The sequence below is a fragment of the Maritimimonas sp. 2210JD6-3 genome (assembly GCF_056591795.1).
On record NZ_JBWQOJ010000005.1, the window covers coordinates 57672 to 115342 of the forward strand.

The window sequence follows — 57671 nt, forward strand, 5'->3', positions numbered from 1 at the left end:
CACTAATTGTGTTAAATATTGTGAATAAGGAATTACAACCTCACTATCAGTATGGTAAAAGTTATTGTACCAAATACTCAATAAAGCTAGTACCACTGGTATGTTTTCATGCATTGAAGCACTCGTAAAATGTTCATCTATTTCATAAGCTCCTTGCAAGAGCTCTTCGAATTTATCAAAACCTAAAGCGAGACTAATAGATAACCCCACAGCACTCCATAATGAATAGCGGCCACCAACCCAGTTCCACATGGTAAATACATTTTCATCTGCAATACCAAATTCCTTAACTTTTTGAAGATTCGTAGATACAGCAATAAAGTTATGCTTGATATCTTCTTCTGTTGCTGATTGTAAAAACCACTCTTTAACAGTTAATGCGTTCGTTAAGGTCTCTTGCGTTGTAAAGGTTTTAGAAACAATAATAAAAAGCGTTGTTTCTGGATTAAGATTCTTAAGTACTTCTGAAACATGATCTCCATCTATGTTAGAGATAAAATGTGTATTTAGATGGTTTTTGTAGTATTGAAGTGCATCAACGACCATGCGCGGACCAAGGTCTGAACCTCCAATGCCAATATTTACAATATCTGTAATTATTTTACCTGTATATCCTTTATGGTTTCCAGAAATTACTGTGTTTGAAAATACTTTAATTTTATCTAATGAAGCATTGACCTCAGGTATTACATCAATACCGTCAACCAAAACGGGTGAACCATTTTTATTCCGCAATGCCGAATGTAAAACAGCCCTTCCTTCAGTTTCATTAACTTTTTCACCTGAAAAAAGTTTTTGAATACCTTCCTTCAAATCAACCTCTTCAGCAAGTTCTTGTAAGAGCTCAAATGTTTCATTAGTAATTCTATTCTTAGAAAAATCTAATTGTACATCTTTATACTCAATAGAAAAGTTGTTTTTTCTCTGATCATCTTTGGCAAATAGCGATTGCATTTTAACCTCTTTAATTTGATTAAAATGTTTTTTAAGTTTTTTCCAAGCTTTGGTGGTGGTAGGGTTGATCTTTTTAAGCGGCATGCGTTTATTTTTAACCAAAATTAAGACATCCGTAAAAAAACAGCAAAAAGAACGAACTATTAATTTGCTAAAACGGTATAGTTTTATATTTCGTCTTCAGAAAGTATTGCAACAGCCTCTGGTTCTTCAACAACAATACCATCTAGTTGTTCTTTGTAAGGGGCTATATACTGTAAGTATCCTGCTTTTAATTCTTCTTTTATAGGTTCTGCTGAAGGTAGTTTTTGTTTGAAAGGATCTACTTGAACACCATTTTTCCAAAACCGATAGCAAACATGTGGACCTGAAGTATTTCCTGTCATTCCCACCGTACCAATAACATCACCTTGCTTTACAAAATCACCAACGTTAACATTTCGCTTTTTCATATGAAGGTATTGCGTAGAATAGGTCGAATTATGTTTTACTTTTACATAATTGCCATTACCTCCTCTGTAGCGCGATTCAACTACTGTACCGTTAGCTGTACTTTTTATGGGTGTGCCCACAGGAGCCGCAAAATCGGTACCTCTATGTGCCTTCACTCGGCCATAATATTTAATGCGCCTTTTTAAATTATATCTTGATGATATCCTACTAAAATTTAGCGGTGCTTTTAAGAATTGACGACGCAAATTTCCTGCTTTGTCATCATAAAAATCGGCAATATTTTTAGTAGAGTCTGTAACATAATTAAATGCATAAAATGGACTGTTTTTATGTTCAAAATAAGCTGCTTTTACATCACCAATACCTACATATGTTGAATCATCAACAAATTTTTCTTCGAAGATAATTTTGAAGTTATCTCCTTTTTGTAAATGAAAAAAATCTACAGTCCAAGCATAAATTTCAGACATTTCATTAACAAGATTATAATCTAAACCTTGCTCATCCATCGTTTCAGACAACGTAGAACTAATAGAACCAGAAGCCTCTCTAACTATGGTTTTTACTTTTTTCTTTTGAAGTTTCGTTGTAATTGAATCTCTAAAATCTATAACCACATATTCGATTTTATTAGGTTGATAAATAAATACCTTTGCTTTTTCGAGCGTATCATTACTGGCTAAAATTGTATAGGGTTTACCCGCTCTTAATCTGCGAACATCGAACGAATCTTTAGAAACTTCTGCAATTTTGAATATTTCATGTGGTGCAACATGGTTTCTATCTAAGATTTCACCAAAAGTTTCATCTTTTCTAATAGTATCTTCTATTACTTTATAATCATTGTAAATAAAACCGAATCTTTGCATAATTTTTTCTTTTTCTATTGGGATTTCACCTTCAAAATCAGAGGCCAAGTTTTTATCTTCTTTACAGGAAAAAATTAATAATGGAAGTAATAGGGGAATAATAAAATACTTCATTTAATGAGTTAGCGTTAGTAATAGGATTTTACAAAACTACTATTTTAAACGAAATTTTTGTTAAGGATTCTGTTAAAATATAATTGGAAAAGAATTCGCTAATCCTTTATAGGCATCTAAATCAGCACGTAACGATCCGACAGCCAAGGATGCTTTTATACGCAGTGGTATTTTATTTTCATCGGCACTTACCCACACCGTTAAACTTTCCTGCTCCTTAAAAACACGACCCGCTTGAACAACAGGTCTAAACTTTAACGATGCTACCTTACCAAATTTCGTTTTTATGGTTTCTTTTCCGAGAAATCGAAGTTTAAATTTATATTCTTCTTCATCAAAAAACATAGTAAGAGAGACTTCGTCTCCTGTTTTCATGGTGCTTAGATCATGATTTCTTAAATGGTATAGTGTAGAAACCATATCTTGGACATCTGTTGTTAATTTATACGTTTTCTCTCTATTTTTCTTTTTATTTTTAACCAATACTGTATTCGCATCTTGATCGAATAGTAATTCTTTATCTTTGGTATGACCTCCTTCGTTTATCTTTCTTATAAATCGATAGGGTAATAACGATTCTTTATAAAAATAGGTTTCATAGTTGTCTTTTACTTTAAAAAACCAGCTTATTACACCTGTAGTTTTTCCTTTTCCTACAATATGAAACGCTTCTTTACCATTATTCTTTGTTTCTTTTATTTGTAATGTCGCATTACCAGCATTTAAAAAGTTACTATAGCTAATACGGTATTTAAGCCATTCTCCTTTTTTAAATGCCTCGGGTTCGGACTGCGCTGCAACAGTAACTGCAGCAAATACTATAAGTATGATAAGTTTAATTTTATACATAATATTTCCCTTTATCAGGTAGAAATACAATTACTGTTCCAAAAATAAAAACTCCAAAAAAACTAAATGTCTAAAGGAGTTTAAATTCTCTGATATATACTCGTTCCATCCTCATCAGATATAGAAAATATATTTCCATCAGCATCACAACCTAAATCAATTGAGTTACCATTAAAAGTAATCGATTGTAGTTTCCATTGACCAATAAAAGGATCAGAAATAGAGTCATCATCACTACATGAGGTGAAAAATAAAGATATAGTAATACATAAAAATAGAATTACTTTTTTCATAATTGTCATTTTAATTTTTGGTTAAACTCTTAATCAAACGAATTACTTATAACAATATTTTATGAGAAGTTAGATTATCTACTCCCCAGTTATCAAGTTCCTCTTGACTCCATAAATCTGGGAAAAATATACGACGTTGAAATCTTGGGTGCATGTATTTTTGCCATTCACTTCCTCCAGTCGCTTCTATATCTTCACCACCAATGTATTTTTGAGCTGCATTATAATGAGACATTACCCAACGAACATTCACGGTGTGATCATAATGTCGCATCGCATTTCTAAGATCTATATTCTCTTGATCTTTCTTTGGTAATGACTTAAATTTAGCATACAAATTAATACTATTGTATTCTTTCATAGTTCTCAAGAAGGTGTCTTTATATTTTTCTTCAAACTGTTCAAGAAAATAGAGTTTTTTACCTGTTTTATAATCTTTACCTGCTGCTTGCCAATATAAATGTTCGAAGGCATGCTCAAAAGGTGTATTTCTATCTATTGTCTTTCTAAAACGATAATCAATAAGATTAACCAGCTCTGTTGAGCAAAACTCTATAAGTCGATATTGTGCACTTTGAAAACCACTAGCAGGTGTTAAAGTATCTCTGAATTTCAAATATTGGTCACGTTCCATACCTTCTTGCATAATAGAGAAAGAAGTGGCTAGCATATCGAAATAACGACTAATACGCATTAATCGAGAAGCAAAAAAAGCAGTTGTCAACTCTTCATTATCTGATACTTGATTAATCTCCCAAAGTATCATCTTAAATAGGAGCTCATTGATTTGATGATACATAATAAATACCATTTCATCTGGCAAGACCGTTCTTTGAACTTGAAGGTTTAATAATGCATCGGTTTGAATATAGTCCCAATACGTTATGGGTTTACTTCGTAATAAGCCATCTAAGTGCGTATCTAGATCTTGACCTATGGCATCGTATTTATTTTTGAGCTGTTGTAGCTGCTTTTCAATTTCTTTATCCATTTTCGAAATTCTATTCGTACAAATATACTATGCTTCTTTGTATTCTATTTGAAGTATTTTTTTCGTCTCTTTAGTTACCTTAAATCGGTCATCAAGACGCTTACCAACAACCCAAATGATTTTGTTTTCAGTACAAAGTAACCATACTCGTTCTTTGTTTAGTAATGATAGCTTTTCATCTTTAAAGTATTTACTCAACTTCTTTTTACCTTTCATTCCTAAAGGGTAAAAATAATCGCCTTCTTGCCATTTTCTTAACGTTAACGGAAAGCAAAGTTTATCAGCATCTACATATACTTTATAATGATTTTTATTGACTAATTCAGCATGCTTAACTTCGTTTAAGAGCATGGAAAATTCATTCGTTGTAAGTGCTCTATCGTCTTCATTAATAGTAAAATCTGTTACTTTGTTTTCTTCTAATAGCTCTTCTAGTAACAAAAAATTGCGGTCTTTAATTAATCGATGTGTAGCGCTTAGAACCTGCTTACCAGATTGGGCATCTAAAAGGCTGTAAACATCATTCCATTCTGTAAAATTGTATTTTTTTAGGAGTTCATATAAATACGCTCGTGGATGCGATAGCCCTTTAATTTTGGCAATATCAAATTTTTTGAGTTTGCTGTCTTTCTCTGTAATTACATCTTTTACTACTTCAATTATTCTATCGTCTATAATTTCTTGGCTTTGTTGTAAATAGGTTGTTGTGTTTCTAAAAGAATATAGTAGGTTAGGGTTTATTTCCTCCAACAAAGGAATCACTTCATGTCGAATTTTATTACGAATATATTTCGTTTCAGCATTACTAGCATCTTCTCGCCAAATGATATCGTTTTCATTGGCAAAAGTTTCAATTTGCGCTCTTGAAAACGCTAATAATGGGCGAATAACCGTATTGTTCATTTCAGGAATCCCGGTAAGTCCTTCTAATCCTGTGCCTCGAGTCAAGTTGATAAGAAACGTTTCAAGACTGTCATTTAAATGATGTGCCGTAACAATATAATCGAGCTTATTTACTTTTAAAAGTTCATCAAACCAATTGTATCGTAATTGACGCGCCGCCATTTGTATAGACAACTTCTTTTTTTGAGCATATCGTTCTGTATCAAATTTCTTAGTGTGTATTACTAAGCCTAGATTTTTTGCTAATTCATGTACCAACTGTTCATCTCTATCAGATTCTTTTCCGCGTAAGCGAAAATTACAATGTGCTAACTGTAAGTCAAATTTAGATGCATGTAATACATGTGTTACAACTACACTATCTATACCGCCCGAAATAGCTATGAGAAGTTTTTTGCCTTTTAAGAAGGGAAATTGCCTGTTTATATGTTTCTGAAATGCTACTAACACAGAAACAAAGGTAAAATAAACTCGGCTGTTTTTTCCATTTAATTTCTAACATCTAGCGCATCGCGCATCGCATTACCTACTAACATAAATGCCATTACTAAACTCATAATCGCAAGACCAGGAATCACGGCCAAATAGGCTTTGCCTAAAATAATATAACTATAATGATCTTTGATCATGGCGCCCCAAGAAGGTGTTGGAGGTTGTGCACCAATACCCAGAAAACTGAGCCCACTTTCTATTAAAATGGCAGCGGCAAAATTGGCAGCAGAAATAACAATAACAGGAGCCATGATATTGGGTAAAATATGCCTAAATATAATTCTAGCATCAGAAAAACCTAAGGCTTTAGCTGCTTCTACATATTGTTGCTCTTTAGTGCTAATTATTTGGCCTCTAACTACACGTGCAACCTCTACCCACATGGTTAAACCCACTGCAATAAAAACCTGCCAAAAACCTTTTCCTAGAGCTAATGTGATCGCGATAACAAGTAATAGGGTAGGTATTGACCAAGTAATGTTTATAAGCCACATGATGAAGGTATCTATTTTACCTCCAAAATATCCAGCAATAGCGCCAATGGTTATCCCAATAACTAAGGATATAAAAACAGCAATAAAACCAATGAAAAATGAAATTCTGGCACCGATTAACATTCTACTTAAGAGATCTCTACCATACTTATCGGTTCCTAAAATAAATTTCTTCTCTTTTATAAATTTTTCTGGATTTCCTTCAAATAAGGCTATCGGGAATTTTTGAATTTGTCTTTCTATATTACCCTCTACGTATGGTTTTATTTCAAGCTCGTCACCAACAATCTTATATTCAGAAATTGGTATTTCTGTTCCCACATGTTGTTTGCCAAAAAAAAGGGTGCTTATAAAAGATTCTTGATTGGATTCCTTTGAAGGAATTGTAAGCATCATTACTTTAAAACCAGGCTTTTTAGAATGTATTTCAAGGTGCATTTGGTTTGCATTACTAGAGTCGTCGGGAGCAAATAAGTATGCAAAAATAGCAACAATACCTATTGCAATAATAAACCAAAAACTAAAAAGCCCTGAGCGGTTCTTTTTAAACTTTTTCAGGGCTAATTGTGTAAGTGAATTTGACACTTAGTATATAAAATTAGTGTTTTACAAATGCTTGATACTTCTTTAATTTTAATTCTGCCAAAACATTAATACCTTCTTCAATATAAATATCTTTTGTAAGGTTTCTATGCCAAGCTTTACGCTTATCTGCTAAGGTATTGTCTTGGGCAACTAGAGGTTTTTCGTAAGCAGGTGATTCAAATGTAAGATTATTTTTGTAATCGTAAATTGCCTTAAATTTTTTACTTTCTGCTTCTCTTTTTTCTAATTTTTGAACATAATCTTTATAATTTAGCGTTACTTCATTTTCATCTTGTCCTTCTTTTAACCACTTCGCGTTTTTGTCAATCAATATAAATTGCGAATTATTCTCAATTCGTTTTTTACTGTTATTTACTACTTCATTGAAGTTACTATAGTTATCCCACGTTTTATAATTTGCATTCTCAATCTTGTCCCATGCTAAAGGATTCTCTTCATCACGTTCACCAATATTCATATAGGTATATCTTCCTGGCATTGCCACATCTGAAGCTACTCCTTTTAATTGTGTAGAACCACCATTTACACGATAGAACTTCTGAATTGTCATCTTTAAAGCGCCTAGGTCTTTATCATACTTATAGTAGTTGTTTAATGGTAATACATTTTGTACAGTTCCTTTACCAAAGGTTTGCTTACTACCGATAATGACTGCCCTATTATAATCTTGCATAGCAGCAGCAAAAATCTCTGAAGCTGAAGCTGAAAGTTCATTTACTAATACTACTACTGGTTTATTCCAACGAATTGCAATATCTTTATCTTTTCTCACTTTAGGTTTTCCATCACGATATTTAACTTGCACTACCGGGCCATCTTCGATGAATAATCCTGCAATGGCAATCGCTGTTTCAAGTGAACCTCCGCCATTATTTCTAAGATCAATTAATAACCCTTCTACATTTTCTTGTTTCATACGCTCTATTTCACGCGCCATATCTGTAGCTGAATTTCTAAAATTACGTTCACTAAAATCGATATAAAATTTTGGAAGGTTAATCACGCCAAATTTTCTACCATCTTTCTTTACTACAGAAGTTTTGGCAAATGTTTCTTCTAACTCTACAATATCTCTTATGATTGGAATAATTTTCGTAGTACCGTCTATTTTTTTAACTGTCAGCCTAACTTCAGTTCCTTTTTTACCTTTGATAAATTCTATAGCATCGTCTAGGCGCATACCAACTATATCTAAAGGTTCTGCTTCGGCCTGTGCTACTTTTAAGATAATATCACCCACTTCTAACTGACCATCTCGCCAAGCTGGACCACCTGATACTAATTCAGCAACTTCGGTAAAATCACCTTTTCTACGTAAACGAGCGCCTATGCCCTCTACTTTTCCAGCCATATCAATATCAAACTTCTTTTTGATTCTTGGAGCAAAATAGGTTGAGTGTGGATCGAATTCACCAGAAATACTATTAATAAAAACCGAGAACCAATCGTTGTCATCTAAGTCATCCATAAAATCGAAGAAATCCTCCATACTTTTTTGTGTAGATTCTCTAGATTCTTTTTCAAGGTCTTCAAAAGATTTCATTTTATAAGAAGCATCTTCTTTTTGTTTCTCTTTTTCTGACTCTAAATTTTCGTGCAACCTCACTAAGGTATTTAGTTTTAGTTGTTTTCTCCAATTACGGATAAGCTCTACTTCGTTTTTCGCAAAAGGCTTAGTATCATAATCTACATTAAGGTTTTCATCCTTACTAAAATCAAATGGATGTTTTAAGATTTCTTTATAAAAAGCACGGGTTTCTTTCAATCTTTTTGCATATCTATCATACACGATATTATAAAATGTTAAATCTTCATTTTTAATCTGATCGTCAATTTTATCCTTATAAAAAGCGAAGGTCTTTAAATCTTCTTGCGTAAAAAATCGCTTAGTTGGATCTAATCCGTCGATGAAATCATCATAAACCGATGCAGAAAAATCATCATTAATATCTTGAGGATCATAATGTCCTTGCGTCAAGGCGTATCGAATTAATCCTAATAAAATCTTATCCTTTTCAGGATCTTTAGCTTGTTTTTTAAACGTAAAACTCAGTAAGATTCCTGTCAATAGTACCAGTGGTACTATTATCTTATAATTTCTTTTCATATATTCTATCAATCGGTTCATTTAGTTCATTAAGTCAACTACTAAAATAATGCCAATTATCGTAAATATAGCCTATTTAACAGTTTTTTTGTATATCCCTCGAAAGACTTCTTGTACTAGTTTTTGTTGCTCTGAAAAAATCTCCCACACTTGTGTAACAGACTTATCATCGTTAAGTTTCCAGGTGATTTGGTTGTAATATTTCCCTTTTTCACCATCAACTAATGCGCTTTTTAGCACCATCTTTCCATCAATATAGCTACCTTTTAACGTTAAATTAAAGCCAGAATTGTCCACCCATAGCTGATTCCATGTTTTTTCTTTCGTATCATAATAATTATAACTAGTTCCTCGGTTAACCCCAGAAGATTTCCATTGCTCTTTCATCACACAATTATTATACTCTTTTGTAATGGTATTTGTGCCAACAATCTTATCATTAACGTCATAAACGATCCATTCTCCTAACCAAAAATTAAATTCATCATGAGCACTCGTACAACAAGGGCATTGATTTTTTTGTTGTGCTTCTACAAAAGTTAACGACAGAAAAAAGAAAGCTATTATAAAAAATAGATTTTTAGGCTTCATCATTAGATAATTTTGGAGAAGTACAATAATACTGTTTTTAAGGCTACGCGGTTACTAACAAAATGTTAAACATTTATAAAGTTTCTAAGGTTAAAAAATAGTAGTTTTGCTTGACTAATTTTTCAAATATGAATGAAAAACCTTTGATTCTCGTTACAAACGATGATGGTATTACAGCTCCCGGAATTCGTACCTTAATTTCTGTAATGAATGAGATTGGTGATGTTGTTGTTGTAGCTCCCGATAGCCCTCAAAGCGGTATGGGGCATGCTATAACCGTTAATGATGTATTACATTGCAACCCCGTGACGGTTGATGATGGTCCACAATTAGAGTATAGCTGCTCAGGTACTCCTGCAGATTGTGTAAAAATGGCAGTGAATGAAATATTAAATAAAAAGCCTGATCTATGTGTTTCTGGCATTAATCATGGTTCTAACTCGTCAATCAATGTAATTTATTCTGGTACCATGAGTGCTGCAGTAGAGGCAGGTATTGAAGGAGTACCTGCTATCGGATTTTCTTTACTTGACTATAATTGGGATGCTGATTTTCGTCCTTCAAAAGAGTTTGTAAAAAAAATTACGCTCAGTGTTCTTAAAAACAAACTTCCCGAAGGCGTTGTTTTAAACGTAAATATTCCTGAACTTGAAAAAGAAGCTATCAAAGGAATTAAAATTTGCAGACAGGCGCATGGAATCTGGAAAGAAGATTTTGACAAGCGCACCAATCCGTTAGGAAAAGATTATTATTGGCTGTCTGGGAAATTTGAAAATTTAGATCATGGTCAAGACACTGATATTTGGGCATTAGAAAATGGATATATCTCTGTAGTACCTACACAGTTTGATCTTACTGCACATCATTATATTCAAAAATTAAACAACTGGGATCTATGATTCGCAAACATATTTTTACAGGAATTTTAGTTGGGCTTTTAACCACAACAATAGGATTTTACTTATATGTCGAGCTTGCACTGCAAGGCACCTTTTCTGAAGCATTACAGGTTGTGCGAGAAAAGAAATTATTAGGTATGGTATTAAGTATCTCGGCAATACCCAATTTACTCGCATTTTTTGCCTTTATTAAACAGAAACAAGACTATAAAGCAAGAGGTGTTTTAATTGCTACTTTTATCGTAGCCTTTATTATTTTAATTACGCAATTTTTATAGATGAAATATTACCTACTTGCGGGTGAAGCTTCAGGAGACTTACATGCTTCAAATTTGATGAAAGCTTTGCAAAAGCAAGACCCAAATGCTGAGTTTCGTTTTTGGGGTGGTGATCTAATGGAACACGTTGGAGGTGAGTTGGTAGTTCATTACAAGAAGCGTTCTTTTATGGGTTTTGCTGAAGTCATTGGAAACTTAAGAAAAATCCTGGGATTTATTTCATTTTGTAAGAAAGATATTGCTCAATACCGTCCTGATCTAATAATTTTTATTGATAATTCTGGTTTTAATTTACGTATTGCCAAATGGGCGAAACAACAAGGGCTTACAACTAATTATTATATCTCTCCTCAAGTATGGGCCTCGCGCGCCAGCAGGGTAACAGCCATTAAAAGAGACATTGATAAGATGTATGTTATCTTGCCTTTCGAAAAAGATTTTTATAAAAAATACAATTATCAAGTTTCCTTTGTTGGTCATCCTTTATTAGACGCTATAGCTGATAAATCTAAAATTGATGAAAGTTCTTTCAGAAAAGCGCATGATCTCAGTGATAAGCCTATTATTGCGTTGCTTCCTGGTAGTAGAAAACAAGAAATTACTAAGATGTTATCTGTTATGCTTACTATGGTTGATAAATTTAAAGATTATCAGTTTGTGATTGCTGGTGCGCCAAGCCAAGATTACAGTTTTTATAAGCAGATTATGGGTTCTACCAATGTTCGCTTTGTAAATAATAAAACATATGATCTCTTAACATTAGCATATGCAGCTTTAGTTACTTCGGGAACTGCTACTTTAGAATCAGCATTGTTTAAAGTACCACAAGTTGTGTGTTATAAAGCAGGGAATATATCGTATCAAATAGCGAAGCGAATTATCACTTTAAAATTTATTTCTCTTGTGAATCTTATCATGGATAAAGAAGTTGTCACCGAACTCATTCAAGGTGATTTTAATACCAAAAGATTAGCGCAAGAACTTACAAATATATTAGAAGGTAAACATCGAGAGCAATTATTCGAAGATTATTATGAGCTTGAACAAAAATTGGGAGGTAAAGGGGCTAGCGAAGAAGCTGCCTCCTTAATCTATAAAAACTTAACCTCTCAAACGTCAACAACAGAAGCTAGATTAAAGAAATAAGCACTTAAACTATATTATTATGGAAGCCAGCGAATTTGTAACTGAAATTAAAAAATTAATTATCGACGAGAATTTGTCTATTTATAAAGATCTCTTCAAAAACACAAGCAAAAGTGAAGCCACAGATTCATATTGGACAGAAGCTTTGAACTTTTTTGAAAGACTAGATTCAAATGAAAGATCTGTCTTATTTAAAATAATTAAACAAACTCAAATAGATACATTGTCAAATCTTTTTGCGCTCTTAGATGGTGTTACTTGGCTCGATAATCAAAAAGCCGATTTTCAATTAAAAGTTGAAAATTCAAATAATATCATTAGTGGATCACTCCAGGATATTTTCTTAGAACTAACAGAAAAATAATTACAGCTTGTTTATTCCTATTAAGTAGTTTACGTTTTAATCAAATATTTCTTTCTGAATTTGACTATAAGAATGGCCATTCTTAAAAACATCCAAACGGTAAAAGCTATCCAAATGCCATGTAGTTTTAACCCAAAATAATCTGCAGTTAATAACACGGGTATAAATCCTAAAAAAGTAGCTATTAATAAGGTATTTCTAAGTGTTACTGCTTCGGCCAACCCTTTAAATAGTCCATCAAAAATAAAAGCAATTGCATTTAATGGTTGCATAAGAACAACTATCCAAAAAACAGCATAAAAATGATCTAGTACTAAAGTATCTTGCGTAAATAAGTTCCCAATTGGTTTGTAAAACACAAAACAAACCACGGCTAAAATAGCTGCTATAACCACAGCGTATTTTGTAAGATCTATACTCAATTTCCAAAGATTTTTATAATCTTTTTCTCCTAATAATCTTCCTGAAACAATATTACCAACGCTTGAATATCCATCTATAAAAAAAGCAAAAAACAACCATATTTGAAAAGCAATCGTTTGTGCAGCAATATAATTATCACCATACTTAGTAGCATAAGCATTCGCGAAGTATAGGGCAATATTTAGTGCAGAAGCCCTTATAAATAAATTAAAACTGAGACTTAGCAAACGTTTAATCTCTTTGTTAAAGGGGATTGTAAATTTTAAATTAAAAGGTGTTTTTTTAAGCATTAACACAAATGCAAATAGAGCCATCGTTATTTGAGCAATGACACTAGCATAAGCAGCCCCTTGAATATGCATGGCAGGAATAAATCCCTCTACACCAAAAATAAATACATAATCTAATACAATATTTAATACAGTACCAATGATACTGATGATCATGGGCCAATACGTATTTTGCATACCCCGAAATACACCAAAAACCGAAAATGTAAACAAGGTAAATGGCAGCCCAATCGCCCTAATCTTGTAATACGCTACCGAATAGTTGAGTATTAATCCTTCTGCATTATACAGTCTAAAAATAGCTTCGACAAAAAAGAGTGTAATAATGTATAATACTGCGCTAAGGCCTACATTTATGAATATAATTTGAGCTGGTAGTGTTTTTATCGCTGCTAATTTATTAGCACCTAAATATTGAGCAATAATGGCTGAAATGGCTGATCGCGTTTGCGCAAGAATCCAGAATAATGCCGATAAAAAAGAGCCTGCAATGCCCACTGCTGCCAACGACTCAACAGGGTTCAAATCTACATTACCAACAATAGCAGTATCTGTAATAGACAATAATGGCTCAGCAATACCTGAAATAATAGCTGGTATTGCTAATTTATTTATCTGACTAAAAGTAATTTTAGGTTTCAAATGCGCTAGGTTCGAGGAAAGTCGCGAAGTTCGTAAAAAACTTACTGATGAGAACTAAAAAAAGCCTCCCTTGTATCATGAAACAGTTGAGACTTTTAAATTAAATAACTCTAAATTTTTCTTTTACTAGTAATTTTCCATCTATAGGCACATGTATTATTTACTCAAATATAGTAGCTTATTATCAGCCTTTTAACTAAAACTTACCAAACTACACACTTTCTTAATAAACGGTCTGTTTTTTACAATAAATGGTATTTAAAGTGCTTTTGTTTAGAATTTTAGCTAAATTTATTTATATGTCATTGCTGAAATATATTCCGTTTCAATTATGTATCTGCTTACTATTGGGTAGTATAACTGGCTTTTACCTAAATATAAATAGTTCAGTAATAGTATTAATTACGAGTAGTATATTACTATTACTTACCATGTCTTATTTTTTTACCAATAAACAATTAAAACCATCTTATAGTTTTTCTATTTTATCATTCTTGCTATTCTTTTGTATAGGAATACAGGCTATTTCTTTTAGAAAGGGAAACTTTCAAAAAAATCATTACACAAAATTTTCTGCTAATGAAACTATGGTTTTAAAAGTTCGTTCAATATTAAATCCCACAGATTATTACTACAGATATAAAGCAGAAGTAATTCAAGTTGGTGCTAACAAGTCAAAAGGAAAAATTCTACTTAGAGTAAAAAAGGATTCTTTGTTTGAAGGGCTAAATGTGGATACCAGACTAATCGTTAAAGCTACTTTAAGTGAAATTGAAGCTCCTAAAAACCCTTATCAATTTAACTATAAATTATATCTAAAAAAACAAAATATATTACATCAAGTCTCGATAAGCGCAGGTGCGTTTTTAAAAGAGTCGAAGGGTTCATCTACCCTCAAAGGCTTCGCTTATCAATTCAGAAAAAGAGTAATTAAAAACCTCAGGGTTTCTGGTTTTAACGGTGATGAATTGGCAATTATCAATTCATTATTATTAGGAGAGCGGCAAGAAATTTCAAAAGAATTAAAAGAAAACTACACTAAAGCTGGAGCCATTCATATACTAGCTATTTCGGGCTTACATATCGGTATTATTACCCTCTTTCTAAGTCTAATTTTACGTCCTTTACATCGTCTCAAACATGGTAAAACCATAAGTGTAATTATCATTGTTGTTTTACTTTGGATTTTCGCATTCATCGCAGGACTTTCTGCTTCAGTAGTAAGAGCAGTAACCATGTTTAGCGCTATTACTTTTGCTGTTTTAGGAAATCGTCAAAAGAATGTTCATCATGCACTTATTTTTTCAATATTCATACTGCTACTAATATATCCTTTCTATGTTTTTGATGTTGGTTTTCAACTAAGTTATGCCGCTGTTTTTTCAATTGTATCTTTTCAACCTATTATTGAAAAAACATATCGCCCTAAATTTAAAATCATACACTATTTTTGGAAATTACTTACGGTGTCGTTGGCTGCGCAGTTAGGTGTTTTGCCATTGAGTTTATATTATTTTCATCAATTCCCAGGATTATTCTTCTTAACTAATATCATCATTATTCCGCTCTTAGGTTTTATCCTTTCTTTTGGCTTAATTATTATACTACTGTCATTTGCCGGGCTCTTACATAAAACCCTTGTTACAATTTATGATTACATCATTCATAATATGAATCAATTTATAAACTGGGTTGCAACTAAAGAAGCATTTATATTCGAGAATATATACTTCTCGATCTTCTTATTAATCACTTCATACTTATTTATTTTAAGTATTTATGTATTCTTGAGAAAAAAATCCTATAAAAATTTGATCTATGTTCTATCTTCTTTAGCACTTATACAAACCATGTTTGCTTATGAAAAATTTAAAAATAGTATTGCAACAAATGTTATAATTTTCAACAAGAACCAGTCATCATTAATTGCCAAACGATCTGGACAAGTTGTAAATTTTTATAGTAATGACTCTATAAAATCAACCGATTATAACATCAAATCTCTTATACAAAAGAATATGTTAAAACACTGGACAATTAAAAATGAAATTCAGCCAACACAATTAGTAGAGCATGATCTATTAATCGTTGATAGTTTAGGTGTTTATGATATTAAAAATCTAGCTCCAAAAAGCATCTTATTGACACAATCTCCAAAAATCAACCTAGATCGACTAATCGACAAATTTAAGCCTGAGTTAATCATTGCTGATAACTCAAATTATAAGAGTTTTGTTAATCTTTGGGAAAACACCTGTAAAAAACATACTATTTCTTTCTATTATACCAATAAATTGGGTGCCTTTTCGTTAGAGAATAAGTAAAGATAAGCTGTTAGTATTTTAGCTATATTTGCGGCATTCGAAAAAAGAAAAAAATGAAGATTATTGTACCTATGGCGGGTATTGGCTCGCGATTAAGACCACACACATTAACAATACCCAAACCACTCACAAAAATTGCTGGTAAACCTATAGTGCAGCGCCTTGTAGAAGATATTGTAAAAGTATTAAAACAAGATGTTGAAGAAATTGCATTTGTTATAGGTCCCACTTTTCCTAAAGATACTGAGCAAAAATTGCTTGCCATTGCTGAAAGTTTAGGAGCTAAGGGCGTTGTTAATATTCAAGAAACAGCTCTAGGTACTGCACATGCGATTCAATGTGCCAAAAATTCTTTAGAAGGACCTTGTGTAGTTGCCTTCGCAGATACTTTATTTAAGGCAGATTTCACCTTAGATGCAAGTAAAGATGGAGCTATTTGGGTTAAACAAGTAGAAAACCCAAGTGCATACGGTGTCATAAAATTACAAGATGGTATTATTACTGATTTTGTTGAAAAACCTGAAACTTTTATCTCTGATTTAGCCATTATAGGAATCTATTATTTTAAAGATGGTGGTGTTCTACGAGAGGAAATTCAGTACTTACTTGATAATGACATTAAGGATAAAGGAGAGTATCAACTCACAAACGCACTTGAAAACATGAAGCAAAAAGGTGCTCAATTTGTTCCTGGTAAAGTAGATGAATGGATGGATTGTGGCAATAAAGAAATTACTGTTGAAACCAACGGTAGAGTGTTACAATTTGCGCATGCTGAGGGTCAAAATCTTGTGTCAAAAAATGTAATTTTAGAGAATTCTGAGATTATACAACCTTGTTATATTGGAGATAATGTTCGGTTAGTAAATACTAAAATTGGTCCCAATGTTTCTCTTGGCACAGATTGTGTTGTTGAAGATTCTACGATACAAAATTCGTTAATTCAAAGTAACACAAAAATAAAAAATGCCAATTTAGACAATGCCATGATAGGAAATAATGTTGAATATAATGGAGATTTTACGTCTATTAGTATTGGCGATTATTCGAAGTTGATTTAGATTATATGTTATATTTTGTAAGACATAGATTTCTTACTGTTTTTACTTCATTGGTAATTTCGTTTTCATTTGCTCAACAAGAGGAAGTGCTCGATAGCCTCGCAGCAAAGAAAAACATGCGTGAATTGCAGCTTGAGCAACAAGAATTAAACTTTCAGAAATTCTTTTTTGAAGCATTACAACAAAAAGCAATTGGTAATTATGACAAGGCCATTGAAGCTTTAGAGAAATGCCAAAATATTCGTAAAGAAGATTTAGCTGTAATCTTTGAGTTCTCAAAAAATTATTTTGCACAAGAAAAGTTTTTTGAAGCCATTGCAATGGCAAATCAAGCCCTGAAAATGCAACCTGAAAACATCTTTTTACTACAGCATTTAAAAAATATCCATGTAAAAGAAAAAGATTACATTCAAGCTTTAGAAGTACAACAAAAAATTGTCAAATTAGATTCACAGTATCGAGCTGATCTCATTATTCTCTATATACGTAACGGCAAAATTGAAGAGGCGAGAAATTTACTGAGAGATTTAGAAGATAAAGGATTAATTACAGAAAGTTTAGAGCCTTTTAAAGAGTCTCTTTTTCCGAAAGGAAAAATTGCGAAACCTCAAGTTGATCAACCTAAGCAATTACAAAAACAAACCTTGGTAGAATTAAAAAAAGTTTATGCTCAAAACAAAACTTTTTCTGTTTTAAAGCAAATTTTAGCCGAGCAATTTTTATCAAATCAATTTAGTGACTTAGTGATAGAAAGTAAAAAAGGAACTGATTTATACCCAGCACAACCTTATGTATATTTAATGCTCGCCAAAGGTTTGAATAAATTGAAAAAGTATCAAGAGGCTATATCACATCTAAAGAATGGTCTAGATTATGTTATAGATGACTATGCCACAGAAGCCGATTTTTATGATGAGTTAATGTTTAGTTATAAAGCACTGGGTAATACTACTGAGTCAAATAAGTATCTTAAATTAGCTGAAGAAAAACGTAATAAAAAATCATAATGGTACTAAAAAGAATACTATTCGTAGTTTTATTGGTTGTTATTGCTATTTCATGTAAATCAAAATCAGTAGCTACATCTGGCACTGTAAAAGGAATGAGTGCAAATAAGATTATAAAAAATCACTATAATAATAGTTTAGATAAGGAAACTGTTATTGCCCGATTAAAGGTAAAATATAAAGGTAAAAACAACCTACCTGGAGTTACTGCGTCTTTACGAATGGAAAAAGACAAAACCATTTGGATTAATTTATCTAAAATAGGGTTTCCAATAGGAAAAATATTAATTACAAAAGATAGGGTAAGTTATTATGAAAAAATTAATAAAACCTATTTTGATGGGGATTTTACGTTACTAAGTAATTGGTTGGGTACCGATCTAGACTTTAAAAAAGTGCAGAACCTATTATTCGGTGAAGCAATTCTAAACTTAAAAAGAGAAAAACACTTAGTTGATGTAAAAGAAAGTAATTACCAACTGTCGCCTAAAAAACCTTACGAATTATTTGATATTTTCTATTTTATAAATAGTGAGCATTTTAAATTAGATAGTCAAAAAATTCAGCAAATAAATGAAAATAAACAACTTACTATTGATTATAGTGAATACAATAGATTTGATGGTGAACTGCTTCCAAAAAAAATATTCATTACTGCTAAAGATAAAAAAAATGTCACAACTATTGATGTAGAGTACCGCTCTATTCAATTTAATAAAGATGTTTATTTTCCTTTTAAAATACCCGAAGGGTATAAAGAAATAAAGCTAAAATGAGTATAAAGACGCAAAAAATAAATAGATTTGTCTTCATGAGGTTTCGATTTGTTTTCTTCATTTGTATTTCTTTTGTCGTAATTGCTCCAGTCAATGCGCAGTCTAAAATAGAATTAGAGAAAAAGCGTGAGCACCATAGAAAAGAAATACAAAAAGCACAAAAGCTTTTATTTCAAACAAAACAAAAAGAAGAAGCTTTACTTTCTGAACTTGAAGACCTAAACAAAGTTATTAACATTCGCGATAAACTTATTTATACTATTAAAGAGGAAGAAATAGTATTGGCTAACGAAATTGAAAAAAATAAAAGCCAAATAACCGATCTTGAAAATTCACTAGACAAACTTAAGAAAGAATATGCCGACATGATCGTGCAATCATACAAAAGTAAGACTAAACAAAGTCGTTTGATGTTTTTACTTTCGTCTGAAAGTTTTACGCAGGCCTATAAACGTTTGCAATACTTAAAACAGTACGGTGCCTATAGAAAAAAACAGGGAGAAGCAATAAAATTTAAAAGCTTAAAATTAACTTCTCTTACTGATTCTTTAGTTGCTAGACAAGATGAAAAAGTATTACTTATTGCCTTACATGATAAAGAACAGGATAGTATAAAAAAAGAAAAAAATTCACAGTTAAGACTTGTTGATAAAGTAAAGAAAGAAGAGCAAAAGCACATTACATTTATTAGGAAAAAGCAAGCTGAAGAAGCTAAAATTAATCGTCAAATTCAAAAATTAATTACTGAAGCCATTGCGTCTTCTAATAAAAAAACAAATAGAAAATCCTCTGCATTTTCTATGTCTCCAGAAGAGCGTCTAGTTGCTTCAAGTTTTATTGCTAATAAAGGAAAATTACCATGGCCAATAGAACGCTATGTATTGGTAAGAAAGTTTGGAAAACAAAAACATCCTACTATGCCAGGTATTACGATTCAAAGTAATGGCATACATCTCGCCACAGAGCCCAAAGCCAAAGCAAGAGCTATTTTTAAGGGTAAAGTGCTAGCAATTCAACTAGAACCAGGCAGAAAAAAAATGGTGTTGATTCAGCATGGTAATTATATTTCTATTTATAGAAACTTAGATAATGTATTGGTAAAATCAGGGCAAACCATTAATACGAAACAAGATATTGGCACTATTCATACTGATGCCGTTACTGGAAAGACCATCTTAAAATTCAGTTTGTTTAAAAATGACCAAGTGCAAAATCCTGAATCGTGGATTAGCAAAGGAAATTTACTGGCAATTGCAGCAAAGTAATTTGCTATTTATCAATGAAGAGTGCTTTCAATTCATAAGCCTCTTTAGGGTTCATTCTTCCAGACAATACGAGACTTAATTGTTTTCTTCGTAAAGCACCTTCAAAACGTTGTTTTTCTAAATCTGTTTGTGGTTTTACCTCAGGTACTTTTACAGGTGTACCTGTTCTGTCAACCGCAACAAAGGTATAAATAGCTTCATTTACTTTTGTCTTTGCACCACTTTCTCGATCTTCGATCCAAACATCTGCATACACCTCCATAGAAGATTTAAAAGCTCTAGAAACTTTTGCCTCTATTGTTAGAACACTACCTACAGGTACCGCCTTATTAAACGCCACATGATTCACAGAGGCCGTTACCACAATTCTACTACAATGTCTTCTAGCAGCAATACTACAGGCTCTATCCATTCGTGCTAGTAATTCACCTCCAAAAAGGTTGTTAAGCGGATTCGTTTCCCCTGGCAACACAAGATCTGTAACAACAGTTAAGGACTCTATAGGTGTTTTTATATTCATGTAATGAAGCTCTTAAATACTAGAATTTATAATACTGCGCAAAGGTACATTAATTGCAGGTCTGTAGAATTAAAATAAAGGAAATTTTAAAGGTCTTGTACCAAAAGCCAAGCGCTCTCATCGACACTTCTTTTCACCTCATTTAAGATGGACAAGGCTTCGTACCTGTCATTGAAACTATCAAAAGAAACTTGAGTCAAACCCCATTGATTTACACCTAAAATTCTGGCATTTTCAAAACCTTTTGCTTTTAAAATTGTGATCATTCTATCTGCATTTTCAGGAATTCTAAACGCCCCAGCAATAACGTGATATGGTTTTGTAGAAAGTGTAGCATCTAAAATAATCGACGGTAACGGATCGCTAACAATAAAAGTAGCTTGCTGTATCTTATCTTCAATAACTTTTTGTTGCTTTTTAGCAACGGCTACTTCCTGTTTACGTTGACTGTATTTATATAATTCATTACCTCCAAATGCCAACAATGTCGCTCCGATAAGAAACGCTGCGGCATATTTTAGATAGTTTGTCTTTTCTTCTTGGGTTTTAGACACTAAAACAGGTGCTTTTTCTTCAATTTTTTCAACCTGTTTTCTATACGTTTCTCTCTTAACTTCCTGAGTCATTACAGTGCTTAGTCCATAGGACTCTGTAAGATAATTTATTTGTTTTTGAGGTTTGAAAAATATTTTATCATCATCTTTATTAAGCGTACCTATGTCATCAAGAATTAGCTTATTATTAATTAGATGCTCTTTCCATTGACTTACTTCAAACTTAATAAAGTTCATGGCCGATTTAAAAGGCATCTTATCTACAGAAGCAATATAATTTGCTAGTAAACCATCATTATTTTTAAGATGACTATTAAACGTTAACTGCTTTGTCGGAGGATGAAATGTATTAGAAGAAATACTAGCCGATTTATAATTGGTTACAAATCCTCCAAAATCAGGCACAATTACACACTCATATCGGTATAAAAGATCACTAATATATTGGGCTAGTTTCATTAATAACAAAAGTAAAAAAAAATGACACCTAGTCAAGCATACATTTCGTTTTTTATTAACACAAACTTTGTATATTGAAAGCAAACTGATGGATAATTGAGAGCTAAAAATAATTACTTTTTAATGGCGCTTTCTCGAATTGAAGGCATCGGCGACATCAATGCAAAAAAATTGATTATGCACTGTGGTAGTGCTGAAGCCGTTTTCAAAGAAAAGTCATCAAACTTAAGTAAGATCTCTGGAATCGGACTAGCCATTGCAAAACAATTTAAGGATACAACTACTGTTTTTAAAAGAACTGATCAAGAATTTAGTTTTATTGAAAAAAACAATATTGATACTACCTCATTTTTAGATGCTGATTATCCCGAACGCTTAAAACATTGTTTTGATGCGCCAATTTTACTTTTTAAAAAAGGAGCTATTGATCTAAAAAATCAAAAGATTATAAGCATCGTTGGTACTCGTAAAATGACAAGTTATGGGCGAGATTTTCTAAAAAGTTTATTTAAAGATCTTGTAGAATTCAATCCCGTTATTGTGAGTGGATTAGCTTATGGAGTAGATATTTATGCGCATGAATTAGCTTTAGAATTTGGCTTACAAACTGTCGCTGTTTTAGCGCATGGCTTAGACAGAATATATCCAGATTTGCATAAAAAACAAGCGCTAAAAATGCAAAGTAATGGGGGTTTGTTAACAGATTTTTGGTCGGGCACTAAACCTGATCGAGAAAACTTTGTAAAGCGAAATCGTATTGTTGCCGGATTGTCACAAGCAACGCTAGTCATAGAATCAGCAGAAAAAGGAGGTTCTTTAATAACTGCCGATCTGGCAAATTCATACAATCGTGATGTGTTTGCACTTCCTGGACGAATTACTGATGCATATAGTAAAGGTTGTAATGCTTTGATAAAAACCAATAGAGCTTCGGTACTTACATCAGCTAAAGATTTAGCATACATCTTAGATTGGCATACTTCAACAAAAAATACATCTATTCAAAAACAGCTCTTTGTCGATCTTCCTGAAGATGAACAAAAAATCTATGATTATCTTTTAAAAGAAGGGAAACAGCAGTTAGATATCATCGCTTTACACTGTAATTATCCAATACATAAAACAGCAACATTACTATTACATCTTGAGTTAAAAACTGCTGTAAGACCCTTGCCTGGAAAGTTTTTTGAAGCTATATAACTTCTTTTTCTAAAAAGTAAGAAACAATCGCATCTTTCATCATAATAGTCTGCTCACCTGGTTTTAAAAATGGCAGTTCTTCTTTGGTCTTGTAATGAGGCCAACCATCTTTATCAATAAAATCAAATTCGTAGTACCCTAAAGGTTCTAATAATCGACATATTGCTATGTGCATCAAATTTACCTTCTCGTCTTTCTTAAATTTACGATATCCTTGTCCTAATTCTTGAACGCCAATCATATAGATGATACCATCAATATCTAAGTCTTCGCCTTCCGCGAATCTTTCAGATAAGATAGCTACTAGCTGATCCCATCGTTCTTTTAAAATTACATCTCTTGCCATTCAAGAATTATTTAGAACAAAGATACTTGTAAATTTTAGAAACGGTAACCAATTCCTAACTGAAACCTATTTCTTACAAAAGACCTGTAGGTTTCCTTTAAACCATAATCAACTTGTCTCGTTAGGCCTGCATTAAATCTAGCATCTATAAAGAACTTTTTTGAAAAGTTATACTGCGAACCCACTACCATGGATAATCCAAGAGTTTCTGCATCTGAGTTTACTTCATTATTTTCTAATGCAAAATCTAGGCTTGGCCCAGCAAATATGCTCCATTCTTCATTTATATGATATTTCAATAACAAAGGAACCTCAATGAAATTATAAATTGATGAGGTTGTGAAAATTAATTCATTCTGAAAGCTCCATTTTCTTGTGATTCGAGTTTCAGCAAAAAAACCTCCATGAAAATTAAATGCATCAAAAAAAGCGGTTTTGTCTTCGACCAGATAGTTGTAATTCAATCCTCCTTTAATTCCAAAAGAGGTTTTATTTTTAATAAAATCATGATCATCTTGTGCTTGAAGATTCAAAATACCAAACATAAAAACTCCTACAATGAGTACTGATTTTTTCATATGAAATAGTTTAAGTTATTAAGATTATTCGCAACCAAAGTATAGGAAAGAACTGCACAAAAAATTCATTTAACTTTTGATTAAGAACGGTTTAACACGATTTTACTATTTCATCATAAAGAATTCATAAAACTAAGTTATTTGGCTACTTTTGTATTATAATTTTCTTAACACAAATATGTACGGAAGTATTCAAAAGCATTTACAGAATGAGATACAAAGCATCAAAGATGCAGGCTTATATAAAAGAGAGCGCATCATTACGTCATCACAAGACGCGGTAATTAAAATCTCAACGGGCGAGGAAGTCATTAATTTTTGTGCCAATAATTATTTGGGTTTATCGAATCATCCTGATGTTATTCAAGCTGCGAAAGATACTATGGATACGCACGGATTCGGAATGTCATCGGTACGTTTTATCTGTGGTACCCAAGACATTCACAAAGAATTAGAACAAAAAATCGCTGATTTTTACGGATTCGAAGATACCATTCTTTATGCCGCCGCTTTTGATGCCAACGGAGGGGTTTTTGAACCCTTATTAACTAAAGAAGACGCTATTATTTCTGACTCTCTAAACCATGCTTCAATTATTGATGGTGTACGTTTATGTAAAGCAGCTCGCTACCGTTATGAAAATAATAATATGCAAGAATTAGAAGCGCGTTTACAAGAAGCAAACAAAGCTGGTGCTAGATTTAAGATCATTGTTACAGACGGCGTTTTTTCTATGGATGGCATCGTAGCTGATCTCGATAAAATATGTGATCTCGCGGACAAATATGATGCTATGGTCATGGTAGATGAGTGTCATGCGGCAGGTTTCATAGGTAAAACCGGAAGAGGCACACTTGAATTAAAAGATGTATTGAAACGCGTAGATATTGTTACGGGAACTTTAGGTAAAGCCTTGGGTGGCGCTATGGGTGGATATACCACAGCAAAAAAGGAAATTATTGATATTTTACGTCAGCGTTCACGCCCTTATTTATTTTCAAATTCGCTGGCGCCAGCAATTGTGGGTGCTTCTATAAAAGTTTTTGATTTATTAGCCAATGACACCTCTTTACGAGATAAATTAGAATGGAATACCAACTATTTCCGTAAAGGTATGGAAGATGCTGGTTTTGATTTAGTAGGTGCTGATGCTGCCATTGTACCTGTAATGTTATATGACGCAAAACTGTCGCAAGTGATGGCCGATGAACTGCTAAAAGAAGGTATTTATGTCATCGGGTTCTTCTTTCCGGTAGTACCTAAAGAAAAAGCGAGAATACGCGTACAATTATCTGCAGCGCATACAAAAGAACATTTAGATAAAGCGATTGCCGCGTTTACAAAAGTAGGTAAGTCATTGAATATACTATAAGAATGAATTTTCAGTCTAAATCTTTACGAGCATTTATTGGTGCCAAGAATTATGAAGAATCGAGAGTTTTTTATAAAGAACTAGGCTTTGAAGAAATTGAGATAGATAAAAGCATGTCTTATTTCAAAGTGAGTGAATCTATAGGTTTTTATTTACAAAATGCTTTTGTTAAAGATTGGATTGACAATTCTATGCTTTTTCTTGAAGTAGATGATGTGGAGTCTTGCCTTATAGAATTGTCAAAAAAAGGACTTCAGAAAAAATATAAGAAAGTTCGATTTACTGATATTAAAGAAGAATATTGGGGAAAAGAATTCTTTATGCATGATCCGTCTGGAGTATTATGGCATTTCGGTAAATTCAACAACTAAGAAAAAATTATGAGCATTATACGAATTACCAAACATTTTGATTTTGAAACCGCACATGCCTTGTATGGCTATGATGGTAAATGTCGAAATGTACATGGGCATAGTTATCAATTATATGTTACTGTAATTGGAAGTCCCATTAATGATCCTGAGCATGTAAAAAATGGTATGGTGCTCGATTTTGGTGACTTAAAACAGATTGTAAAATCACAAATTGTAGATGTTTTCGATCATGCCACGATTTTAAATAAGAATTCACCGCATGCTGAGCTAGCCGAAGATATAAGAAAACATTCGCCAAAAGTCATTTTGGTAGAGTATCAACCAACGAGCGAGAATATGATTGTTGATTTTGCAGCTATCATTCAACAACATTTACCACAAAGTGTTAGATTGCATTCATTGAAATTGTATGAAACACAAAACTCATATGCTGAGTGGCATGCTTCAGATCAGCATTTAGACGAATATCAAAAAGCCCTTAACGTTTTTAAATAGCGAATGAAGATAAACCTACCAGCACATAAAAAGGTTTATTTTGCCTCAGATCAACATTTGGGTTTGCCAAACCATGCCGATAGTTTAGTTCGTGAAAAAAAATTTGTGGCGTGGTTGGATACTGTTAAACAGGATGCCCATACTATTTTTCTACTAGGTGATTTATTTGATTTCTGGTTTGAGTATAAAACTGTGGTTCCAAAGGGCTTTGTGCGTATTTTAGGAAAACTTGCTGAGTTAAAGGATAGTGGTATTGATCTTCATTTTTTTGTAGGAAATCATGATCTCTGGATGCGAGATTATTTTGAAATTGAGCTCAATGTTCCTGTGTATCATGAACCCAAAGAGTTTGTGATTAATGATACAACTTTTCTTATTGGGCACGGTGACGGATTAGGACCCGGTGACAAAGGGTATAAGCGTATGAAAAAGGTATTTACCAACCCGTTTTCAAAATGGTTATATCGTTGGTTGCACCCCGATTTAGGCATGAAACTAGGCGTATATTTATCTACCAAAAATAAAATGATCTCAGGTGACGAAGATGCGAAGTTTTTAGGAGAAGATAACGAATGGTTAGTACAATACTGTAAGCAAAAATTAAAAGTCAAACACTATGATTATTTTCTGTTTGGGCATAGACATTTACCCATGACCATTGAACTAAATGAAAAATCAACTTATATCAATACCGGTGATTGGATCACGCATTTTACGTATGCTATTTTTGATGGAGAAAAAACCGAATTAAAATATATTGAAGAATGAGAAAAAGTTTACTCATATTATCATTAATTGGATCATTAAATATAGTTGCGCAAGAAAATTTTGGAGTATTTACAGGTGTTAATTATTCCTACTTTACGGATGGATTCCAAAAACAAATCAATGCTGAAGATTCGTTTGGGTTACAGATTGGTTTATTGTATAATTTAGAATTGAGTCAAAAAATAAGTTTCAGACCTAAATTAAGTTATTCTCAACAAGGGGATAGAGTTAAATCTGAACGTTCAGGTAATAGTTTAGCAGAAATTGACACAAAACTTAATTACTTAAATGCTTCTTTAGATTTTAAATTCTGGGATAAAATCTATGTTCTTGCTGGACCTCAAGTTGGTTTTGTTTTAAGTCAGAAAAAGTTATCATTTAATTCTGGCTTCATTGAAAAAGATATCGACTTTGGCTTTAACATTGGGGGTGGGTTTGAGATAAACGATCTTTTTTTTGAATTAGGTTTTTATCAAGGACTATCTACTTTAACAAGTATTTCTAAACAATTTTCCTCAGGTGTATTAGATGTAAGAAACAGTCATTTTAAATTCACTGCTGGTTATAATTTTTAAAAATGCCTAAAACCAAAACTTCTTTTTTCTGTCAAAACTGTGGTACTCAATATGCCAAATGGGTAGGTAAATGTACTGCCTGTAATGAATGGAATACCATAGTAGAAGAACTCATTCAAAAAGAAGAAAAAAGAACTTGGAAACAAACTTCAACGGCTAAAAAAGTTTCAAAGCCTGTTAAGATTAATGAGGTTATCATTACGCAAGAAGATAGAATTCACTCTCAAAATAATGAGTTAAATCGTGTACTGGGTGGTGGTTTGGTAAAAGGTTCGGTAACCTTGTTAGGAGGTGAACCTGGCATCGGTAAGTCAACATTATTATTACAGGTAGCACTCGCAATTACCAAAAAAGTACTCTATGTTTCTGGAGAAGAAAGTCAGTCGCAAATTAAAATGCGAGCCGACAGATTAAGTGATCAAAACTCAAATTGCTTAGTGCTCACAGAGACCAAAACGCAGAATATTTTCAAATCAATAGAGGAAGAGCAACCTGAAGTTGTTGTGATCGATTCCATCCAAACCTTACATACAGACTTTATTGAAGCATCACCGGGTAGTATTTCGCAAATTCGTGAAACAACTGCTGAACTTATTAAATATGCTAAAGAAACCAATACACCTGTTATTTTAATAGGTCATATTACCAAAGAAGGTACTATTGCTGGACCGAAGATCTTAGAGCATATGGTAGATGTGGTATTGCAATTCGAAGGTGATCGAAATCATACCTATCGTATTCTAAGAGCTCAAAAAAATCGTTTTGGCTCAACAGCAGAATTGGGTATTTATGAAATGCAGAGTACTGGATTGAGAGAAGTTGAAAATCCTTCAGAAATACTAATTTCAGAAAAAGATGAATCGCTAAGCGGAACAGCTATTGGTGCTACTTTAGAAGGTATGCGACCGTTGATGATAGAAGTGCAGGCCTTAGTCAGTACCGCTGTGTACGGAACGCCACAACGCTCTGCAACGGGCTATAACATTAAACGATTACACATGATCTTAGCTGTGTTAGAAAAGCGTGCTGGTTTTCGTTTAGGCGCTAAAGATGTATTCTTAAATATTGCTGGCGGAATTACCGTAGATGACCCTGCTATTGATTTAGCGGTAGTCGCCGCAATTTTATCCTCAAATGAAGATATAGCGATTCCTCAAGATATGTGTTTTGCAGCTGAGGTAGGACTTGCTGGCGAAATACGCCCAGTAAATAGAATTGATCAACGTATTTTAGAAGCAGAAAAACTAGGTTTCTCAAATATTATTGTTTCTAAATTCAATAAAATAGCCAAAACCAACTATAAAATTAAGGTGATTTTGGCTTCTAAGGTTGAAGAAGTGTTTCAACTTCTCTTTTAGCAGACACTTCGCTTTCTCTCAGGGAGACAAATAAAAATTTGTCATTTTAATTTCTTTTTCTTTTTCGCAACTTTTTCTTTGAGTTTTGCAATCTTATCAAGCCACTTTACCTCGTCGTTAGGTGAAAGTTTCCCTTTTCTTTGTAAGCGTTCGAATTTTGCTTGCGCTTTATCTAGCTTATCTACGGCATCATCATAAGCATCTATCGCATTTTCTTGGCGTTTCTGTTCCTTTTCAGCTTTCGCCAGTTTTTTCTCTTCTCTCTTAATTTGTTTTTCAGCTTTTTTAATTTCTTTCTCTTTTGCTTTTTTCTCTTTTAATTTCTTAAAAATTGCTGTCTTTTCACTTTCAGAAAAAGTCTCAGAAACATCTTTCCCTTCAAAAAATATTTTTTTACCTTTTATCTTATATTCCTTATTGGCATACATTATTTTTTGAGAAAATGCTGCAATCGATAAAAATACAATCAATAGAAATATAGTTACTGTTCTTCGTTTCATATACATATAAATTTTTCAGACAAATTTACTGTTTATTTAATTTGAATTTTACGTTCTCACTTTCAATTTTAATCGGCGTAATCTTTGCGAATACCTTTTTAAATTTTTTCTTCATGTAAGGCGTTTGTTCTACTCCTTCTTCAGCATTTTTAAAAGGATTGTATTGTAATTGAATAACAACATCTTCATCATTACAAGCCAATGCATTCTGATATTTACCGTTTATAAAGAATTCAATTTTTGAATTCGCAGGTATGGTTACGAAATCTTTTTCGATTACTTCAGCTTCTTCAGTATCATTAACAACGCTAGCCGAAGGCACATTAATACATTCTATCGTATTTGAGAAAAAATTGATTCTATTACCAACTGAATTATTAGGTTTTAAAATTACTAAATCTTTATCTGAATTATTGATGACATCGAAAAATAACAAAATATCTCCATACTGGTTTGCTTCTGTTTTTTCTTTATTGATTTTAAAATAGATTGTACCAAAGCCTGCTGTTTTTTTAGATACTAAAGCTGCGGCTGTAGCAACAATAGCAGCTTCCTTTACAGCTATATTTTTTTGTTTTTTAGCAGCACTTTTCTCTGTTTTTTCTAGAGCTCTTCCTCTCTTCTCAAGTTTCGTTTGCTGCTTCTCAACCTCTTTTGTGGTTCTGTCAAGCTTTTCATTGGCTTTTTCTACTGAACGCTCTATTTGTTTCTTTTGTTTTTCAATCTTGTTAGAGACCCTTTTCTCTTTTTCTTTTAGCTGCTTTTCAGCTTTTTGATTCGTTTTTTTATCACTTTTTTCTTTGTAATGATTGCCTGATGTTTTTGTTTCTTTTGCCTCTGGCTTTTGTGATGAATCTTTTATTTTGTTTGATTCTTTTCGTTTTTCGCCGTTGTTTTTTGTTTTTGCTTTTTCCGCTACATCCTCTTCAATACTTTTGTTTTGAGATACATCTTTCTTTACTGTTTTCTCATTTTGCTGACTTTCTTGCTTTTCATTAGATGCTACTATGGTTTTTTGTTCATCAGCAATTTCTTGTAGTCTTTCTGAAGTTGATTCTTGTGCTAACTCTTCTTTCTTAGAAACCGACTCAGTGTTTGTTTGAGTTGCATTATTTTCCGTTAAGGCCACACTTTTTGTGTTCATGTTTGCGTTTTGAGCTAGCTCTTTTTCTTTATGCTCCCAATACCCTTCTGGTAATTTATATTTACTACTTCCTCTTCGCTTTTTGTATTTTGGTTTTAGTTTACCTCTATCGTTATATAACTCTGTAGCAATCATATAAATGGTATCTTTCTGACCCTCGGTAAGCTGTGCATACACATTGTAACCTCGATGGAATATTTTATGATTAACTAGCGTATAATATTTGTCTTTATAATGTACTTTTTGTGCAAATAAAGACACACTTATAAATAGAAGTAGTGTAAAAATTGAAAATTGTATGCAACGCATAGTGAGATAATTAAATGTTTAGCTGTTTATATAACTAAATTTATCTCGTTTTATTTTCTAAGATTATTCTTCTTTTAAGGCTTCTACGCCCCATCCATCATAGAGTCCGTTGAACATTAACGACAATTTGAACAAATCTGTCGTAAGCTTTTGTATCGTTTGTGGAGCTATCGAATCTTTTCTCGAGATTTTTATCTGCAATGGAAAAGAGCTCTTAGTAGTTCTCATTGAATCTAAGACAAACTCGAGTGGCTTTATTTTTTGTATAAACTTGTCCCGATGCTTTGCTTTTCTAAAATTAATCCAATGATTTACTTTTCTAAGCCCAGAAAGATCATCACCTTCAGCAACTAATTGATTCAAATAATCATGATTGGTAAAGAAATTGTCTGAAAGGTCTTTCGGAATTAAATTTTCTTTATAATACTTCCATTTTTTATCATTCTTTATCAATAAATAGTTCTTAGACAATGCATGGTTATACTCTAAAAAGCGCTGTAAGTTCTTTCTAATATTAGTAGTGTCTTTTACATAATACACATCAAAACCCGAACACTGATACGTCAAAACGCCTACTAACCTACTTTTTGTTAGTCTTTCTAATCTGTTAGAAATAGAGTCTGAAAAAGAATAAAATTTTGCTAGCCCTAAATAATCTGGGTAACCATTTTTTAAGCAGTTCTTGGTGCTGGTACCTACTACCAATAAATTCTTATAGTTTGGCTTCCCCATAAAGTTATAATACAAATTTGAGGAAACAGTCATGGGACCTTTATCTTTCTTTATAACATAGGTCACCCAATCTTCTTTTGGGCTTTGCGAATAAACAGTCAAGGAAATTAATAGAAATGCGGCTAGTAAAGAGTACGTATTTTTCATTAACTCAAAGTTAACAAAAACTATGCCTTATTCTTTTTCTCTTATCAAATAAACATATACTGGGAAATGATCACTATATCCACCTTGATACGTGTTAAAGCTATAACTTCTAAAAGGGTATCCTTTAAAACGTCCTTTTGAACTCGTTAAATAGCGCTTGTTAAAAATACCAGCTTTGTAAAATCTATAGGAATCATATTCTTTTTCCAGTAAGGGTTGCGAGAAAATGATCTGGTCAAATAAGTTTAATCCGTCTCTGTAAGCGAGCGTATTAAAACCTCTTCGGTGCATATCATACATCGGATTATAAAGCCCAATAGCTTTCTTAACTTTTGCTTTCTTTCCCTCAGCACCTAAAATTTCTTTCACACTTTCATTCGTGGGATCATCATTAAAATCTCCCATGGTAATAATTTTTGCCTTAGGGTTTATTATTTGAAGTGAATCTATAATTTTTCTATTCAGTTTGGCTGCAGCGATACGTTTATATTGGCTGCGGGCTTCTCCTCCACTTCTTGATGGCCAATGATTTACCATAATATGGATAAGCTCTCCATCCAATAATCCTGATACCAGTAATTGATCTCTTGTATAATCTCGTTTAGAATTATCTTTATTTCTAGTAATGTAAAGTGTATGAGATGAATGGGTAATGGGTTTAAAGTATCGTTTTTGATATAGCAACGCTACGTCAATTCCTCTTTCATCAGGAGATTCGTAATGAACGATGCCATAGTGTTTGCTTTTCAACTTTTCTGAAGCAATTAAGTCTTCTATAACTTTTTTATTCTCAACTTCGCATAGCCCAATAATTGCGGGGCTTGTTTTTGTATCTTCTTCTCCTATCTCACTAAGTACTTTACTCAATTTAGCAATTTTATCCCAGTAAATTTTAGAGGTGTATTTGTCTTTTCCTTCAGGAGTTCTGTCATCATCAAACTTTCTAGGATCATTAATCGTATCAAACAAGTTTTCTACATTATAAAAAGCGATGGTTCTAATATCATATTGTTTCTTTTTTTCTTGTGAAAAACCAAAGCTTACAATAAAAAATAAAAGCGATAAAATTGTTAATTTCATAAGATTCCTATTTGCGGCAAAAGTAAAAACAATTTTTAAGTCAAAATGATTATTTACAATTAATTAATTTAAAAAAGTGAGTAAAAATTGTAGCTTTGTGCTCGCATGTTTTGTTATGCATGCATAACTAATTTATTTAATTTTATGAGAAAAGTCACATTAACACTGTGTTTTAGTATCTTTTTCTTGAGCATGACTATAGCGCAAACGCTTAGTTCTGTAAAAGGGAAAGTTGTGGATTCTGAATCACAAGACCCACTTGCTAATGTTACAGTTATTTTAAATGAAACTTCATTATCATCTCAAACTGATACTGAAGGTAATTTTATCCTAAATAATGTTCCTCTCGGAGATCAGGTTGTAAAAATAAGTTTTGATGGTTATGAAACTCAGAGCTTTCCTGTAACTATTGAAGAGGGAAATACTGTTGATTTAGGAACTATACTATTGTTTGTTGATCTTACTATTGCTGAAGAAGATAGTGGTCTTATTTCATTAACAGAAGATGACCTAAATGACGACGATGGAAGAGCTGAAAACACTGCTGGTTTGCTACAAGCTTCGCGTGATGTTTTTCAGAATCGAGCGGCATTTGATTTTGGTCAGGCATTTTTTAGAATTAGAGGTTATGATTCTCAAAACGCTACCGTTTTAGTGAATGGCGTTCAAATGAATAAGCTTCTAACTGGGCGTCCGCAATGGAACAACTGGGGTGGTCTAAATGACGTAACCAGAAATCAAGAATTAACGACTGGTTTAGCACCATCTAATTATACTTTTGGAGGTATTCTGGGTACTACGAACATTTCAACAAGAGCTTCAGGTTATAGACCCGGTTTGCGTGTTTCGGGTTCTTATTCTAACAGAACGTATGGGGGAAGGGGAATGGTTACCTATAGCTCTGGCTTACAAAAAAACGGTTTAGCGTACACCATTTCGGCCTCAAGAAGATGGGCTGAGGAAGGGTATATTGATGGTACTTTATATGATGCTTTTAGTGTTTTTGGAGCTCTAGAATATAAACTTAATGATAAAAATAGTATCAATGCTACTGCCATGTTCTCTCCTAATCGAAGAGGATCATCTACTGCCATTACTGAAAGAACTTTTAATGCTTTAGGTAGAGAATATAATCCATATTGGGGTGAGCAAGATGGGGAGATTCGTAATTCGAGAGTACGTGAAATTAAAGAACCAATTTTTATGTTAAGCCACTTTTTCGAAAGTGATAGAACAAGTATTACTACAAGTGTTGCTTATCAGTTTGGTAAACAAGGGCGTAGTCGATTAGATTTTGCCAATGCGCCTAATCCAACTCCGAATTATTGGAGATATTTACCAACCATTGCTGAAAATCCTCAAATAGATTGGAATGCTTTGTATGACGCAAATAGAAATACTTTGAATATTCCAGATGCGGGAGCTGCAAGGTATACATTATATGAAGATAGAACAGATGACAACTTATTAGCTATTAATTCTGTTGTAAACACTAAAATAAATGATAATACCATATTAGATTTTGGTGCTTCCTATAAAAATTTAAAATCACAAAACTTCGCAACTCCTATCGATTTATTAGGAGCAGAATACTATGCCGATGTAAATCCTTTTTCATTAATAAATGGTAATCCTGCTAGAAATGATGTAAATGGTTCGATAGAAAAAGGTGTAGATGATCGTATAAGGTATAATTATGACATTAATTCTGACCAGATAAACACATTTGCGCAATTACAGTTTAGCTATGATAAGGCTGACTTTTTTGTGAGTGGTTCATATACAAATACTAGTTACCAAAGAGATGGTAAATTTTTAAATCAAAATTTTGAAAATAATTCTTTTGGCAAAAGTGAAAAATTAACTTTTAGCGATTTTGGTGTTAAGGGTGGTATTACTTATAAAATTACGGGACGTCACCTGTTAATGGTTAATGGAGGTTATCTAACCAAAGCTCCCACCATTAGAAACTCATTTATAAATTCAAGAGAAAATAATAATACTGTTAATGATATTGATAGTGAGAAAATATCTTCTTTAGAAGCAAGTTATATCATTCGCTCGCCAAAAGTTAAGGCACGTCTTACAGGATATTTCACTGATTTTAAAGATGGAACTGACATTAATTTTTTCTTTGCTCAGAGTGGTTCTGGATCTGATTTCTTTCAAGAAGTTGTAAATAATGTTAATAAAAGACATATAGGGGCAGAGTTTGGTTTAGAATACCAAATTACACCAACCATTAAAGCTTCTGCTGTTGCAGCTGTAGGGCAACATACATATACCGACAATGCTAATGTTGGAATTAATTTTGACACTGCTGGTTTTAATCAAGATCTTATTAATACTACTGGTTTTGCAGATTTAGGTGAAACTTTCATAAAAGATTATAGAGTTGCCAATGGCCCTCAACAAGCTTATTCTTTGGGCTTAGAGTATAGAAGTCCTAAATTTTGGTGGATTAATGCTACAGGAAATTACTTGGGAGATACGTATGTAGATATTTCGACCATTACGAGGACAAGTAATTTTTATATAAACCCTGACGATCCTTCTGGATTGCCGGTTGACAATATTGATTTAGAATTGGCTAGAAACTTATTACAGCAAGAAAAATTTGATAGTTATTATCTTTTCAATCTTGCTGGGGGTAAGTCATGGAGAGTAAAGGGTACTTACATTAGTGTATTTGCCAGCATCAATAATGTATTTGATCAAACTTTTAGAACTGGTGGTTATGAGCAATCTAGAACTGCAAATTATGTCGATTTAGTTGAAGATACCGCAAATGGTTCTGCTCAACGTAATTTTGGTAATAAATATTGGTATGGTTTCGGAAGAACTTACTTCGTAAACTTTGCTGTTAGCTTTTAATAAAACAAACAATAAAAAATGAAAACAATGTATAAATTCAAATATCTGATCATCGCTTTCTTAGCTGTTGGTCTTTTTAATTCGTGTGTTGAAGATGACGATTTTGGTATTCCTCCAGTTGTATGTAATGACACCGAAAGTGCAAATAAAACTGTTCAAGAAGTTTTTGATGCAACAACCACCACTGCAACGCAATATACTGCTGATGATGTAATAGAAGCGTATGTGGTTTCAAGTGATCAAGGAGGTAATTTCTTTAAGAACTTACATTTACAAACATTAGATGGCTCTAGAGGTTTTAGTGTTGCTATAGATCAAACAGATTTATATACAATTTACAATCCTGGTAGAAAAGTATATGTAAAATTAAATGGTCTATATACACAAATTGATTTTGATGCTTTAGAAGTAGGTGCTCTTTTTGAAGATAGTGTAGGTAGAATTTCTGAAAATGCTTTTGGTGAAGTAATCATCAAATCGTGTGACGAAGTTGCTGAAGAAGACTTAGTAAATAAAATTAGTATTAGTGATATTAATGATAATTACTTGAATACACTTGTTGAATTTTCAGGAGCTCAATTCGAAGAGTCTGCTATTGGTAAACCTTTTTATGATGAGGAGAATGTATTGGGGGGCGCAACAAATTATGACATACAAGATGCAAGTGGTGCGACAGTTATATTTAGAACGAGCTCATTTGCTGATTTTGCAGGAGCAACAGTATCAGGTCAAAACGGAACGATTCGTGGTGTTTTAACAAAATTTGCTAGCACATATCAGCTTTTAGCAAGAACTGCAGAGGATATTAATTTAGGCGGAGATAGAGTCCGTATAGGATTTGCATCAAGCGTAACGGGAACAAAAGTTTCAATAGCAGACACCAGGGCTAAATTTACAGGTTCTGACACCAATATAACCGATGATGAATTTATAGAAGGTATCATTACGATGTCTGGTGTTGATGAGGATAATATTTCAAATAGAAATGCTTTCATTCAAGACGAAACAGGGGCTATTGCAATAAGATTATCATCTGCAGGAACTATGGTAAGCGGTGACCAAGTTAAGGTTAGCCTAAAAGATGTTGTACTAAGTGAGTTTAGAGGACTTTTACAAGTAAACGTAACTCAAAATGAAAACATTGAATTGGTGGCTGATGGTATTGATTTACCTGCTGCAACATTAATTTCTGTTGCTGACTTGTTAACAGGTAATTTTGAATCTCAACTTGTACAGGTGGAAGCTGTCCAGTTTGAAGCTGAAACAGGTACTTTCTCAGGAAGTCAAAATATAACAGATTGTTCAAATACAGTATCTATATTCACAAGTAGTAATGCTTCTTTTGCTGATGCAACTTTACCAACCGGTAACGGAACTATTGAAGGTATTGCATCTGTGTTTAATGACCCACAATTAATTCTTAGAAATGCCGAAGGTACGGCTGGATTAACTGGTGAACGCTGTGAAGTAACTGGAGTAAAAACAGACATATCAACGGTAAGAGCCTTATTTACAGGTTCAAATACTGATATAACTGAAGCTTTAAAAATTCAAGGTGTGGTTACTTCTGATAGAACTACAGGAACTGTCACAGGAAGAAATTTGTTTATTCAAGATGGTACAGGCGGTATTGTAGTGCGTTTTGATACAGATCATGCATTTGATTTAGGTCAAGAGATTGAAGTCGTTATTCAAGGTGCTACTTTAAGCGAGTTTAGAGGATTACTTCAAGTGAATGCTCCTTTAACTAATGCCCAAAGTGTTGGTGCGGGAACTTTACCTGCTCCTGCTTTAATAACGATTACGCAATTACTATCAGGAGACTTTGAAAGTCAATTGGTACAAATTGATGGTGTTCAATTTGATGTAGAGAGTGGAACTTTTGGTGGATCGAATACAATAACCGATTGTACTGATAACTTCTCGATTTTTACAGATAATAATGCAACATTTGCCAGCGAAACATATCCTACAGGTAACGGATCTATTATTGGTATTGCTTCTGAGTTTGATTCGCCACAGTTAACGTTAAGAAATGCTAGTGATGCAGTCGGTCTTACAGAAACACGCTGTACAACAACTCCTAGTGGTACTACCTCAACTAAAATATTTTTCTCAGAATTAGCAGACCCTAATAACAATGCAAATGCAAGGTTTGTTGAATTGTTTAATTCTGATTCTGAGGATTTAGATTTAACCGGGTGGGTAATTCGAAGATATACCAATGGTAATACCGACTTTACATCTACCATCGACTTAACGGGTAGTGTAATTAAAGCTGGAAGCACTTTTGTGATTGCAAAAGACGGTACTGAATTTCAATCTGTTTATGGATTAGCTGCCGATTTGGTTTCAAATACTGCTGTTGTTGATTCTAACGGTGATGATAATTTAGAATTAGTAGATCCTTTTGGAACCGTAATCGATGTTTTTGGTGTTCCTGGTGAAGATGGTACTGGTACTAACCATGAGTTTGAAGACGGACGTGCTAATAGAAAAGCTACGGTTACTGAAGGAAATGCTACCTATACTTTTGCTGAATGGGATATTTGGAACGACTCTGGTGATGCCGGAACCACCAATGAGCCTCAAGATGCTCCAGGTAATTTTACCCCAGGAGTTAGATAATAAGAATCTATTTATAAGCAAAGCCCTCAAGGATTTCTTGGGGGTTTTTTATACCTAAAATAGAAAGAGAAAGACTGCTATCTTTGCAACCCTTCTCTTTTCTCCCCTTTATATTATTTTTACTCTTTGTTATTACTAACACTTCAAAAGTACAACTCGATTAATCTTATGTATTGTTTTTTCGATAAATGGCACCTATATTACGTTCGAATGTTTACTTCTTTCGACCCTTTAAACTTAGGCAGACTAAAATAAAAAGTAGTTCCTTTTCCTTTCTTACTCTTTAACCAAATTTCTCCTCCATTTCTATTGATTATTTTCTTTGTGATGGCTAAGCCTAATCCAACCGAACCTTTTTTTCTTTTCTCACCTAACTGTTGAAATAACTGAAATATTCTTTCAAAGTATTTCTCTTCAATTCCAGGTCCATTATCCTTAACAAAAAAGAGATGCGTCGTTTCGTTACTTTCATAGTTAATTCGTATTTCTGTTTTCTTCTTATCATTATATGAAATAGCATTTTGAATTAAGTTGTGAAAAACCTGAAAAATCTGCGCTTCATCAAAATAAATTTTTGGAAGTTTTTTTAATGTAATTATTTCACAGTTTTTATTCTTATGAATAGCTCCTATTTTATGAATAAGTTTTTGTACTGAGACTTCCTTACGAGAATCATACGTTTCATTTTTAAGAGAATAGTTCAATACTCCGTCTATTAAAAGGTCCATTTGATAAACTTGCTCCTTTATGGTTTCTAAGTTCTCATTTGTCTGTTGGTCAAACTTATCTTTATTATCTTCTAACAACCAGCTTGATAGCGAATGAATATTTCTTAAAGGAGACTTTAAATCATGCGAAATAACCGATGCAAAATCTTCTAAGTCTTCATTTTTTTCAAACAATTCTTTCGAATAATTCTCTAAATCTTTAGTTCGTTCTTGAACTCTCTTTTCTAATGCATCACTAATAAACTCTAAATGTTCTCTATGCCTTATAATATTGTTAACCACTAAAAAAGAGAAGGTAAAAATGGTTGTAATTGATATTATAACTGCGCTTTCGGTTATAAAATCAACATCGGTATTTGTTACACACCAAAGAATATGAAGAAATTCGGTTCCTGAACAAATTAAAAGCAAGAATCTGCTATTAATTAATAATAGCGATCCAAAAAAAACAATATAGGTTCCTAATAAAAAATCTGTAGAAAATTTATTTAGACTCGTCATATAAATAAGGTAATGACCAAAAAAGAAAAGTGGAAGAAATATAAACCAGCCGTAATTTTCAAGAACCCAATTCTTTTTTGTCATAGGAGCTAGAGCAGCCATAATAAAAAGTAAAGAAAAAATATTTCTTGCCCATTTTATTTCTATAACATTTGGGTTCGCATAATTAATTAGTAGGGAGTAGAAGTATAGGCCAACACCAATTAAAGCCAAAACAGTACTTGCCCATTTTATTTCACGTCTATCGAGTCTTCCTAAATCTTTAAATTTACTCATTATCGTTATAAAATGAAAAAAGAAGAGACTTATGCAGTTATAGCCCTTCTTTTTTCTCCCCTTTATAATATTTTTTACTCTTTGTTATTGCTAACACTACAAATATATAACCTAATCAAAGGTCATTATATTCTTTTCGATAAATGGTAACTTATAAACGTTCAAATACTTTTTTATGAGGTTAATAAACTAATACGCTTTATACTCTAGTGTAATATAAACTGGGAAATGATCGCTGATGCCCCCTTGGTACCATTTACCAATATAGGTTCGAAAAGGACTTCCTTTACGTTTCCCTTTCCACTGTTTTAAAAAGTGTTCATCAAAGATTTCGGCCCTTCTATAAACCAACCCTTCATGCTCAATAAAAAAGTTTTTACTTATTATTATTTGATCAAATAAATGCCAAGCTCTTTCGTGTGTGGCAGTACCTCTACCCTTATCAAAAAGTGATTCAAAAGGGTTGTAAAATTTTTCGGAAACCAAATGATGTTTTAAACTAGGGCTATTCGGGTTATCATTAAAATCTCCTAAGATTAAAATCTTTGCATCTGTTGTTTCCGTATAAATTTCATCAATAATTTTATGATTGTTTTTGGCTGCGATAATACGTTTATATTCGGTTTCTTGAGTACCTTTTCTTCGTGATGGCCAGTGATTAATAAGCACATACATTAACTCACCTTTTAATTTCCCTTTTACAAGTAATATATCGCGCGTATAATCACGCTCTCCTTTACTATTGTATAGTAATAGAGAAAACGCTTCTGATTTTATGACTTCAAAATGTTCTTTTTGATAGATCAATCCAACTTCAATACCGCGTTCATCATTAGAATCATGATGTACAATATCATAATGGTATGGAGCGAGTTCTTTGGTATTAACAAGATCTCTCAAAACGGTATCGTTTTCTACCTCTGCAACGCCTACAAGTACGGGGGGAATTTCTATATTTTCTGCTCCAATTTGAGAAATAACTGATCCTAATTTTTTTAGTTTTCTACTGTAGCGCTTTTCATTCCATTTTTTCCTTCCTTCTGGTGTAAAATCATCATCCAAAGTGTTGGGATCATCAATAGTATCGAATAGATTTTCTAAGTTGTAAAAAGCAATAGTATATAGATCTTTTATGTTTTCTTTCAAGATAGTGCGTTAAAAGGGAACGAAAAGTACAAAAAATCGCTAAACTTTATACCTTTGCCCTATGATAGAAAAGAAAAGTTTAGATTTCGAAAAAGCGGTTTTAGTTGGTGTAATTAATCAACATCAAGACGAAGAAAAATCTAAAGAATACTTAGATGAATTAGAGTTTTTAACCTTTACGGCTGGGGGTCAAGTAGTAAAACGTTTTACACAAAAAATAGATGCGCCAAATCCTAAAACCTTTATTGGTACTGGTAAAATGGAGCAGGTTCAAGAATATGTTGAAAATAATGAAATTGGATCGGTAATTTTTGATGACGAATTAACACCTGCGCAACAGAAAAACATTGAACGCATTTTACGTTGTAAAATACTAGATAGAACGAGTCTCATTTTAGATATTTTTGCGCAACGTGCACAAACACATTATGCCAGAACTCAAGTTGAATTGGCGCAATATCAATATCTGTTACCTCGCCTTGCCGGATTATGGACGCATTTAGAAAGACAACGTGGTGGTATTGGTATGCGTGGCCCTGGTGAAACAGAAATAGAAACCGATAGACGTATCGTACGTGATAAAATTGCCTTACTAAAAAAGAAGCTCAAAACCATCGATAAGCAAATGGCTGTGCAACGCGGAAATCGAGGAAAACTAGTACGCGTTGCTTTGGTTGGATACACAAATGTGGGAAAATCAACACTTATGAATGTTGTGAGTAAAAGTGATGTTTTTGCTGAAAATAAACTCTTTGCAACCCTAGATACTACCGTACGAAAAGTGGTTATTCGAAATATTCCATTTTTATTATCTGATACTGTAGGATTTATAAGAAAACTGCCTACACAATTGGTAGAATCGTTTAAATCAACCTTAGATGAGGTGCGCGAAGCGGATCTTTTATTACATGTTGTTGATATTTCTCATGCTAACTTCGAAGAACACATTGAGTCTGTGAATACCATATTAGACGAAATTAAAAGCTTAGATAAACCGACACTAATGGTTTTTAATAAGATTGATTCTTACACACATGATACCATTGATGAAGATGATTTGGTAACAGAAAAAACAAAAGCACACTTCACACTCGATGAATGGAAAAAAACATGGATGGCACAATTAGGTGATAACTGTTTATTCATTTCAGCGTTAAATAAAGAAAATCTAGAAGAATTTCGGGAAAAAGTTTTTGAAGCTGTAAAGAAGATTCACATTACTCGTTTTCCATATAATGACTTTTTATATCAGGAATATCAATAGGTTCTTCTGCAGTTTTAAATATTAGCTTTCAGTATTATCCTCATTAATAATCCCTAATCGTTTCGCACGTTTCTCCCAATTCTTACGGGCGAGTTGTTGCATATCTGAATCTTTGTCGCTCTCATCCATAATTTCAAGACCTAATAAGGTTTCAATAACGTCTTCCATGGTGACCAAACCACTAACAGAACCATATTCGTCAACAACCAATGCGGCATGCTCTTTAGCTTCAACTAGTGTTTCAAATAATGTTGGAATTGGTGTATTTCTATCTACGATAGTAATAATTCTATTCAAATCTTTTAATTTTTTAGCATCGTGATCTTCAGCTACCTCTTTAAAAATTTCGTCTTTTAACACATAGCCTGTTACGTGATCTCTAGTACCTTGATAGATGGGTATTCTTGAAAAACGCAACTCTTTATTTTCATCAAAAAAGTCTTTAACCGTTTGCTCTTCTGACGCCATTTTTAACACTGTTTTGGGCGTCATAACATCTTTTGCCAACACCGACTTAAAATTCAACAAATTCTTTATTACTGTAGATTCTGATTCTTCAAAAACACCTTCCTCTTGAGCAATATCAGCCATGGCATGAAAATCTTCTCTGCTTAGTACACTACCATGATGACCTTTACCTCCAATAAGCTTTGTAGTGAGTTGTAATAGCCACAAAATGCCTGTCCATTTTAGTGGAAATATTAAGACTTTTAATGCCTTTGTGGTAAAATTAGCTAGTTGTTTCCAATAGGTAGCACCAATAGTTTTTGGTATAATCTCAGAAGCTACTAATATCAAAATTGTCATTATTGAAGAAACCACACCTACCATGATATCTTCAGTCATTTCAATCCCTAAAAAAGTTCTTGCTTTTGAACCATACAATTCTACATACGCAACTTTTGCTTGTACCCCAACCAAGATAGCACCAACCGTATGTGCAATGGTATTAAGCGTTAGAATAGCTATAAGGGGTTTATCAACATCTTTTTTAAGCTCTTCTAAAGAATTTGCATACTCTTTTCCTTCAGCTTTTTTAACATTAATAAAAGTCGGGGTAACGCTTAGTAATACTGCTTCTAGAATTGAACACAAAAAAGAGAAGAAAATCGAAATGATTGCATAAAAAATGAGTAAGCCCATATGGTCGTTTTGTTTAATGGCTAAAGTAACAAGAATTCAGCGCATAAAAAAAGTCCAGAAAAAAATCTGGACTTTCAATTTTATTACTAACTATATTGTATGTCCGTTTTATGTCATCAATATATTTTAAAGCGTCATTCCGAATTTATTTCGAAATCTCATCATTCAATAAATCAAGTATTTACAATGAGATCCTGAAACAAGTTCAGGTTGACGAACACCTTTTATGACTCTTTACGGATAATCAAAATAATTATCGATTAAAGAGAATAATTTAAACCAAATAACCAATATGATTGTACTTTGTTGTCAACATCATTAAATGTTGCATTAGGTATTGGGTCGATTGCTCTAGTTTGTAAATTATTCAATCCTTCTTGCTTGTTTCCTCTTAAACCGAATTCAAACCCTAAACCAATTCCTTTCCAGAAAGTATAACCGAATGAATTGATCCAAGTCCAGTTAGATAAATCTCCACTTTTATAACTCTGAAATGTAGATAAGTTAGACTTAAAGTTTACTGGGCCCAATTTATCAGTATAATCTGCAACGATCTTAGCACCTAAAGATGAGTCAAATACAGCCTCGTTATCAGCAAAAACAAAATTATAGTTTAACGGATGTATAACAACTACTAAGTTTTGAAGTGGTGTCCATGTTGCTCCCACACCTAAGTCTAAAAACCCAGGATCATTAAAATTATTGATAATTGATGTTCTATATTCACCCAAAGCAGAAACTGCCCATGTATCACTTAATTTATATCCATAAAGAGAATTAATCGTGAATACATCTGTTGTTCCGTCAAAATCTTCGCTGTCAGTTTCAATATCTTTATTATCATTCTTTACCCAAGCTAAGTTGATATTACCCGAGTTTCTCCAGAAAAAATTTTCTCTATCAAGATTTGCAAAACCATTAACTGTAACACCTATGTTACCAGTAGAAGAGTTTGGTGCCGTATTAGAATACCAATCGTTAAAGCCTTGAAGATTTGCACCAATAGTACCAAAAGCTCCTTTTTTCCAACCAGGGTATGTATCTAGTTTGCCTTGAATGGCATCTGCCTCGCCTTGAAGTTTCGCAATTGAATCTTTCTTAGCTGTTAATTGAGATTTCAATTCTTCCTTTGTTTGAGCGAATGATGCTACCCCTAACATCATAGCAAATACAAATACTAATTTTCTCATTGTTAAATGTTTATAATTAATTTTTTAATTTATTGCGTGCAATATTACGCTATTTTTATAACATAGACACATCGTGTCGTGTTAAGTCACGTCAATATTTACTTTTTTCTTGTATAAAGGCACAGTAGAACATGCTTCACCAAACATAATCGATTTGACTACGGGTAAAAGTTTTTCAACAAGCTGCACTGATGAAGTTTCTGGTATTGGCTTATTAGAACAGCCTTTAATGATTACAGGCTTGTCTCTATAATTTTCAACATTTATTGTCTCAATTATTTCTTGAAAAATAGTCGTTTCAAGCAGCGCTAAATCACCCACTACAATTTTTTTTGCAAAGTGACCTAATCGAGTAGTAATTAATAAATAGGCCCATGAAGGTATAATTGCATCTGTACTACAGGTTAATGCTACATAACTATTTTCATATTGTTGCCAGTTGTGACTTTCTAGACTTAGGCGAAAATCTTTTTCTCGTAATAATAAGCCTTCGTATAACCATTCTGAAATGTCAAGCGATACTCTTTTTCCTTCAGGATAAAAGTCTTCAAGGTCTATGGTGGCTAATTTGCTCTGGGAAACTCTATTGACAATTTCTTCTGCCATTTTTTAATTATTCGAAAGTCTATAAAAACCCAAGTTCTAATTTTGCTTCTTCACTCATCATATCTTGAGTCCAAGGTGGATCAAAAGTAATCTCCACTTCAGCTTCATCTATTTCACTTAACTGTTTTACTTTTTCTTCAACCTCAACAGGTAGTGTTTCTGCTACTGGGCAATTCGGTGAGGTTAACGTCATCAATATTTTCGCCTCTTTGTTTTCATTTACAAAAACATCATAGATTAACCCTAACTCATAAATATCTACTGGAATTTCAGGATCATAAATAGTCTTTAATACATCTACAATCTTGTCTCCGACTTCTTGAACTTCTACTGCTGTCATAATCCATATTTTATTACTACAAATGTACTACTATTGCGCTAATTTTGCCTGAAAAGCGACTGCGTATAGCTTAATCTGTTTCAACATAGAAACCAACCCATTCGCTCTTGTGGGGCTCAGATGCTCCTTTAACCCAATTTCATCGATAAAATCAGTATCGGCTTTAATAATCTCTTGTGGCGTATGGTTAGAAAAAGCTCGCAGCAATAAAGCCACCAACCCTTTTGTTAAAATAGCATCACTATCTGCCGTATAAATCACTTTATCTCCATTCAACTCACCTTGAAGCCATACTTTCGATTGGCAACCCTTAATGATATTATTTTCAATTTTAAATTGTTCATCAATTAAGGGTAATGACTTCCCTAAACCTATTAAATGTTCATATCTTTCCATCCAATCATCGAACATTGAAAACTCATCTACAATTTCTGCTTGTATTTCTTTGATAGTCATTTTTTAAACTTATTTTTGCACAGCTGGAGGCTGTAATAGCATATAAGACGGCAAAATTACGTTAAAAAAACAAGAATGGGTAAATTATTAGCAGTTGGTACCGTAGCTTTCGATGCCATTGAAACTCCTTTCGGAAAGACTGATAAAATATTAGGTGGCTCTGCTACTTTCGTAGGATTAGCCGCTTCTCAATTTGGTATTAAAACTGGTATTGTTTCTATTGTCGGTGATGATATGCCTCAAGCATACCTCAAGATGTTAAATGATCGCAATATTGATACTTCGGGGATAGAAATTGTAAAAGGAGGAAAAACGTTCTTTTGGAGTGGTCGTTACCATAATGATATGAACTCCCGTGACACCTTGTTGACTGAACTCAATACATTAGAAGATTTTAATCCTGTAGTACCCAATGCCTTTAAAGATGCGCCAGTTGTTATGCTTGGTAATTTACACCCACAAACACAAGCATCTGTGCTAGATCAAATGTCTGAAAAGCCTAAATTAATCATTTTAGACACTATGAACTTTTGGATGGATTCTGCCTTAGAAGATTTACTCAAAGTAATAAAGCGAATTGATGTTATTACGATTAATGATGAGGAAGCTAGACAGTTAAGTGGCGAATATTCATTGGTAAATGCCGCTAAGAAAATACATGAGATGGGACCAAAATATGTAGTTATTAAAAAAGGAGAGCACGGAGCTTTACTATTTAATGAAGATAATATGTTTTATGCACCAGCCTTGCCTTTAGCTGAAGTGTTTGATCCTACAGGAGCGGGAGACACATTTGCTGGTGGTTTTGCTGGATATATTGCTGCTACCGAAGATATCTCGTTTGAAAATATGAAAAATGCTGTGATTTATGGTTCTAACTTGGCTTCTTTCTGTGTAGAGAAGTTTGGTACAGAGCGCATGCAAAACCTCACAAAGCAAGAAGTACAAAAACGTTTAATTGCATTTAAGCAGTTAACACAGTTTGAAATTGAATTACATTAATATATCCGCGCCATTAAGTGCGGATTTTTGTTTATAGTCATTTATGAGCGACGCTATAAAGCACGAATGTGGTATTGCCTTAGTTAGATTACTAAAACCACTAGATTACTATCAAAAAAAATATGGTACATCATTCTACGGAATCAATAAGATGTATCTAATGATGGAAAAACAACATAACCGTGGTCAAGATGGCGCAGGGTTCGCAAGTGTAAAATTCGATGTGCCTCCTGGTACTCGTTATATAAGTAGGGTTCGTTCGAACAAGCAAGCCCCTATACAAGATATTTTTGGGCAGATTAATGAACGTTTAAATACTGTTTTAGAAAAATATCCTGACAAAGTGAATGATGCTGAATGGCAATTAGAAAATATGCCTTATGTAGGTAATATTTTCTTAGGACATTTGCGTTACGGTACCTTTGGTAAAAATAGCATTGAAAGTGTACATCCGTTTTTGCGCCAAAATAACTGGAAGCATAAGAACCTCATTGTTGCTGGTAACTTCAACATGACCAATGCAAACGAATTATTAGAAGAGTTAATAGAACTAGGTCAACATCCAAAAGAAAATACCGACACTGTGACTATTATGGAAAAGATTGGTCATTTTCTAGATGATGAAGTACAGAATTTATATCAAAGTTGTAAGGAAAGAGGGATTACAAAAAAAGATGCTTCTCCAGTTATAGAAGAAGAGCTAGATGTAAAAAATGTTCTGCAGCGTGCTTCTAAAAACTGGGATGGTGGGTATGCTATGGTCGGCATGATCGGTCACGGTGATGCTTTTGTTTTTAGAGACCCTTCAGGTATTCGACCGGCGTATTATTATAAAGATGATGAAGTGATTGTTGTTGCTTCAGAAAGGCCTGCCATTCAAACGGTTTTTAATGTAGATTATAATAATGTTAAAGAGTTAGAAAGAGGGCATGCTTTAATCATTAAAAAGAGCGGAACTGCTACTGTTGAACAAATAAAAGAGCAATTACCCAAAAAATCATGCTCTTTCGAGCGGATTTATTTTTCTAGAGGTAATGATGCAGAAATCTATGAAGAGCGTAAAAATTTAGGGAAATATTTATTCCCTAAAGTATTGAAGGCTATTAATAATGATGTAAATAATTCAGTATTTTCATATATCCCAAATACAGCCGAGACTTCTTTTTTTGGAATTGCGCAAGCTGCCGATGCTTATTTGATTGAAAACAAATTACAGACAATTTTAAAAGGACAACGCTCTATTTCTGTCGAAAAAGTAACTGAAGTTTTAACTGAACGAGCCCGTATTGAAAAAATAGCCATTAAAGATGCCAAACTAAGAACTTTTATTGCAGATGATTCGAGTCGTGATGATCTCGTAGCACATGTTTACGATGTTACCTATGGCGTTGTTAAACCTACAGATAATTTAGTGATTATCGATGACAGCATTGTTCGAGGCACCACGCTTAAAAAGAGTATTATTAAAATTTTAGATAGACTAAATCCTAAAAAAATAGTTGTGGTTTCTTCTGCTCCACAAATTCGATATCCCGATTGCTATGGCATTGATATGGCACGCATCGATGAATTTATCGCTTTTAAAGCGACTATAGAATTACTTAAAGATACAGATCAATACCATATTGTTGAAGAAGTATATCAAAAATGTAAAAATCAAGATACTGTTCCTGACAATGCATTAGAAAATTATGTGCGTGCTATTTATAAACCTTTTACCGCAGAACAAATATCTAATAAGATTGCTCAGCTATTAAGAACAGAGGATATAAAAGCTGAAGTAAACGTTATTTTTCAATCTATTGAAGGTTTACACAAAGCGTGTCCAAAAAATTTAGGTGATTGGTACTTTACAGGAAAATATCCTACCATAGGCGGAACAAAAGTGGTAAATAGAGCATTTGTTAATTTCTATGAAGGAAACAAACGTCGTGCTTATTAAGTTTTGGCACTTAATTTGCTATTTTAGTGCTTAAAGCAGACATATGAAAAAACTAAAATTACTTTCGTTACCTTTATTTTTTATTCTGATGAGCTTCTCTCAATGCGAAAATAAAAAGTTTGACAAAAAACCTCCTGTTACCATTACTAACAGTACTTTTCAAGAATGGACGGGCGGTCGACCAGGAGTAAAAGGGGTTTTGGTTACTATTACCCTTAAAAAACCGTCGGCAAGCATCACTTTTGATTCTCTTTATTTTAACAATAAAGTAGTAAAACTTGATACCTCAAAAAGCAATAACCGATTCACTTTATCTGCAAATTTTATCGATAAAAAATTACCTCCAAGCGATATGATTATTTCTTCTGATCCTAAAGAAGAATTTGGTAACAGACCTCCTTCAAAGCAAAAAGAAATTCCTTTTAAGATAGCCGAGAATGAAGCTGTTGTAAGCTATATAAAAAACGAAGAAAAGCGTTATTTCATAATTAAAGATCTAAAAAAAGCTAAGGCTATTTTCTACCAATAATTTTTTTTGGCATAGCATTTGATTTCTATCTAACAGAAACTTTAAAATCTGTGCTTATGAAAGCTTTAAAATTACTTATAGGACTTTTTCTAACCTCAACCTTATTAAGTTCATGTGTAGTAGCCATCGGCGATGATATTATCGATGATACTATTTCATTAGAGCAGCTTGTTACTTCATACGATTTATGGTATGTAGATTACAACAGAACAACAGGTAGTGGTGACGTTCCTTTTTTATCTAAGGCTTTCACAATTTCTTTTCAAAATGGCCGTTTATATGCTAACAACAATTTGGTAGGTCTTGGAGCAACTGGAAACGGCTTGGGTTACCAAATTGGTTTTTATGATACTAGAAATGGTGTGCTAGAAATAGACCATAATGAAGATGGGTTCATTGACTTGCAAGTGGTTCAACTTTCGTCAGACGAAATTAAAATAATAGATACGTTTACAAATACTAGTTATTATTTATTAGGATATTTTAAAAGCAATTTTGATTATGACCAAGTTTTCTATGATAATATTGAATATTTCTTACAAGAATATGTTGCTTGGGAAAAATTTACAACGAATGCTGGTGAATCAAATGAGTTTGATTATGAAAACTTTTTAGAGTTTACACCTGATGGAAATACTAGCGTATTTAGATCTTCAGAAGATCAAAATGGCACGAATATTGATTTAATTAATTGGGATTACATCGGAGATTATGAAGTGTATGATGTAACTGGATATGATGATCTGAAAATTTTAACACTAGCTTATGATTTTTCAGACAATGAAGAGTTTGAGTTAACCGTTATAGATGATGGTAAAATAGAATTATACCATCCTAATTCTGGTACAACTTACGAATTTATAGGAAGAGGAAACATTCAATTTAAGAATGGAAATGGTGAAAAGAACGTAAGAAATACCAAGCGATTTAAAACAAATCGCAAATCAAAAACACGAAGTACTACTAAAAAAGTATAAAGATAAGGTTTGGTTAGTTGATTTTGGTTGATGTATTTCAACCAATGCCGCCTCAGTAACACGAGGCGGTTTTTTTATGTATAATTATTTTGATTATCCGTAAAGGGTCATAAAAGGTGTTCGTCAACCTGAACTTATTTCAGGTTCTCATTGTAAATACTTAATTTATTGAATGATGAGATTCCGAAATAAATTTGAAATGACGCTTTAAAATATGTTGATGACATAAAAGGGACATACAATAATTATTTCATAATAGAAAAAAATAGCGTATAATCTATCTAATAATTATCTTGCAAAAGATCCTCTTTACCTTATTGTAATTCCTACTAGTATGATCAATAAACGTCTTTTAATTAAAAACTTACTCGCCTTTAATGATGAGAACAGTTTTTATGATAAAAAGCTGCGTTTAGATTTTAGTTCTAAAGAAGGAAAAGCTAAATTTTTAAAACATGTTTGTGCGCTCTCGAACTCAAATCCTGAAAATAATTCATACATCATCGTAGGAGTTCAAGATAGAGGAAGCAAAATTATAGGTGTTGATTTTTTTGATGACAGTAAAATTCAAAATCTCATAAATGCCTACTTTATCAATCCTCCAAAAATTCAATACGAAAATGTTTCATTTCCTAGGCTTTCACGTCATAAAGTTGTTGGGTTAGTAACGATTCATCCTATCAATGAAGTTACATCTTTAAAGAAAACAATCTGGAAATATCCTCGAGATACGATATTTCAACGAGTAGGTAGTAACTCTATGCCTGCAAATTCTTTTTTTGAACTTAAAAGTACGAATAAGTCGATTGTAGAGGCTATTGAAAGAAATGCTACCAATAACATAGAATTAACTTTGCATGGCGTATTTGACTTTATAAATTCACATGCTAGCGAATTAAACCCACAATACAAAGTCTTTAAAGACAAGTTTGTGGTTTGTTGGGCGGGTTTACCTGAAAAAATAAATGGTGATGTTTATTTTTCGAGAGTTGATATCGCTTTAATTAACGAACAGGTACGATTATTCTATTCAGCACTAGATTTGGTTAAGATAAATTACAACGAGCAATCTTTTATCATTACAGAGTATATTCAATTAGGAATTCAACCCGATTTTAAACAATATCCATTAGAGAAAACAATTATACACTTTAAAGATAATGGCACCCATGATATTGCCACAGAATTACTTTTTGAGCCACCAGAATTTGATCCTGTTGTGCTAAAACATCTATACAATAGTAATAATACTATTGTAGAAAAGCTTAAAAAAGGATTAGCTATTTCAAAAAATGAAACAAAAGACCTACAACATCTACCTACAACCTACCTTATTTGTGCTTTAAGCGGATTTGATGGCGCCAAAAACAAATTACAGGATGCAAAGCCTTTCTTAAGAAAATTAGAGGATAAAACAGCGTATATAAAGTTTAAGGATGTATTACGGGTGCTTAGAAAATTGAAATACAATTAATTAATTGTCGTCTAACGTTCTCACATAGTTTAGCACGTCCCAACGCTCTGCTTCAGAGAGAATGGGCTCCCATTTTATCATCGCATTTCTACCTTTAGAAACCTTCCAAAAGAGTTCACCGTCTGTTTGATTTTGTACTTCTGCCGAGGTTAGATTTTGAGGTTTGGGATTTAAGGCTTTTCCTCCAGCACCATTACCAAGACCTTCAGGTCCATGGCATATCATGCAGCGCGTCTTAAAGATACGTTTTCCCTTGTTTGCAGAGACCATTCTATCAATTTTCGCCACAGGATTTTTAATTGCTTTTGCTTCTTCTGGAGCTTTCCAACGATCTTCTTGTAGATTAAAGTTTAGAAAACCAAAAGATATCAAACAAACCAAGGTTATAATTAGTAGTTGTTTTTTCATATTTTCTGTCTTAATTTTCAGGTAGTTACTACCCTTAATTACCCTCTAATAAACAATTTCCATACCAATTAGGGAAGATAAATATAAAAATCACTTTCAGTAAAAACGACATTTTTATATTTTTATTCTCATACTGTTAATTTTTTTGCTGTCAAATTCCCTAAATTTAAAGCAAATAAAACTTGAGATTATGAGTAAAACAGCATTAATTACAGGTGCTACAAGCGGTATTGGTTGGGCTACAGCTGAAGAATTTGCTAAGCACAATATTAATCTAATTCTTTGTGGACGTAGGCAGGATCGATTGGATCTTTTAAAAGCCAATCTGGCTGAAAAAGTTAGAGTACACACTTTAAATTTTGATGTTAGTAATCGAGAAGATGTCTTAAAAAGTATTTCTTCGTTGCCTCAAAACTTTAAGAATATTGATATTTTAATTAATAATGCTGGAAATGCACATGGCTTAGATTTTATTCAAGATGGAAGTTTAGATGATTGGGATGCAATGTTAGACAGTAATGTGAAAGGATTGTTATATGTGAGTAAAGCTGTAATTCTGGGTATGATTGAGCAGCAAAGTGGTCATATTATCAACATAGGTTCTTTGGCAGGAAAAGAGGTATATCCTAAAGGAAATGTCTATTGTGGCAGTAAATACGCAGTAGATGCCATTACCAAAGGGATGCGAATTGATCTAAACACACATGGTATTAAGGTGGGTGCTATAAACCCTGGACTCGTAGAAACTGAATTCTCTGAAGTACGTTTTAAAGGTGATGCTATAGCAGATACTGTTTATACAGGATATGAGGCCTTACAAGCTAAAGATATTGCCGAAATCATATATTTTGCTGTTTCGAGACCTCAACATGTAAATATTGCAGATCTATTGGTACTCCCCAATGCGCAGGCAAATAGTGTAACCGTGAAAAAAGAATAGGAAATTTCCTTATAAAAAACAGGGTTTTTCCTATTGATTTTACGCAACCTTTTTAAAATATTTGTATCATAATTTTAGTTGACAAACATCAGCTACACCATATAACCTTGTTTCTCCCATACAGTTTGGCATTGAGACAGGGTTTTTTAATTTAAAAAAGCCCTCAATTATAAGGGCTTTGATAGTTAAAGTTGTTCAGTAAATTACTACTAAAGATCAAATTTTATACCTTGTGCTAATGGCAACTCAGTTGTGTAATTAATTGTATTGGTTTGACGCCTCATATAGATCTTCCAGGCATCAGAACCCGATTCTCTACCGCCTCCTGTTTCTTTTTCACCACCAAAAGCTCCGCCAATTTCAGCACCAGAAGTTCCGATATTTACATTCGCAATACCGCAATCTGATCCTTGAACAGATAAAAAACATTCAGCTTCTCGTAAATTATTCGTCATAATTGCCGATGATAAACCTTGAGCAACTTCATTTTGTATATCAATTGCATTCTCAACACCACCCGAATATTTTAGTAAGTATAAAACAGGGGCAAATGTTTCATGTTGTACAATTTTATAATGTGGTTGTGCCTCGGCAATAGCTGGTTTTACATAGCAACCACTTTCGTAACCTTCGCCAGATAATACACCTCCTTCAACCACAATATTTCCTCCTTCTTCTACCACCTGATGTAAAGCCTTCTTATACATAGCTACTGCATCGGTATCAATTAATGGTCCGACATGATTATTTTCGTCTAGCGGATTACCAATACGCAATTGTTTATATGCATCTACCACTGCATCTTTTACTTTATCATAAATAGACTCGTGAATAATTAAACGACGTGTTGATGTACAACGCTGCCCACACGTTCCAACAGCGCCAAATACAGCACCAATAACAGTCATTTTTATATCAGCATCTGGCGTTACTATAATTGCATTATTCCCTCCTAGTTCTAATAATGTCTTTCCTAAACGCCCAGCGACTTCTTTTGCTACTATTTTTCCCATTCTCGTTGATCCTGTTGCAGATACTAAAGGTACTCGTGTATCTTTAGTCATCATTTCACCCACGCGATAATCACCATTAATTAAGCAAGAAATACCTTCTGGTAAATTATTTTCAGCAAATACCTCCGCTGCAATATTTTGACATGCTACACCGCAAACTGGCGCTTTTTCACTAGGCTTCCAAATACAAACATCACCACAAACCCATGCTAAAGCAGTATTCCAAGACCAAACAGCTACTGGAAAATTAAATGCAGAGATAATTCCAACGACTCCTAGCGGGTGATATTGTTCGTACATTCTATGTCCTGGACGTTCAGAATGCATTGTAAGACCATGTAACTGACGCGATAAACCCACAGCAAAATCGCAGATATCAATCATTTCTTGAACTTCCCCAAGACCTTCTTGATATGATTTTCCCATTTCATAGGATACTAACTTCCCAAGGGCTTCTTTTTTCTCTCTTAACTTCTCACCAAACTGACGAACAATTTCTCCTCGCTGCGGTGCAGGCATCGTTCTCCAAGTTTTAAAAGCTTTTGTTGCTGCCAGCATTGTTTTTTCATAATCTTCTTGTGTCGATGCTTTTACTTTTGCGATTAATTGTCCATCTACAGGCGAATACGATTCAATAATTTCTCCATTAGAGAACCAATTAGATCCTGTTGAGGTTCCTTCATTTACAGCAGAAACACCTAATTGCTGTAGGGCTTCTTTTATTCCGAAATCAGTTGCTACTGCTTCCATATATTTTAATTTATGTGGTTATTAAATTTTTACTGTACGAAAGTACAAATAATTAGCTGCTATTTTAAAACAAAATAGCCGAACCCTTAAGAGTTCGGCTATTTGCATATTTGGTAACCAACCAAATATAATTAACCAACTAAAACCTAAAATTCAATCCGGTGTAAACACCAAGAAAGTATGGTTTGAATCCGCCATTATTTTCAGAAAATGTGTTTAATTGATATTTAAACATTGGCGAAACATTTATAAACATTTTATTATTTATCTTATAATCTACATCAAGTCCTACGTTTGTACTAAAGTTTACATTATTGATATTCGTAGCTTGCCCTAGACTGACTTTCGAACCCTGAGTTCCATTCAATGAAATACTATTATTATTTAAAATATAGGTGCTGACACCTCCAACCAAATTTACTCCTAACTTCGTTTTTGTCAACGCATACTTCACTTCTAGAGGAACCTCAACATAACTTATAGATTGTTCTAAATCACCTTCTAGGGTTACGGCAGCACCTCTACTGGCAACAGCAGAATCAAAAGATTGCGATTGGCTATTCGATACTGCTATCGTATTTGAACCACTAATGTTAGTTCGCTCGGTTAAATTGCTTGAAAAACTCAACTGATCTGAAAATACGAAAGCTGTTACTTGCCTAGTACTGTAAGAAAGATCAACAGAACTCACGCCTGATTGTATAGATAGGCGATCGTTCACTATATAATTTACCTTTAAACCATAAGATAATGTAGTATTTGCCTTTTTGGTGTTGCCTTGAAGTGCATTACTTACGGGTGACCCGTTACCAAATGTATTATATTGTATAGGAGCGATCATAGGACCAACATACCATTTGTTTTGTTTAACTTTAGCGATGCCTTCTTTGTTATCGAGATTATCTTCAATTGCCTGCGCTATATCTTCTTTTGTAAGCCCTCCCGCACTATTATCAGCAACCTTTGTAGTTTCCTCTTTCTTTATTTGCTGAGACCTGCCTTCGTTTCTAAAGTTTATACTTTCTTCATTTTTCTCTTCTAACTTTTGTGATTGATTTTCGGCAAAAGTGCTATTCGCTCGTAGATTTTCTTCTGTACTTTCTACTGTATTTGTAATTGAGCGTGTTGAGCGATCTGAATTTTTTGTCCTGTTATTGCTACTGTTTTTTATTGTTTTCTGAATTTCATTTGAAAGTGTATTTATTTCTTTATTGGTCTTTGTAACCACTGTTTCATCACTTTCATCAAACTGAGTTTCTTGTTTCGTTGTATCATCAGTTGTTATTTCTATTGGCGTGTCTTTAATAGTATCGGTATTGCTGTTATACCAAAATACTGAACTTACAAGCAGAAGAAGAACCGCTGCCACACTACCATAAGGTATCGACAACGGAATAACTCTTCTTTTTTTCTTTTTCACTAATTGGTTTTCAATGGAACTCCAGACTTCGGGTTGTGGTTGTAACTCAAAGTCTTTTAACTTCTCTTGAAATAATCTATCAATATGTTTCTTCTCCTCCATTATTCAGAAACTTTATTTCGCCTTTTATTTTTAGTAACTTCTTCTAATTTTCCTTTTAAAATCATTCGTGCTCTAGATAAATTCGATTTTGAGGTTCCTTCAGAGATCTCTAGCATCTCAGCAATTTCACGATGCGAATATCCGTCAAGCACATACAAATTAAATACCAATCGATACCTATTTGGTAACTTTTGAATAATCTGTAATAAAAAATCTAAAGAAATGTTGTCTTCATCTTCAATAGATACATCTACAGTATCTGGAATCTCTTCGGTGATTAAATTCAACACATTCTTTTCTCTATATTTCTGTAAAGCTGTATTAATTACAATACGCTTTAACCATCCTTCGAAAGATCCTTTAGACTTATATTGTTCAATCTTATTAAAGATCGTTATAAAGCCATCTTGTAAATTGTCTTGAGCTTCTTGATAGTTCTTAGAATATTTTAAACATAGCGCAAAGAGCTTACCTGCAAAGAGCTGGTAAATCTCTGATTGAGCTTTGATATCTCTTTTTTTACATTTCTCTATGAGTTTCTCTAAACTCATTAACTATATGGCTCTTTATTTGTTCACTACCACAGGCACTATAATCTCTTCAAAAATATTTTCTCCGCTTTCGTCTTGCCCTTTCCAAAATCTAAAGATATAATCTTCGGTTTTATTAACTATTACTTCAAATGTACTTTCTTGTTCTATAATCGCCTGAGTGCAAGGATCATTCGTAACCGATGTATTTACTGCAACTGTTGTAGTATTGCCATCTTCTTGAAGAAGCATATTGAAATAAGTATGACACCCGCTTGGCAAGTCATACTTTACCATTATAGTAGGTCTGCTATTTAATTGAAAACTATCAGGAACGATCGCCTCCTTTACAGGTAATGTTTCAAAAGCAATATTCGATCCATCATCTTCAAGACTACACGATGCAAAAGTTAAAACTAGTATTAATAGCAAAACAATTTTCTTCATAATTCTTTATTTGTGCTTTTAATAGATGTTTAAATTTAAAAAGGTTGCGCTTAATAATACTATTTTTGCTTATGAAAAATGAGTGAAAATATATTTAACATACAAAGAGAAGCGCACTTTAAAGAAATTTCTCTAAAGGTTTTTAGACATCAATTTGAGCATAATGCTGTATATCGCTCTTTTTGTGATTTACTTAATATTTATTATAGCGATGTCACAGAAATATCTCAGATTCCTTTTTTGCCAATTCAGTTTTTCAAAACACATAAGGTACTCTCTTCAA

General features: G+C 33.1%; 56 protein-coding genes (2 of these 56 cut by a window edge). 26 read left to right on the forward strand and 30 right to left on the reverse strand.

The features are described 5' to 3' along the window. The 9 genes from pgi to AC1EUY_RS04085 form a co-directional block, all read right to left on the reverse strand. Positions 1–1038, reverse strand: the 5' portion of a protein-coding gene (gene pgi, locus AC1EUY_RS04045; protein ID WP_480194220.1) for a glucose-6-phosphate isomerase. 528 nt of this gene lie to the left of the window's left edge; 1038 of the gene's 1566 nt are visible here — the first part of the coding sequence; its start codon is at positions 1036–1038; its stop codon lies off the left edge, out of view. Positions 1039–1121: 83 nt separating this feature from the next. Beyond that, a complete protein-coding gene (locus AC1EUY_RS04050; protein WP_480194221.1) occupies positions 1122–2390 on the reverse strand; it encodes a peptidoglycan DD-metalloendopeptidase family protein in 1269 nt (422 codons plus the stop codon). A gap of 72 nt (positions 2391–2462) precedes the next feature. Further along, complete coding sequence (locus AC1EUY_RS04055) at positions 2463–3239, reverse strand: DUF3108 domain-containing protein (protein ID WP_480194222.1); 777 nt, start codon at positions 3237–3239, stop codon at positions 2463–2465. Positions 3240–3319: 80 nt separating this feature from the next. Then, positions 3320–3541 (reverse strand): hypothetical protein, encoded by a 222-nt coding sequence (locus tag AC1EUY_RS04060; protein ID WP_480194223.1) that lies wholly within the window; start codon positions 3539–3541, stop codon positions 3320–3322. A gap of 37 nt (positions 3542–3578) precedes the next feature. After that, positions 3579–4523, reverse strand: a complete 945-nt coding sequence (locus tag AC1EUY_RS04065) for a tryptophan 2,3-dioxygenase family protein (protein WP_480194224.1) — start codon at positions 4521–4523, stop codon at positions 3579–3581. Between the two features lie 27 nt (positions 4524–4550). Next, positions 4551–5876: a tRNA lysidine(34) synthetase TilS gene (gene tilS / locus AC1EUY_RS04070; protein WP_480194225.1), complete on the reverse strand. Its 1326-nt coding sequence runs from the start codon at positions 5874–5876 to the stop codon at positions 4551–4553. 38 nt (positions 5877–5914) lie between these two features. Next, positions 5915–6997, reverse strand: coding sequence for an ABC transporter permease (locus AC1EUY_RS04075; RefSeq protein ID WP_480194226.1), 1083 nt, complete (start codon positions 6995–6997; stop codon positions 5915–5917). Between the two features lie 13 nt (positions 6998–7010). Further along, positions 7011–9125, reverse strand: a complete 2115-nt coding sequence (locus AC1EUY_RS04080) for a carboxy terminal-processing peptidase (RefSeq protein ID WP_480194227.1) — start codon at positions 9123–9125, stop codon at positions 7011–7013. A 72-nt stretch (positions 9126–9197) separates the two neighbouring features. Continuing rightward, the gene (locus AC1EUY_RS04085) at positions 9198–9719 is read right to left on the reverse strand and encodes a hypothetical protein (protein WP_480194228.1); all 522 of its coding nucleotides are present in this window, start codon (positions 9717–9719) and stop codon (positions 9198–9200) included. Positions 9720–9844: 125 nt separating this feature from the next. On the opposite strand from AC1EUY_RS04085, the gene surE reads away from it, so the two are divergent. From surE to AC1EUY_RS04105, 4 genes are read left to right on the forward strand one after another with little or no spacing between them, the layout of a single operon-like run. Further along, positions 9845–10615, forward strand: coding sequence for a 5'/3'-nucleotidase SurE (gene surE, locus AC1EUY_RS04090; protein WP_480194229.1), 771 nt, complete (start codon positions 9845–9847; stop codon positions 10613–10615). Further along, on the forward strand, positions 10612–10893 hold the full coding sequence (locus AC1EUY_RS04095) for a hypothetical protein (RefSeq protein ID WP_480194230.1): 282 nt from the start codon (positions 10612–10614) through the stop codon (positions 10891–10893). Before surE ends, AC1EUY_RS04095 begins: the two co-directional genes overlap by 4 nt. After that, positions 10894–12039 carry a lipid-A-disaccharide synthase gene (lpxB, locus tag AC1EUY_RS04100; RefSeq protein ID WP_480194231.1) on the forward strand — a complete coding sequence of 382 codons (1146 nt, stop codon included), beginning with the start codon at positions 10894–10896 and terminating at the stop codon, positions 12037–12039. 19 nt (positions 12040–12058) lie between these two features. Beyond that, a complete protein-coding gene (locus AC1EUY_RS04105; RefSeq protein WP_480194232.1) occupies positions 12059–12403 on the forward strand; it encodes a hypothetical protein in 345 nt (114 codons plus the stop codon). A 29-nt stretch (positions 12404–12432) separates the two neighbouring features. On the opposite strand, the gene AC1EUY_RS04110 is transcribed toward AC1EUY_RS04105, so the two are convergent. Further along, positions 12433–13758 carry an MATE family efflux transporter gene (locus AC1EUY_RS04110; protein WP_480194233.1) on the reverse strand — a complete coding sequence of 442 codons (1326 nt, stop codon included), beginning with the start codon at positions 13756–13758 and terminating at the stop codon, positions 12433–12435. 299 nt (positions 13759–14057) lie between these two features. Between AC1EUY_RS04110 and AC1EUY_RS04115 the strand changes: the two genes are divergently transcribed. The 5 genes from AC1EUY_RS04115 to AC1EUY_RS04135 are packed head-to-tail and all read left to right on the forward strand — an operon-like array spanning position 14058 to position 20191. Then, entirely contained in the window at positions 14058–16082 is a 2025-nt protein-coding gene (locus AC1EUY_RS04115) for a ComEC/Rec2 family competence protein (RefSeq protein ID WP_480194234.1), read from the forward strand. A 53-nt stretch (positions 16083–16135) separates the two neighbouring features. Further along, positions 16136–17143, forward strand: a complete 1008-nt coding sequence (locus AC1EUY_RS04120) for a sugar phosphate nucleotidyltransferase (protein WP_480194235.1) — start codon at positions 16136–16138, stop codon at positions 17141–17143. 5 nt (positions 17144–17148) lie between these two features. Then, complete coding sequence (locus AC1EUY_RS04125; RefSeq protein ID WP_480194236.1) at positions 17149–18150, forward strand: tetratricopeptide repeat protein; 1002 nt, start codon at positions 17149–17151, stop codon at positions 18148–18150. Further along, positions 18150–18926 carry a lipoprotein insertase outer membrane protein LolB1 gene (lolB1, locus tag AC1EUY_RS04130; RefSeq protein ID WP_480194237.1) on the forward strand — a complete coding sequence of 259 codons (777 nt, stop codon included), beginning with the start codon at positions 18150–18152 and terminating at the stop codon, positions 18924–18926. Before AC1EUY_RS04125 ends, lolB1 begins: the two co-directional genes overlap by 1 nt. A gap of 35 nt (positions 18927–18961) precedes the next feature. Then, complete coding sequence (locus AC1EUY_RS04135) at positions 18962–20191, forward strand: murein hydrolase activator EnvC family protein (protein WP_480194238.1); 1230 nt, start codon at positions 18962–18964, stop codon at positions 20189–20191. A gap of 4 nt (positions 20192–20195) precedes the next feature. Here the strand turns inward: AC1EUY_RS04135 and AC1EUY_RS04140 are convergent, their stop codons facing one another. Together AC1EUY_RS04140 and AC1EUY_RS04145 are read right to left on the reverse strand one after the other, a co-directional pair. After that, positions 20196–20711, reverse strand: coding sequence for an acyl-CoA thioesterase (locus AC1EUY_RS04140; RefSeq protein ID WP_480194239.1), 516 nt, complete (start codon positions 20709–20711; stop codon positions 20196–20198). Positions 20712–20797: 86 nt separating this feature from the next. Continuing rightward, a complete protein-coding gene (locus AC1EUY_RS04145; protein ID WP_480194240.1) occupies positions 20798–21724 on the reverse strand; it encodes an HU domain-containing protein in 927 nt (308 codons plus the stop codon). A 123-nt stretch (positions 21725–21847) separates the two neighbouring features. On the opposite strand from AC1EUY_RS04145, the gene dprA reads away from it, so the two are divergent. Beyond that, entirely contained in the window at positions 21848–22924 is a 1077-nt protein-coding gene (gene dprA, locus AC1EUY_RS04150) for a DNA-processing protein DprA (RefSeq protein ID WP_480194241.1), read from the forward strand. On the opposite strand, the gene AC1EUY_RS04155 is transcribed toward dprA, so the two are convergent. After that, positions 22917–23270, reverse strand: coding sequence for a hypothetical protein (locus AC1EUY_RS04155; RefSeq protein ID WP_480194242.1), 354 nt, complete (start codon positions 23268–23270; stop codon positions 22917–22919). The two genes, dprA and AC1EUY_RS04155, sit on opposite strands and share 8 nt — an antisense overlap. 35 nt (positions 23271–23305) lie before the next feature. Then, positions 23306–23848: a porin family protein gene (locus AC1EUY_RS04160; RefSeq protein ID WP_480194243.1), complete on the reverse strand. Its 543-nt coding sequence runs from the start codon at positions 23846–23848 to the stop codon at positions 23306–23308. Positions 23849–24026: 178 nt separating this feature from the next. Here AC1EUY_RS04160 and kbl point away from each other — a divergent pair, with 178 nt between their 5' ends. From kbl to radA, 6 genes are read left to right on the forward strand one after another with little or no spacing between them, the layout of a single operon-like run. Further along, complete coding sequence (kbl, locus tag AC1EUY_RS04165; RefSeq protein ID WP_480194244.1) at positions 24027–25220, forward strand: glycine C-acetyltransferase; 1194 nt, start codon at positions 24027–24029, stop codon at positions 25218–25220. Positions 25221–25222: 2 nt separating this feature from the next. Then, positions 25223–25591: a VOC family protein gene (locus AC1EUY_RS04170; protein WP_480194245.1), complete on the forward strand. Its 369-nt coding sequence runs from the start codon at positions 25223–25225 to the stop codon at positions 25589–25591. A gap of 9 nt (positions 25592–25600) precedes the next feature. Then, positions 25601–26089, forward strand: coding sequence for a 6-pyruvoyl trahydropterin synthase family protein (locus tag AC1EUY_RS04175; protein WP_480194246.1), 489 nt, complete (start codon positions 25601–25603; stop codon positions 26087–26089). Between the two features lie 3 nt (positions 26090–26092). Beyond that, the gene (locus AC1EUY_RS04180; protein WP_480194247.1) at positions 26093–26857 is read left to right on the forward strand and encodes a UDP-2,3-diacylglucosamine diphosphatase; all 765 of its coding nucleotides are present in this window, start codon (positions 26093–26095) and stop codon (positions 26855–26857) included. After that, positions 26854–27432, forward strand: coding sequence for an outer membrane beta-barrel protein (locus tag AC1EUY_RS04185; protein ID WP_480194248.1), 579 nt, complete (start codon positions 26854–26856; stop codon positions 27430–27432). The genes AC1EUY_RS04180 and AC1EUY_RS04185 overlap by 4 nt, the downstream gene beginning before the upstream one ends. Before the next feature lie 2 nt (positions 27433–27434). Further along, a complete protein-coding gene (radA, locus tag AC1EUY_RS04190; protein ID WP_480194249.1) occupies positions 27435–28790 on the forward strand; it encodes a DNA repair protein RadA in 1356 nt (451 codons plus the stop codon). A 41-nt stretch (positions 28791–28831) separates the two neighbouring features. Here radA and AC1EUY_RS04195 read toward each other — a convergent pair whose 3' ends face one another. The 4 genes from AC1EUY_RS04195 to AC1EUY_RS04210 form a co-directional block, all read right to left on the reverse strand. After that, entirely contained in the window at positions 28832–29290 is a 459-nt protein-coding gene (locus AC1EUY_RS04195) for a hypothetical protein (RefSeq protein ID WP_480194250.1), read from the reverse strand. A gap of 25 nt (positions 29291–29315) precedes the next feature. Continuing rightward, on the reverse strand, positions 29316–30743 hold the full coding sequence (locus tag AC1EUY_RS04200) for a hypothetical protein (RefSeq protein WP_480194251.1): 1428 nt from the start codon (positions 30741–30743) through the stop codon (positions 29316–29318). A gap of 63 nt (positions 30744–30806) precedes the next feature. Continuing rightward, positions 30807–31622 (reverse strand): DUF695 domain-containing protein, encoded by an 816-nt coding sequence (locus AC1EUY_RS04205; protein WP_480194252.1) that lies wholly within the window; start codon positions 31620–31622, stop codon positions 30807–30809. 27 nt (positions 31623–31649) lie between these two features. Further along, positions 31650–32702, reverse strand: a complete 1053-nt coding sequence (locus tag AC1EUY_RS04210) for an endonuclease/exonuclease/phosphatase family protein (RefSeq protein ID WP_480194253.1) — start codon at positions 32700–32702, stop codon at positions 31650–31652. Between the two features lie 144 nt (positions 32703–32846). On the opposite strand from AC1EUY_RS04210, the gene AC1EUY_RS04215 reads away from it, so the two are divergent. Together AC1EUY_RS04215 and AC1EUY_RS04220 are read left to right on the forward strand one after the other, a co-directional pair. Continuing rightward, positions 32847–35576 (forward strand): carboxypeptidase-like regulatory domain-containing protein, encoded by a 2730-nt coding sequence (locus AC1EUY_RS04215; protein ID WP_480194254.1) that lies wholly within the window; start codon positions 32847–32849, stop codon positions 35574–35576. A gap of 27 nt (positions 35577–35603) precedes the next feature. Next, positions 35604–38204: a DUF5689 domain-containing protein gene (locus AC1EUY_RS04220; RefSeq protein WP_480194255.1), complete on the forward strand. Its 2601-nt coding sequence runs from the start codon at positions 35604–35606 to the stop codon at positions 38202–38204. A gap of 200 nt (positions 38205–38404) precedes the next feature. Here the strand turns inward: AC1EUY_RS04220 and AC1EUY_RS04225 are convergent, their stop codons facing one another. Next, positions 38405–39709, reverse strand: a complete 1305-nt coding sequence (locus AC1EUY_RS04225; RefSeq protein WP_480194256.1) for a sensor histidine kinase — start codon at positions 39707–39709, stop codon at positions 38405–38407. A gap of 189 nt (positions 39710–39898) precedes the next feature. Then, on the reverse strand, positions 39899–40855 hold the full coding sequence (locus tag AC1EUY_RS04230; RefSeq protein ID WP_480194257.1) for an endonuclease/exonuclease/phosphatase family protein: 957 nt from the start codon (positions 40853–40855) through the stop codon (positions 39899–39901). A gap of 61 nt (positions 40856–40916) precedes the next feature. Between AC1EUY_RS04230 and hflX the strand changes: the two genes are divergently transcribed. Next, the gene (gene hflX / locus AC1EUY_RS04235) at positions 40917–42119 is read left to right on the forward strand and encodes a GTPase HflX (protein WP_480194258.1); all 1203 of its coding nucleotides are present in this window, start codon (positions 40917–40919) and stop codon (positions 42117–42119) included. Between the two features lie 21 nt (positions 42120–42140). On the opposite strand, the gene AC1EUY_RS04240 is transcribed toward hflX, so the two are convergent. The 5 genes from AC1EUY_RS04240 to AC1EUY_RS04260 form a co-directional block, all read right to left on the reverse strand. Continuing rightward, positions 42141–43262: a CNNM domain-containing protein gene (locus tag AC1EUY_RS04240; RefSeq protein ID WP_480194259.1), complete on the reverse strand. Its 1122-nt coding sequence runs from the start codon at positions 43260–43262 to the stop codon at positions 42141–42143. A gap of 260 nt (positions 43263–43522) precedes the next feature. Beyond that, positions 43523–44452 carry a DUF3078 domain-containing protein gene (locus AC1EUY_RS04245; protein ID WP_480194260.1) on the reverse strand — a complete coding sequence of 310 codons (930 nt, stop codon included), beginning with the start codon at positions 44450–44452 and terminating at the stop codon, positions 43523–43525. 81 nt (positions 44453–44533) lie between these two features. Then, positions 44534–45058 carry a DUF2480 family protein gene (locus tag AC1EUY_RS04250; protein WP_480194261.1) on the reverse strand — a complete coding sequence of 175 codons (525 nt, stop codon included), beginning with the start codon at positions 45056–45058 and terminating at the stop codon, positions 44534–44536. Between the two features lie 19 nt (positions 45059–45077). Then, complete coding sequence (locus AC1EUY_RS04255; protein ID WP_480194262.1) at positions 45078–45398, reverse strand: iron-sulfur cluster assembly protein; 321 nt, start codon at positions 45396–45398, stop codon at positions 45078–45080. A 30-nt stretch (positions 45399–45428) separates the two neighbouring features. Then, positions 45429–45854, reverse strand: coding sequence for a SufE family protein (locus tag AC1EUY_RS04260; protein WP_480194263.1), 426 nt, complete (start codon positions 45852–45854; stop codon positions 45429–45431). A gap of 75 nt (positions 45855–45929) precedes the next feature. Between AC1EUY_RS04260 and AC1EUY_RS04265 the strand changes: the two genes are divergently transcribed. The 5 genes from AC1EUY_RS04265 (at position 45930) to AC1EUY_RS04285 (ending at position 51778) form a co-directional block, all read left to right on the forward strand. Continuing rightward, complete coding sequence (locus tag AC1EUY_RS04265; protein WP_480194264.1) at positions 45930–46856, forward strand: PfkB family carbohydrate kinase; 927 nt, start codon at positions 45930–45932, stop codon at positions 46854–46856. Between the two features lie 43 nt (positions 46857–46899). Then, positions 46900–48798 (forward strand): amidophosphoribosyltransferase, encoded by a 1899-nt coding sequence (locus AC1EUY_RS04270; protein WP_480194265.1) that lies wholly within the window; start codon positions 46900–46902, stop codon positions 48796–48798. Between the two features lie 43 nt (positions 48799–48841). Continuing rightward, complete coding sequence (locus AC1EUY_RS04275; RefSeq protein WP_480194266.1) at positions 48842–49327, forward strand: hypothetical protein; 486 nt, start codon at positions 48842–48844, stop codon at positions 49325–49327. Positions 49328–49383: 56 nt separating this feature from the next. Beyond that, complete coding sequence (locus AC1EUY_RS04280; protein ID WP_480194267.1) at positions 49384–50304, forward strand: hypothetical protein; 921 nt, start codon at positions 49384–49386, stop codon at positions 50302–50304. A 334-nt stretch (positions 50305–50638) separates the two neighbouring features. After that, complete coding sequence (locus AC1EUY_RS04285) at positions 50639–51778, forward strand: DUF5929 domain-containing protein (RefSeq protein WP_480194268.1); 1140 nt, start codon at positions 50639–50641, stop codon at positions 51776–51778. Here the strand turns inward: AC1EUY_RS04285 and AC1EUY_RS04290 are convergent, their stop codons facing one another. After that, positions 51779–52186: a c-type cytochrome gene (locus AC1EUY_RS04290; RefSeq protein WP_480194269.1), complete on the reverse strand. Its 408-nt coding sequence runs from the start codon at positions 52184–52186 to the stop codon at positions 51779–51781. 190 nt (positions 52187–52376) lie between these two features. Here AC1EUY_RS04290 and AC1EUY_RS04295 point away from each other — a divergent pair, with 190 nt between their 5' ends. Continuing rightward, positions 52377–53126 (forward strand): SDR family NAD(P)-dependent oxidoreductase, encoded by a 750-nt coding sequence (locus AC1EUY_RS04295; protein ID WP_480194270.1) that lies wholly within the window; start codon positions 52377–52379, stop codon positions 53124–53126. A gap of 209 nt (positions 53127–53335) precedes the next feature. Here AC1EUY_RS04295 and amaB read toward each other — a convergent pair whose 3' ends face one another. The 4 genes from amaB to AC1EUY_RS04315 all read right to left on the reverse strand — a co-directional run bounded on the left by amaB (position 53336) and on the right by AC1EUY_RS04315 (position 57388). Then, entirely contained in the window at positions 53336–54889 is a 1554-nt protein-coding gene (amaB, locus tag AC1EUY_RS04300) for an L-piperidine-6-carboxylate dehydrogenase (protein ID WP_480194271.1), read from the reverse strand. A 139-nt stretch (positions 54890–55028) separates the two neighbouring features. Beyond that, positions 55029–56411: a hypothetical protein gene (locus AC1EUY_RS04305; protein ID WP_480194272.1), complete on the reverse strand. Its 1383-nt coding sequence runs from the start codon at positions 56409–56411 to the stop codon at positions 55029–55031. Further along, a complete protein-coding gene (locus AC1EUY_RS04310) occupies positions 56411–56962 on the reverse strand; it encodes an RNA polymerase sigma factor (protein ID WP_480194273.1) in 552 nt (183 codons plus the stop codon). The genes AC1EUY_RS04305 and AC1EUY_RS04310 overlap by 1 nt, the downstream gene beginning before the upstream one ends. 15 nt (positions 56963–56977) lie before the next feature. Further along, positions 56978–57388 carry a hypothetical protein gene (locus AC1EUY_RS04315; RefSeq protein ID WP_480194274.1) on the reverse strand — a complete coding sequence of 137 codons (411 nt, stop codon included), beginning with the start codon at positions 57386–57388 and terminating at the stop codon, positions 56978–56980. Between the two features lie 78 nt (positions 57389–57466). Here AC1EUY_RS04315 and AC1EUY_RS04320 point away from each other — a divergent pair, with 78 nt between their 5' ends. Next, on the forward strand, positions 57467–57671 hold the beginning of the coding sequence (locus AC1EUY_RS04320) for a LuxE/PaaK family acyltransferase (RefSeq protein WP_480194275.1). 770 nt of this gene lie beyond the right edge of the window; 205 of the gene's 975 nt are visible here — the first part of the coding sequence; it begins with the start codon at positions 57467–57469; its stop codon lies beyond the right edge, outside the window.

Coding starts and splice junctions, on each gene's coding strand:
- AC1EUY_RS04145 (WP_480194240.1), bottom strand. CDS start 21,724: ATGAAACTAGCCCAATATATTAGTGATCTTTTATACCGATATGAGTGT.
- radA (WP_480194249.1), top strand. CDS start 27,435: ATGCCTAAAACCAAAACTTCTTTTTTCTGTCAAAACTGTGGTACTCAA.
- AC1EUY_RS04195 (WP_480194250.1), bottom strand. CDS start 29,290: ATGAAACGAAGAACAGTAACTATATTTCTATTGATTGTATTTTTATCG.
- AC1EUY_RS04125 (WP_480194236.1), top strand. CDS start 17,149: ATGTTATATTTTGTAAGACATAGATTTCTTACTGTTTTTACTTCATTG.
- AC1EUY_RS04060 (WP_480194223.1), bottom strand. CDS start 3,541: ATGACAATTATGAAAAAAGTAATTCTATTTTTATGTATTACTATATCT.
- AC1EUY_RS04260 (WP_480194263.1), bottom strand. CDS start 45,854: ATGACTATCAAAGAAATACAAGCAGAAATTGTAGATGAGTTTTCAATG.
- AC1EUY_RS04280 (WP_480194267.1), top strand. CDS start 49,384: ATGAAAGCTTTAAAATTACTTATAGGACTTTTTCTAACCTCAACCTTA.
- AC1EUY_RS04315 (WP_480194274.1), bottom strand. CDS start 57,388: ATGAAGAAAATTGTTTTGCTATTAATACTAGTTTTAACTTTTGCATCG.
- AC1EUY_RS04310 (WP_480194273.1), bottom strand. CDS start 56,962: ATGAGTTTAGAGAAACTCATAGAGAAATGTAAAAAAAGAGATATCAAA.
- AC1EUY_RS04240 (WP_480194259.1), bottom strand. CDS start 43,262: ATGGGCTTACTCATTTTTTATGCAATCATTTCGATTTTCTTCTCTTTT.
- AC1EUY_RS04225 (WP_480194256.1), bottom strand. CDS start 39,709: ATGAGTAAATTTAAAGATTTAGGAAGACTCGATAGACGTGAAATAAAA.
- AC1EUY_RS04285 (WP_480194268.1), top strand. CDS start 50,639: ATGATCAATAAACGTCTTTTAATTAAAAACTTACTCGCCTTTAATGAT.
- AC1EUY_RS04295 (WP_480194270.1), top strand. CDS start 52,377: ATGAGTAAAACAGCATTAATTACAGGTGCTACAAGCGGTATTGGTTGG.
- AC1EUY_RS04120 (WP_480194235.1), top strand. CDS start 16,136: ATGAAGATTATTGTACCTATGGCGGGTATTGGCTCGCGATTAAGACCA.
- AC1EUY_RS04220 (WP_480194255.1), top strand. CDS start 35,604: ATGTATAAATTCAAATATCTGATCATCGCTTTCTTAGCTGTTGGTCTT.
- AC1EUY_RS04050 (WP_480194221.1), bottom strand. CDS start 2,390: ATGAAGTATTTTATTATTCCCCTATTACTTCCATTATTAATTTTTTCC.
- AC1EUY_RS04155 (WP_480194242.1), bottom strand. CDS start 23,270: ATGGCAAGAGATGTAATTTTAAAAGAACGATGGGATCAGCTAGTAGCT.
- surE (WP_480194229.1), top strand. CDS start 9,845: ATGAATGAAAAACCTTTGATTCTCGTTACAAACGATGATGGTATTACA.
- AC1EUY_RS04250 (WP_480194261.1), bottom strand. CDS start 45,058: ATGGCAGAAGAAATTGTCAATAGAGTTTCCCAGAGCAAATTAGCCACC.
- AC1EUY_RS04175 (WP_480194246.1), top strand. CDS start 25,601: ATGAGCATTATACGAATTACCAAACATTTTGATTTTGAAACCGCACAT.
- AC1EUY_RS04200 (WP_480194251.1), bottom strand. CDS start 30,743: ATGCGTTGCATACAATTTTCAATTTTTACACTACTTCTATTTATAAGT.
- lpxB (WP_480194231.1), top strand. CDS start 10,894: ATGAAATATTACCTACTTGCGGGTGAAGCTTCAGGAGACTTACATGCT.
- AC1EUY_RS04080 (WP_480194227.1), bottom strand. CDS start 9,125: ATGAAAAGAAATTATAAGATAATAGTACCACTGGTACTATTGACAGGA.
- amaB (WP_480194271.1), bottom strand. CDS start 54,889: ATGGAAGCAGTAGCAACTGATTTCGGAATAAAAGAAGCCCTACAGCAA.
- dprA (WP_480194241.1), top strand. CDS start 21,848: ATGGCGCTTTCTCGAATTGAAGGCATCGGCGACATCAATGCAAAAAAA.
- AC1EUY_RS04170 (WP_480194245.1), top strand. CDS start 25,223: ATGAATTTTCAGTCTAAATCTTTACGAGCATTTATTGGTGCCAAGAAT.
- AC1EUY_RS04085 (WP_480194228.1), bottom strand. CDS start 9,719: ATGATGAAGCCTAAAAATCTATTTTTTATAATAGCTTTCTTTTTTCTG.
- lolB1 (WP_480194237.1), top strand. CDS start 18,150: ATGGTACTAAAAAGAATACTATTCGTAGTTTTATTGGTTGTTATTGCT.
- AC1EUY_RS04205 (WP_480194252.1), bottom strand. CDS start 31,622: ATGAAAAATACGTACTCTTTACTAGCCGCATTTCTATTAATTTCCTTG.
- AC1EUY_RS04270 (WP_480194265.1), top strand. CDS start 46,900: ATGAGCGACGCTATAAAGCACGAATGTGGTATTGCCTTAGTTAGATTA.
- AC1EUY_RS04305 (WP_480194272.1), bottom strand. CDS start 56,411: ATGGAGGAGAAGAAACATATTGATAGATTATTTCAAGAGAAGTTAAAA.
- AC1EUY_RS04185 (WP_480194248.1), top strand. CDS start 26,854: ATGAGAAAAAGTTTACTCATATTATCATTAATTGGATCATTAAATATA.
- AC1EUY_RS04115 (WP_480194234.1), top strand. CDS start 14,058: ATGTCATTGCTGAAATATATTCCGTTTCAATTATGTATCTGCTTACTA.
- kbl (WP_480194244.1), top strand. CDS start 24,027: ATGTACGGAAGTATTCAAAAGCATTTACAGAATGAGATACAAAGCATC.
- AC1EUY_RS04140 (WP_480194239.1), bottom strand. CDS start 20,711: ATGAATATAAAAACACCTATAGAGTCCTTAACTGTTGTTACAGATCTT.
- AC1EUY_RS04215 (WP_480194254.1), top strand. CDS start 32,847: ATGAGAAAAGTCACATTAACACTGTGTTTTAGTATCTTTTTCTTGAGC.
- AC1EUY_RS04160 (WP_480194243.1), bottom strand. CDS start 23,848: ATGAAAAAATCAGTACTCATTGTAGGAGTTTTTATGTTTGGTATTTTG.
- AC1EUY_RS04065 (WP_480194224.1), bottom strand. CDS start 4,523: ATGGATAAAGAAATTGAAAAGCAGCTACAACAGCTCAAAAATAAATAC.
- AC1EUY_RS04180 (WP_480194247.1), top strand. CDS start 26,093: ATGAAGATAAACCTACCAGCACATAAAAAGGTTTATTTTGCCTCAGAT.
- AC1EUY_RS04055 (WP_480194222.1), bottom strand. CDS start 3,239: ATGTATAAAATTAAACTTATCATACTTATAGTATTTGCTGCAGTTACT.
- AC1EUY_RS04245 (WP_480194260.1), bottom strand. CDS start 44,452: ATGAGAAAATTAGTATTTGTATTTGCTATGATGTTAGGGGTAGCATCA.
- hflX (WP_480194258.1), top strand. CDS start 40,917: ATGATAGAAAAGAAAAGTTTAGATTTCGAAAAAGCGGTTTTAGTTGGT.
- AC1EUY_RS04255 (WP_480194262.1), bottom strand. CDS start 45,398: ATGACAGCAGTAGAAGTTCAAGAAGTCGGAGACAAGATTGTAGATGTA.
- AC1EUY_RS04275 (WP_480194266.1), top strand. CDS start 48,842: ATGAAAAAACTAAAATTACTTTCGTTACCTTTATTTTTTATTCTGATG.
- AC1EUY_RS04095 (WP_480194230.1), top strand. CDS start 10,612: ATGATTCGCAAACATATTTTTACAGGAATTTTAGTTGGGCTTTTAACC.
- AC1EUY_RS04265 (WP_480194264.1), top strand. CDS start 45,930: ATGGGTAAATTATTAGCAGTTGGTACCGTAGCTTTCGATGCCATTGAA.
- AC1EUY_RS04135 (WP_480194238.1), top strand. CDS start 18,962: ATGAGGTTTCGATTTGTTTTCTTCATTTGTATTTCTTTTGTCGTAATT.
- AC1EUY_RS04210 (WP_480194253.1), bottom strand. CDS start 32,702: ATGAAATTAACAATTTTATCGCTTTTATTTTTTATTGTAAGCTTTGGT.
- AC1EUY_RS04290 (WP_480194269.1), bottom strand. CDS start 52,186: ATGAAAAAACAACTACTAATTATAACCTTGGTTTGTTTGATATCTTTT.
- AC1EUY_RS04105 (WP_480194232.1), top strand. CDS start 12,059: ATGGAAGCCAGCGAATTTGTAACTGAAATTAAAAAATTAATTATCGAC.